General features: G+C 61.0%; 55 protein-coding genes, 1 tRNA gene and 1 other RNA gene (2 of these 57 only partly in view). 33 read left to right on the top strand and 24 right to left on the bottom strand.

Features of this window, described 5'->3' with window-relative positions:
- Both WFM45_RS16200 and mug read right to left on the bottom strand, forming a co-directional pair.
- On the bottom strand, window positions 1-67 hold the 5' portion of the coding sequence (locus WFM45_RS16200; protein ID WP_015379099.1) for a nuclear transport factor 2 family protein. 386 nt of this gene lie to the left of the window's left edge; the window shows 67 of its 453 coding nt (coding positions 1-67); it begins with the start codon at window positions 65-67; the stop codon falls past the left edge of the window.
- A 17-nt stretch (window positions 68-84) separates the two neighbouring features.
- A complete protein-coding gene (gene mug / locus WFM45_RS16195; RefSeq protein WP_048325522.1) occupies window positions 85-573 on the bottom strand; it encodes a G/U mismatch-specific DNA glycosylase in 489 nt (162 codons plus the stop codon).
- Between the two features lie 146 nt (window positions 574-719).
- Between mug and WFM45_RS16190 the strand changes: the two genes are divergently transcribed.
- Window positions 720-795 (top strand) — tRNA-Ile (locus WFM45_RS16190).
- A gap of 107 nt (window positions 796-902) precedes the next feature.
- On the opposite strand, the gene WFM45_RS16185 is transcribed toward WFM45_RS16190, so the two are convergent.
- Entirely contained in the window at window positions 903-1,124 is a 222-nt protein-coding gene (locus WFM45_RS16185) for a hypothetical protein (RefSeq protein WP_033651283.1), read from the bottom strand.
- A gap of 265 nt (window positions 1,125-1,389) precedes the next feature.
- On the bottom strand, window positions 1,390-2,025 hold the full coding sequence (locus WFM45_RS16180; RefSeq protein WP_049278768.1) for a hypothetical protein: 636 nt from the start codon (window positions 2,023-2,025) through the stop codon (window positions 1,390-1,392).
- 175 nt (window positions 2,026-2,200) lie between these two features.
- On the opposite strand from WFM45_RS16180, the gene aac(6') reads away from it, so the two are divergent.
- The 3 genes from aac(6') to WFM45_RS16165 all read left to right on the top strand — a co-directional run bounded on the left by aac(6') (window position 2,201) and on the right by WFM45_RS16165 (window position 4,481).
- Complete coding sequence (gene aac(6'), locus WFM45_RS16175) at window positions 2,201-2,641, top strand: aminoglycoside 6'-N-acetyltransferase (protein WP_336956432.1); 441 nt, start codon at window positions 2,201-2,203, stop codon at window positions 2,639-2,641.
- 300 nt (window positions 2,642-2,941) lie between these two features.
- A complete protein-coding gene (locus WFM45_RS16170) occupies window positions 2,942-3,583 on the top strand; it encodes a YbhB/YbcL family Raf kinase inhibitor-like protein (RefSeq protein ID WP_033632033.1) in 642 nt (213 codons plus the stop codon).
- Window positions 3,584-3,731: 148 nt separating this feature from the next.
- Window positions 3,732-4,481 (top strand): AraC family transcriptional regulator, encoded by a 750-nt coding sequence (locus WFM45_RS16165; RefSeq protein WP_202963931.1) that lies wholly within the window; start codon window positions 3,732-3,734, stop codon window positions 4,479-4,481.
- A gap of 13 nt (window positions 4,482-4,494) precedes the next feature.
- Here the strand turns inward: WFM45_RS16165 and WFM45_RS16160 are convergent, their stop codons facing one another.
- On the bottom strand, window positions 4,495-5,211 hold the full coding sequence (locus WFM45_RS16160) for an HPP family protein (RefSeq protein ID WP_156866319.1): 717 nt from the start codon (window positions 5,209-5,211) through the stop codon (window positions 4,495-4,497).
- A 172-nt stretch (window positions 5,212-5,383) separates the two neighbouring features.
- On the opposite strand from WFM45_RS16160, the gene yfcF reads away from it, so the two are divergent.
- On the top strand, window positions 5,384-6,019 hold the full coding sequence (yfcF, locus tag WFM45_RS16155; RefSeq protein WP_085337173.1) for a glutathione transferase: 636 nt from the start codon (window positions 5,384-5,386) through the stop codon (window positions 6,017-6,019).
- 74 nt (window positions 6,020-6,093) lie between these two features.
- Here yfcF and WFM45_RS16150 read toward each other — a convergent pair whose 3' ends face one another.
- From WFM45_RS16150 to WFM45_RS16140, 3 genes are read right to left on the bottom strand one after another with little or no spacing between them, the layout of a single operon-like run.
- Window positions 6,094-7,335, bottom strand: coding sequence for an aromatic amino acid transport family protein (locus WFM45_RS16150; protein ID WP_025160112.1), 1,242 nt, complete (start codon window positions 7,333-7,335; stop codon window positions 6,094-6,096).
- Window positions 7,336-7,393: 58 nt separating this feature from the next.
- Window positions 7,394-8,848 (bottom strand): NAD-dependent succinate-semialdehyde dehydrogenase, encoded by a 1,455-nt coding sequence (locus WFM45_RS16145; RefSeq protein WP_021505087.1) that lies wholly within the window; start codon window positions 8,846-8,848, stop codon window positions 7,394-7,396.
- A gap of 12 nt (window positions 8,849-8,860) precedes the next feature.
- Window positions 8,861-10,126 carry a 4-aminobutyrate--2-oxoglutarate transaminase gene (locus tag WFM45_RS16140; protein ID WP_336956424.1) on the bottom strand — a complete coding sequence of 422 codons (1,266 nt, stop codon included), beginning with the start codon at window positions 10,124-10,126 and terminating at the stop codon, window positions 8,861-8,863.
- A gap of 121 nt (window positions 10,127-10,247) precedes the next feature.
- On the opposite strand from WFM45_RS16140, the gene pdxR reads away from it, so the two are divergent.
- Entirely contained in the window at window positions 10,248-11,720 is a 1,473-nt protein-coding gene (gene pdxR / locus WFM45_RS16135; RefSeq protein WP_336956422.1) for a MocR-like pyridoxine biosynthesis transcription factor PdxR, read from the top strand.
- A 22-nt stretch (window positions 11,721-11,742) separates the two neighbouring features.
- Here pdxR and WFM45_RS16130 read toward each other — a convergent pair whose 3' ends face one another.
- Window positions 11,743-13,362, bottom strand: coding sequence for an ABC-F family ATP-binding cassette domain-containing protein (locus WFM45_RS16130; protein ID WP_336956420.1), 1,620 nt, complete (start codon window positions 13,360-13,362; stop codon window positions 11,743-11,745).
- Window positions 13,363-13,669: 307 nt separating this feature from the next.
- On the opposite strand from WFM45_RS16130, the gene WFM45_RS16125 reads away from it, so the two are divergent.
- Window positions 13,670-15,691, top strand: a complete 2,022-nt coding sequence (locus WFM45_RS16125; protein WP_033632027.1) for an oxidoreductase — start codon at window positions 13,670-13,672, stop codon at window positions 15,689-15,691.
- Window positions 15,692-15,885: 194 nt separating this feature from the next.
- Here WFM45_RS16125 and rlmG read toward each other — a convergent pair whose 3' ends face one another.
- On the bottom strand, window positions 15,886-17,025 hold the full coding sequence (rlmG, locus tag WFM45_RS16120; RefSeq protein ID WP_336956418.1) for a 23S rRNA (guanine(1835)-N(2))-methyltransferase RlmG: 1,140 nt from the start codon (window positions 17,023-17,025) through the stop codon (window positions 15,886-15,888).
- A 230-nt stretch (window positions 17,026-17,255) separates the two neighbouring features.
- Here rlmG and WFM45_RS16115 point away from each other — a divergent pair, with 230 nt between their 5' ends.
- The 7 genes from WFM45_RS16115 (at window position 17,256) to sstT (ending at window position 22,872) form a co-directional block, all read left to right on the top strand.
- Window positions 17,256-17,546 carry a type II toxin-antitoxin system RelE/ParE family toxin gene (locus WFM45_RS16115; protein WP_336956416.1) on the top strand — a complete coding sequence of 97 codons (291 nt, stop codon included), beginning with the start codon at window positions 17,256-17,258 and terminating at the stop codon, window positions 17,544-17,546.
- Between the two features lie 14 nt (window positions 17,547-17,560).
- Complete coding sequence (locus WFM45_RS16110) at window positions 17,561-17,884, top strand: HigA family addiction module antitoxin (RefSeq protein WP_015379150.1); 324 nt, start codon at window positions 17,561-17,563, stop codon at window positions 17,882-17,884.
- Complete coding sequence (locus tag WFM45_RS16105) at window positions 17,877-18,389, top strand: M48 metallopeptidase family protein (protein WP_042785417.1); 513 nt, start codon at window positions 17,877-17,879, stop codon at window positions 18,387-18,389. Before WFM45_RS16110 ends, WFM45_RS16105 begins: the two co-directional genes overlap by 8 nt.
- A gap of 50 nt (window positions 18,390-18,439) precedes the next feature.
- Complete coding sequence (locus WFM45_RS16100; protein ID WP_336956413.1) at window positions 18,440-19,420, top strand: Gfo/Idh/MocA family protein; 981 nt, start codon at window positions 18,440-18,442, stop codon at window positions 19,418-19,420.
- 1 nt (window position 19,421) lies between these two features.
- Entirely contained in the window at window positions 19,422-20,153 is a 732-nt protein-coding gene (locus WFM45_RS16095; RefSeq protein ID WP_004937150.1) for a glutamine amidotransferase, read from the top strand.
- Window positions 20,154-20,405: 252 nt separating this feature from the next.
- Window positions 20,406-21,374: a TerC family protein gene (locus WFM45_RS16090; protein ID WP_015379153.1), complete on the top strand. Its 969-nt coding sequence runs from the start codon at window positions 20,406-20,408 to the stop codon at window positions 21,372-21,374.
- A 262-nt stretch (window positions 21,375-21,636) separates the two neighbouring features.
- Window positions 21,637-22,872 carry a serine/threonine transporter SstT gene (gene sstT, locus WFM45_RS16085; protein WP_004937146.1) on the top strand — a complete coding sequence of 412 codons (1,236 nt, stop codon included), beginning with the start codon at window positions 21,637-21,639 and terminating at the stop codon, window positions 22,870-22,872.
- Between the two features lie 53 nt (window positions 22,873-22,925).
- Here sstT and WFM45_RS16080 read toward each other — a convergent pair whose 3' ends face one another.
- Both WFM45_RS16080 and uxaC read right to left on the bottom strand, forming a co-directional pair.
- A complete protein-coding gene (locus tag WFM45_RS16080; RefSeq protein ID WP_336956409.1) occupies window positions 22,926-24,413 on the bottom strand; it encodes a UxaA family hydrolase in 1,488 nt (495 codons plus the stop codon).
- 20 nt (window positions 24,414-24,433) lie between these two features.
- Complete coding sequence (gene uxaC, locus WFM45_RS16075; RefSeq protein ID WP_076741011.1) at window positions 24,434-25,846, bottom strand: glucuronate isomerase; 1,413 nt, start codon at window positions 25,844-25,846, stop codon at window positions 24,434-24,436.
- 294 nt (window positions 25,847-26,140) lie between these two features.
- On the opposite strand from uxaC, the gene WFM45_RS16070 reads away from it, so the two are divergent.
- From WFM45_RS16070 to WFM45_RS16020, 11 genes are all read left to right on the top strand, one after another.
- Window positions 26,141-27,439 (top strand): MFS transporter, encoded by a 1,299-nt coding sequence (locus WFM45_RS16070; RefSeq protein ID WP_336956406.1) that lies wholly within the window; start codon window positions 26,141-26,143, stop codon window positions 27,437-27,439.
- A 119-nt stretch (window positions 27,440-27,558) separates the two neighbouring features.
- On the top strand, window positions 27,559-28,335 hold the full coding sequence (exuR, locus tag WFM45_RS16065; RefSeq protein WP_004937137.1) for a transcriptional regulator ExuR: 777 nt from the start codon (window positions 27,559-27,561) through the stop codon (window positions 28,333-28,335).
- A gap of 186 nt (window positions 28,336-28,521) precedes the next feature.
- The gene (locus WFM45_RS16060) at window positions 28,522-28,968 is read left to right on the top strand and encodes a hypothetical protein (protein ID WP_021505097.1); all 447 of its coding nucleotides are present in this window, start codon (window positions 28,522-28,524) and stop codon (window positions 28,966-28,968) included.
- Window positions 28,969-29,104: 136 nt separating this feature from the next.
- Window positions 29,105-29,785, top strand: a complete 681-nt coding sequence (locus tag WFM45_RS16055; RefSeq protein ID WP_004937132.1) for a DedA family protein — start codon at window positions 29,105-29,107, stop codon at window positions 29,783-29,785.
- On the top strand, window positions 29,782-30,156 hold the full coding sequence (mzrA, locus tag WFM45_RS16050) for an EnvZ/OmpR regulon moderator MzrA (protein ID WP_004937130.1): 375 nt from the start codon (window positions 29,782-29,784) through the stop codon (window positions 30,154-30,156). The genes WFM45_RS16055 and mzrA overlap by 4 nt, the downstream gene beginning before the upstream one ends.
- A gap of 243 nt (window positions 30,157-30,399) precedes the next feature.
- Window positions 30,400-30,771 (top strand): DUF1090 domain-containing protein, encoded by a 372-nt coding sequence (locus tag WFM45_RS16045; protein WP_048325561.1) that lies wholly within the window; start codon window positions 30,400-30,402, stop codon window positions 30,769-30,771.
- A 164-nt stretch (window positions 30,772-30,935) separates the two neighbouring features.
- Window positions 30,936-31,241, top strand: a complete 306-nt coding sequence (locus tag WFM45_RS16040) for a DUF883 family protein (RefSeq protein ID WP_004937125.1) — start codon at window positions 30,936-30,938, stop codon at window positions 31,239-31,241.
- Between the two features lie 2 nt (window positions 31,242-31,243).
- Complete coding sequence (locus WFM45_RS16035; protein ID WP_015379160.1) at window positions 31,244-31,645, top strand: phage holin family protein; 402 nt, start codon at window positions 31,244-31,246, stop codon at window positions 31,643-31,645.
- Window positions 31,642-31,929 (top strand): YqjK-like family protein, encoded by a 288-nt coding sequence (locus WFM45_RS16030; protein WP_004937121.1) that lies wholly within the window; start codon window positions 31,642-31,644, stop codon window positions 31,927-31,929. Before WFM45_RS16035 ends, WFM45_RS16030 begins: the two co-directional genes overlap by 4 nt.
- Window positions 31,930-32,224: 295 nt before the next feature.
- Entirely contained in the window at window positions 32,225-32,620 is a 396-nt protein-coding gene (locus WFM45_RS16025) for a DoxX family protein (protein WP_004937119.1), read from the top strand.
- Window positions 32,621-32,690: 70 nt separating this feature from the next.
- Window positions 32,691-33,677: a glutathione S-transferase family protein gene (locus WFM45_RS16020; RefSeq protein ID WP_004937116.1), complete on the top strand. Its 987-nt coding sequence runs from the start codon at window positions 32,691-32,693 to the stop codon at window positions 33,675-33,677.
- 50 nt (window positions 33,678-33,727) lie between these two features.
- On the opposite strand, the gene WFM45_RS16015 is transcribed toward WFM45_RS16020, so the two are convergent.
- On the bottom strand, window positions 33,728-34,624 hold the full coding sequence (locus WFM45_RS16015; protein ID WP_004937113.1) for a LysR family transcriptional regulator: 897 nt from the start codon (window positions 34,622-34,624) through the stop codon (window positions 33,728-33,730).
- A 107-nt stretch (window positions 34,625-34,731) separates the two neighbouring features.
- Here WFM45_RS16015 and WFM45_RS16010 point away from each other — a divergent pair, with 107 nt between their 5' ends.
- The gene (locus tag WFM45_RS16010; protein WP_099982538.1) at window positions 34,732-35,433 is read left to right on the top strand and encodes a pirin family protein; all 702 of its coding nucleotides are present in this window, start codon (window positions 34,732-34,734) and stop codon (window positions 35,431-35,433) included.
- Window positions 35,434-35,490: 57 nt separating this feature from the next.
- On the opposite strand, the gene rnpB is transcribed toward WFM45_RS16010, so the two are convergent.
- Window positions 35,491-35,868, bottom strand: an RNA gene (gene rnpB, locus WFM45_RS16005) — RNase P RNA component class A.
- A 41-nt stretch (window positions 35,869-35,909) separates the two neighbouring features.
- Window positions 35,910-36,773: a 16S rRNA (cytidine(1402)-2'-O)-methyltransferase gene (rsmI, locus tag WFM45_RS16000; protein ID WP_015379162.1), complete on the bottom strand. Its 864-nt coding sequence runs from the start codon at window positions 36,771-36,773 to the stop codon at window positions 35,910-35,912.
- A gap of 62 nt (window positions 36,774-36,835) precedes the next feature.
- Here rsmI and WFM45_RS15995 point away from each other — a divergent pair, with 62 nt between their 5' ends.
- Genes WFM45_RS15995 through dolP form a run of 4 tightly spaced genes read left to right on the top strand, consistent with a single transcriptional unit; the run spans window position 36,836 to window position 40,452 of the window.
- On the top strand, window positions 36,836-38,875 hold the full coding sequence (locus WFM45_RS15995) for a penicillin-binding protein activator (RefSeq protein WP_076741013.1): 2,040 nt from the start codon (window positions 36,836-36,838) through the stop codon (window positions 38,873-38,875).
- Window positions 38,872-39,225, top strand: coding sequence for a YraN family protein (locus WFM45_RS15990; protein ID WP_015379164.1), 354 nt, complete (start codon window positions 38,872-38,874; stop codon window positions 39,223-39,225). Before WFM45_RS15995 ends, WFM45_RS15990 begins: the two co-directional genes overlap by 4 nt.
- A gap of 51 nt (window positions 39,226-39,276) precedes the next feature.
- Window positions 39,277-39,867, top strand: coding sequence for a DnaA initiator-associating protein DiaA (gene diaA / locus WFM45_RS15985; RefSeq protein WP_004937103.1), 591 nt, complete (start codon window positions 39,277-39,279; stop codon window positions 39,865-39,867).
- A 9-nt stretch (window positions 39,868-39,876) separates the two neighbouring features.
- Window positions 39,877-40,452, top strand: a complete 576-nt coding sequence (gene dolP / locus WFM45_RS15980; RefSeq protein WP_004937101.1) for a division/outer membrane stress-associated lipid-binding lipoprotein — start codon at window positions 39,877-39,879, stop codon at window positions 40,450-40,452.
- Between the two features lie 39 nt (window positions 40,453-40,491).
- On the opposite strand, the gene mtgA is transcribed toward dolP, so the two are convergent.
- From mtgA to WFM45_RS15960, 4 genes are all read right to left on the bottom strand, one after another.
- Complete coding sequence (mtgA, locus tag WFM45_RS15975) at window positions 40,492-41,223, bottom strand: monofunctional biosynthetic peptidoglycan transglycosylase (protein WP_015379165.1); 732 nt, start codon at window positions 41,221-41,223, stop codon at window positions 40,492-40,494.
- A complete protein-coding gene (gene elbB / locus WFM45_RS15970; RefSeq protein ID WP_336956396.1) occupies window positions 41,220-41,873 on the bottom strand; it encodes an isoprenoid biosynthesis glyoxalase ElbB in 654 nt (217 codons plus the stop codon). Before elbB ends, mtgA begins: the two co-directional genes overlap by 4 nt.
- 237 nt (window positions 41,874-42,110) lie before the next feature.
- Window positions 42,111-44,450 carry an aerobic respiration two-component sensor histidine kinase ArcB gene (gene arcB / locus WFM45_RS15965; RefSeq protein WP_171454808.1) on the bottom strand — a complete coding sequence of 780 codons (2,340 nt, stop codon included), beginning with the start codon at window positions 44,448-44,450 and terminating at the stop codon, window positions 42,111-42,113.
- Window positions 44,451-44,542: 92 nt separating this feature from the next.
- Window positions 44,543-45,481 carry a TIGR01212 family radical SAM protein gene (locus tag WFM45_RS15960; protein WP_085337182.1) on the bottom strand — a complete coding sequence of 313 codons (939 nt, stop codon included), beginning with the start codon at window positions 45,479-45,481 and terminating at the stop codon, window positions 44,543-44,545.
- A 691-nt stretch (window positions 45,482-46,172) separates the two neighbouring features.
- Between WFM45_RS15960 and gltB the strand changes: the two genes are divergently transcribed.
- From gltB to WFM45_RS15945, 3 genes are all read left to right on the top strand, one after another.
- A complete protein-coding gene (gene gltB, locus WFM45_RS15955; RefSeq protein ID WP_336956391.1) occupies window positions 46,173-50,633 on the top strand; it encodes a glutamate synthase large subunit in 4,461 nt (1,486 codons plus the stop codon).
- Between the two features lie 14 nt (window positions 50,634-50,647).
- Complete coding sequence (locus WFM45_RS15950; RefSeq protein WP_015379170.1) at window positions 50,648-52,066, top strand: glutamate synthase small subunit; 1,419 nt, start codon at window positions 50,648-50,650, stop codon at window positions 52,064-52,066.
- A 165-nt stretch (window positions 52,067-52,231) separates the two neighbouring features.
- On the top strand, window positions 52,232-52,711 hold the full coding sequence (locus WFM45_RS15945; RefSeq protein WP_336956388.1) for a hypothetical protein: 480 nt from the start codon (window positions 52,232-52,234) through the stop codon (window positions 52,709-52,711).
- A 64-nt stretch (window positions 52,712-52,775) separates the two neighbouring features.
- Here the strand turns inward: WFM45_RS15945 and sspB are convergent, their stop codons facing one another.
- The 5 genes from sspB to zapE all read right to left on the bottom strand — a co-directional run.
- The gene (sspB, locus tag WFM45_RS15940) at window positions 52,776-53,276 is read right to left on the bottom strand and encodes a ClpXP protease specificity-enhancing factor (RefSeq protein ID WP_004937084.1); all 501 of its coding nucleotides are present in this window, start codon (window positions 53,274-53,276) and stop codon (window positions 52,776-52,778) included.
- Between the two features lie 5 nt (window positions 53,277-53,281).
- Complete coding sequence (gene sspA, locus WFM45_RS15935) at window positions 53,282-53,923, bottom strand: stringent starvation protein SspA (RefSeq protein WP_004937082.1); 642 nt, start codon at window positions 53,921-53,923, stop codon at window positions 53,282-53,284.
- Window positions 53,924-54,248: 325 nt separating this feature from the next.
- Window positions 54,249-54,641, bottom strand: coding sequence for a 30S ribosomal protein S9 (rpsI, locus tag WFM45_RS15930; protein ID WP_004937080.1), 393 nt, complete (start codon window positions 54,639-54,641; stop codon window positions 54,249-54,251).
- Between the two features lie 15 nt (window positions 54,642-54,656).
- Window positions 54,657-55,085: a 50S ribosomal protein L13 gene (gene rplM, locus WFM45_RS15925; RefSeq protein ID WP_004937079.1), complete on the bottom strand. Its 429-nt coding sequence runs from the start codon at window positions 55,083-55,085 to the stop codon at window positions 54,657-54,659.
- A 264-nt stretch (window positions 55,086-55,349) separates the two neighbouring features.
- A protein-coding gene (gene zapE, locus WFM45_RS15920) for a cell division protein ZapE (protein ID WP_336956385.1) crosses the window boundary here: on the bottom strand, window positions 55,350-55,854 show its 3' end. Its footprint extends 623 nt past the window's final position; 505 of the gene's 1,128 nt are visible here — the last part of the coding sequence; its start codon lies beyond the right edge, outside the window — the gene reads right to left on this strand; it ends in the stop codon at window positions 55,350-55,352.

Here is a 55,854-nt window from a genome sequence, read left to right as displayed (position 1 = left end):
GCCCCGCCTGTGCAGCGCCGGTCACCAACAGCAGCGCCATCAAACAGCCTTTCATCATCGATGTCATCGCACACTCCCCTTATCTCATTGCAGCGCCAGGAACAGCTCGCGATAGCTGGCGGTCAGCTGCTCCAGCGTGGCGCGATTCAATCCGCTGGGATTGGGCAATACCCACACCTCGGTTTCTCCCAGCATCATCGTCTGCTTGCCCCAGGGCGCGTTTTTCACCCCGAAGGCGGTGGTGAACGCCTGCTTGCCCAAGATCGCCAGCGCGCGCGGCTGATAGCGCAGGATCTTCTCTTGCAGCGCCTCACCGCCGCTGCGCAACTCGTCGCGCGACAGCTCGCTGGCCGCCACCGTCGGGCGCGCCACCAGCGCGGTAATGCCGCAGCCGTTGTCCTTCAGCTGCTGCCACTGCTCCGGCGCCAGCTGGCTCGCGGTAAAGCCGGCCTGATGGATCACCTTCCAGAAGCGGTTGCTGCCGTTGGCAAAAGGATAGCCCTGATGGGCGGAAGAAAGGCCGGGGTTGATGCCGCAAAACACCACCCGCAGGTTGGGCGCCAGAAGTTCCATGAGTGTCGTGAGTCCATTGCAGGGATTTACTGCGGTTATCGCAAAATCCGCCAGCAATTACAACAGGCTAGAACTGCGCAGAAAAGCAACATACGGGCGGGTAACAGTAGACCGCCGCTTAAGGATTCCCTATAATCTCGCGGCTTGGCCCCTTAGCTCAGTGGTTAGAGCAGGCGACTCATAATCGCTTGGTCGTTGGTTCAAACCCAACAGGGGCCACCAAATTTTAGCTTTAAAATCATATAAAAAAGCCACTTTCCTCGAAGTGGCTTTTTTATTCCGTGCTCACAGTGGCGGCAAAATGGCGGCGGTAATGCCTGCATTCTCAGCTATCTTTCCCCTCTTAACCAGCCTATAGCCAGGCTAACCAGAAAGCCGGCAAAGAAGATCGCGACAGCCGCAGCGATAGATTTCCACCACTCATCAAACCAGAACAAGGCAACAAATGCCGCTATAGAGAACAGGCCAATGACTATGGACTCAGCCAAGTCAGCAGTTTGTCGGCCAACAAATTTAACGAACTTCACAAGAAAGGATTTTAGCCAGTTCATTGATTTTATTACTTAACGATAGGAAGTCATCATCACTTAACCATTAGTTAAAATCCAACCGCTGGCTTTTGATTGATCTATCCGCTATCGGTCGCCTCTCACAAGGCTACACAAAGCAATAGTGACAAACACCAGTAACAGGAATATTGCCGCGCTCAGAATTCGTTGCCACCATTCGTCGAACCAGAACAGTGAGCCAAACGCAGCGACAGAAAATATCCCGCCCAAAATCGCTTCCACAAGGTGCGACAATCCTTTACCGAGCTTACTGCCCCAAGACTTTAGATAGCTCATGATTCACACCTTCACAGAACATTTTCGATTTGCTGGTATAGGCAACAAAGGGTTCAAGATACTCCTCCGCCAGAAAGTAGATCATGTCCAAATTTCGTGGCGTGAGCTTATGGTACGTTGAGGGATATTGTTCCCGCAAACGACGCGAAGAAACGGCGGCCTGTTCAATAATTCCTTGTAAAAGAATGATGTTTAGCCCAGCAATGGTGACACCTTTGAATACCCATTTGAAAAGTGTGCTGCCGATAACCTTTTTCAAAATATGGTGTGTGATTTGCTGAACCAGAATGAACTGCGTCCCCATACGTCCTGTAAGATAACCCTCTACATGGTTTAATTTTTGGCTTAGCACGGTTTGTGTTTGCAGATCCATCCGCTGATAGCAGTCACGGATAATCACCGCTATCAGCTCACGTAGCGGGGCTTCGATACCATAGCCGGCACGAACGACCTTGATGAACCGTTCCGTTTCGATTTCATTGCGGCGCTTAAGCCCTCGACCGCCGAGCCCTGCTCCCTGCCATGTCCTACGAGCACTATAGGCAATGCCCCTTGGTAAAGACTCTATTCCCTCAAGAATTCCTTGAGCTACGGCTTTCGCATCCATAACAATCCCTTATCAGCGCCCTGGCCGTACCCTATACTAACTTCGCTTAAAATATCAACACCCCTTTCATCCTAATGAAGGGCGCCCCTCGGCATAATGGCTTTTTTGTTTCCCGCCGCCGTGCCACACTTCTCTTTCGGCATGCCTGATTTATTCCGACTCAAAAGGATCCCGCATGATCGTCATCTGCGACCACGACAACCTCGACGCCTGGCTGGCGCTGCGCGCGGCGCTGTGGTCCACTTGTCCGTTGGAAGAGCACCGCGCGGAGATGCGCGAAATATTGGCTTCGCCGCACCACACCGCGTTTATGGCGCGGGGGCTGGACGGCGCTTTCGTTGGCTTTGCCGAGGTCGCGCTGCGCCACGATTACGTCAACGGCTGCGAATCGTCGCCGGTGGCGTTTTTGGAAGGGATTTACACCGTCGAACGCGCCCGCCGCCAGGGCTGGGCCGCGCGATTGATCGCACAGGTGCAGGAATGGGCCAAGCAGCAAGGCTGCAGCGAGCTGGCGTCGGATACCGATATCGCCAATCTGGACTCCCAGCGCCTGCATGCGGCGCTGGGCTTTGCCGAAACGGAACGGGTGGTGTTTTACCGCAAAACGCTGGGCTGATCAGGCGGCCTTGCTTTGCCGCTGATGCGCCAGCTGCTCGGCGCGCAGCAGCCTCTTCTCCAGTTCGCCCTCGCCAATATTGACCTTCCCCCCCTCATCCAGAGTGTTCGCCATCGCGCTAGCACCGAAACAGCAGCCGAATACGGCCGTTCATCGACACAACTCAATCAAATACAATCATAATGAGCATAATTGGTTCTATTTTGATTGGATTTGTCGCCTTGATTTATTTTGAAAAACTTATAATGGGGACATCACATACCCGCAGATACCGCTCAATAGAACAGGAGATAAGCTTTTATGAAACTGACCAGCCAAAGCTTTAAAGAAGGAGAGTTCATTCCCGGTGAGTTCGCCTTCGCTATTCCCGATGCCGCCAACCATGTTGCTTTATCGAGAAATCGCAACCCCCATCTGGCCTGGAGTGAAGTGCCTGCAGGCACGCAGTCTTTCGTGATCGTCTGCCATGATCCCGACGTGCCAAGCCGTGGTGATGATGTGAATCAAGAGCGTCGGGTTGTGCCCGCGTCGTTGCCGCGCGTTGATTTCTTTCACTGGCTGCTGCTGGATATTCCGGCCAGTACCGTGGAAATTGCGGCGGGCTCTCAATCGGACGGCGTAACGCCGCGTGGCAAAGCCGGGCCAAACGCCCCTTCGGCCTATCGCCACGGCACCAATGACTATACCGGTTGGTTTGCCGCCGACGAGCAGATGAAGGGGGAATACTACGGTTACGATGGCCCATGCCCACCGTGGAACGATACGTTAGTTCATCATTATATTTTCACGGTTTATGCGCTTGCTACCCCCGGTTTGGATGTACAAGGGCCTTTGACAGGGGCTAATGTGAATGCCGCCCTGGCGGAAGCGCCAGTGTTAGCCCAAGCGAGACTGACAGGCCTTTACAGCCTGAACCCTAACGTAGCATCAACGGCGAAATAATCGCATGAAGGAGTCGAATATGAGCCGGACCGGTTCCTTCGGATCAGTGCGAACCAGACGCAAGCCGGATGCGAAGCTTTTGCATTGGCACTCTCCGTCGGGGGCGCCGGTAGCGAGGCACCGCTTGTGCGGAGTGTGCCAGCCGACATTGAAACGCCAGCTGCACACGCCGCAGTTCGTCTTCCATGAAGCGACGGTCTTGCTGCTCGCGACGGGCCAACTTGGTATCACATCGGCTTCACAACATTTGTCTCTGGAGACCCCCGGCGAACTGCTCCTGGTCCCCCCCAATACCCGCGCAGATTTAGTCAAAACGCCGGGCGACATCGATCGGCCTTTTCGCTCGATATTCCTGACGCTGTCGGCAGAACTGCTGGATGTCTTTCACCGAACCCGGCAGGCTTCCCCCCCTATCCCCCCTAAAAATGACGCGTGGAAAACGCTGCCTCTGGACGAAGACCTGTCGGCAACGTTTTATCACGTGATTGAAAGCGTGGAAAAACAGGAAATCAGCGATATTCGCCTGCAATACCGCCTTCTGGACTTTTTGACCGCGCTGGCCGAACGGGGGCATGTTTTTACGCATTTGCCGTTGGATAGCCCATCACAGCGCCTGCGCACCTTGATTCTTGAGGCTCCGGAACAAAACTGGACGGCAGAAACAGCAGGAAAAACGTTAGCGATGAGCCCGGCAACGTTGCGGCGGCGCCTTGCCGCCGAACAGACACGCTTCGAAGATTTGCTGATAGACGTCCGCATGCATCACGCCATGATGTTGCTTCAAACCACCCGATGGGATATGACCCGCATTGCAGAGGCCTGCGGTTACAAATCCAGATCGCGTTTTAGCGAACGCTTTCAAAAGCGTTTTGGTTACGCGCCTTCCGCCATCCGATAAAACGCCGGGCTGATCAGGTGGCCTTGCTTTGCCGCTGATGCGCCAGCTGCTCGGCGCGCAGCAGGATCTCCTGCAGGTCGTCCTCATCGATATCGAACAGATCCCCCTCCATCAGCGCCTCGTGCAGATCGGCGCGGGTGATGGAAACGGCATCGATCGGCAGATTGGCCGGCTTGGCCTCCGCCGGCGCCAGCGCGTGCGGGTAGCGCCGCCCGGCCAGGTTATTGAACAGAATGGCCAGCGCCGCCAGCAGCACCGAGTTCAGCAGCACCGGATACAACACGAAGTGGTAGCCCATCTGATGAATGCCGGGGCCGCCGAGGATGGCGGTCAGCGCCACCGCGCCGCCGGGTGGATGCAGGCAGCGCAGCTTGAACATCAGGCCGATGGCCGCCGCCGCCGCAACGCCGCAGGCCAGGCCCGGATCGGGGATCAGCAAACCGGCGCTAACGCCCACCGTCGCCGCCAGCGCATTGCCGCCAACGATCGACCAGGGCTGCGCCAGCGGGCTGTTGGGCACGCCGAACAGCAGCACCGCCGAAGCGCCCATCGGCGCGATAAACCACAGGTTCACCTCGCCCAAAATAAAGTGGCTGATCCAACCGGCGAGCATCAGCCCCAAACCGGCGCCAACGCTGGAAATCAGCATCTCTCGTTTGCCCACCGCCAGCGGGTGCGGCCACAGGCGCGCGCATCCCACTTTCACTCGTTCTATCCACTGCGTCTTCATGTTACCCAATACGGCTCAATTCACGTGTTGGCAACAAATATATCACATCATCCTGAAGGAGCTCACGGCGCCGTAAACCGCGCCACCCAAGAACTTTTAGGCTAACAGATTGATTTTTAGCCTCCCCTCGACAATGATGAATGTTCCCCCCTTAACCCCCGAGGAACCGCCGATGTCTCAACCGATCACCGAGCTTTATACCGACAGTGAATTTTTCAGCCCGTACGCCATGTCCGCCTTTGTCGTGCTGACGGAAAAAGGCATTCCGTTCACCCTGAAGCCGGTGGATCTGGCGAAAGAAGAGAACAAAGAGGCGGCCTACGCGGCGCTGTCGCTCACCCGCCGGGTGCCGACGCTGGCGATCGGCGAGTTCCAGCTCTCGGAGTCTTCGGCGATCGCCGAATACCTGGAAGACATCCACCCGGCCCACGCCGTGTACCCGCGCGACGTGAAGCTGCGCGCCAAGGCGCGCGAGATCCAGGCCTGGTTGCGCAGCGATCTGCTGCCGATCCGCGCCGAGCGCTCGACCGAAGTGGTGTTCAACAGCGGCAAGTTCCCGCCGCTGTCCGAAGCCGCGCAAGAGGCCGCGCGCAAGCTGATCGCCGCCGTGGAAAAGCTGTTGAGCCACGGGCAGGACAATCTGTTCAGGGAGTGGTGCATCGCCGACACCGATCTGGCGCTGATGCTCAACCGGCTGGTAATGCACGGCGATCCGGTGCCGGAGCGCGTGCGCCACTATGCGCACAAGCAGTGGCAGCGCCCGTCGGTGCAGGCCTGGCTGGCGTTGTCGGAAAAACAACGCGCCTGAGGAAAAAAATCGGCGGCCACGACGCCGCCGTTCTCAATGCCGAGAAACAACATCACTGCTTGAGGGAAGGCAAATCACCATCCAGAGGGCAGATAGCCTAACAATGAAGCGATGGCGTATACCGCGCTGGCCAGGTACAGCAACACAATGCTGATCTGCAGCAGCGGGTGCGTGATCCAGTTGCACTGCCAGCGCGGGGTCTGGTCGCCGTGTTTGCGCGCGCCGCGCAGGATCAGCATCGGCATGATCGACAGGATCACCCCGCTGAACACCCCGGCGAAGTAGAGCGCGTTGACGAACGACACCAGCCCGCTGTAGGCCAGCGCGAACGGCGGCACCACCACCAGCAGCAGCACGCCGAAGCGGCGCAGCGGCAACTCGTCGTTGCCCAGCCGGAACTTGTCGAAGATATTGGTCAGGAAGCTGCCGCCCAATCCCCAGTACGAGGTCAGCATCGCGCACAGCGCGAAGATGTTGGCGGAGAAGAACGCCCACTGCCCCAGCGCTTGGCCCCAGGAAATGGTGGCCACGTCGGAGATGTCATCCAGCCCGCTGAGCGCAATCACCGACATCGGCACCGCCGCCAGCAGAATGAAGGTCACCGCCATGCCGACGATGATCGCCTTCGGCAGCTGCTCCGGCTTATCGGCAAAGCCGCGCGCCATCTCCGGCACGATGTACTGCGCCGAGAAGCAGAACACCACCACGTTGAACACCGGCACCATATAGCGCCAGTCGCCGTCCAGCAGGTTGCGCATCTGAGTGGTGTCTTTCAGCAGCGTCGCCGCCACCAGCGCGGTCAACATCACCACCATGCCGATGCTGATGAACTTCTCGCCGCGGCCGATCGCTTTCAAACCGAGATAGAGCACGCCGGCGGCGGGTACGAAGAACAGCAGGCTGCCCAGCGCCGGCGAGATGCCGAACAGCGATTGCAGCAGCTTGCCGCTGCCGGTCATGTAGGCGGTAAGCGCCCCGACGCTGTTGACGCACACCGAAGCGAACATCAACCAGGCGCCCAGGCCGCCGACGTAGCGCTTCGCCAGCCCGCTCAGCTGCAGATGCGCGCGGGTGCGCAGCGTGGATTCGGCAACGTACAGCATGGTGATGGTGGTCAGGCTCCCCACCAGCACCAGCCAGAACAGCAGCGGCAGGAAACCCGCCTTGCTGGAGGCATAGGCGATGGAGAGCACGCCGGCGCCGATGTTGGTGCCGACGATCATCGCCACCCCTTCGAGGAAACTTAACGATTTGGCGGGTGCAGGTGCTCGCACCCCGGCGGCAAGCGCCGGAGAAACAGAGATATTATCAGACATGCATCATCCTTTATCGCCCGGCGACGCTGGCCGCCGGGATGGGTTAACGTCCTGACGCTCAACGGCTCACATCGATACACAGGTATTTCAGCTCCAGATATTCTTCTATCCCGTAGCGCGATCCTTCACGCCCGAGCCCTGACTGTTTCACACCGCCGAACGGCGCCACTTCGTTGGAAATCAGCCCGGTGTTGATGCCGACCATGCCGTACTCCAGCGCTTCCGGCACCCGCCACTGGCGCGCGGCGTTCTGCGTGAACAGGTAGGCGGCCAGGCCGAATTCGGTGTCGTTGGCCATGGCGATGGCTTCCGCCTCGTCATGGAAGCGGAACAGCGGCGCCACCGGCCCGAAGGTCTCTTCTTTGGCGAAGCGCATCTTCTGCGTCACGCCGGTCACCACCGTCGGCTGGAAGAAGGTGCCGCCCAGCGCGTGCGGCTGGCCGCCGGTGGCGATCTGCGCCCCTTTGATCAGCGCGTCATCGATATGGCTCTGCACCTTCGCCACCGCATCGCTGTCGATCAGCGGCCCCTGAGTGGTGCCTTCCTGGCTGCCGTCGCCGACTTTCAACTGCTCGACCGCCGCCACCAGCTTCTCCGCCAGCCGCTCGTAGATGCCGTCCTGCACATAGATGCGGTTGGCGCACACGCAGGTCTGGCCGCTGTTGCGGAACTTGGAGGCCATGATGCCCGCCACCGCCGCGTCCAGATTGGCGTCATCGAACACGATAACCGGCGCGTTGCCGCCCAACTCCAGCGACAGTTTCTTGATGCTTGGCGCGCACTGCGCCATCAGAATGCGGCCGACCTCGGTCGAACCGGTAAAGCTCAGCTTGCGCACCACCGGGCTGTCGCACAGCACCTTGCCCACCTGCGCCGCTTCGCCGGTCACCACCTGCAACACGCCGGCGGGAATGCCGGCGTCCTGCGCCAGCTTGGCCAACGCCAACGCGGTCAACGGCGTTTGCTCAGCCGGTTTGACGATGATGGCGCAGCCCGCCGCCAGCGCCGGCGCCACCTTGCGGGTGATCATCGCCGCCGGGAAGTTCCACGGGGTGATGGCCGCGCACACGCCGATCGGCTGCTTCACCACCACCAGGCGCTGCGAAGCCTGAGGCGCCTGCAATACCGCGCCGTCCACCCGCTTGGCCTCTTCGGCGAACCAGGTGATGAACGACGCGGCGTAGGTCACTTCGCCGCGCGCTTCCGCCAGCGATTTGCCCTGCTCGGCGGTCATCAGCTGCGCCAGATCTTCCTGCGCGGCCAGCACCTTATCAGCCCAGGCCAACAGCAGCGCGGAACGCTGCTTGGCGGTCAGCTGTTTCCAGTCGTTTTGCGCCCGCTGCGCCGCCGCGATCGCCTGCTGGGTTTCCTCTTCGCTGACCAGCGGAATGCTGGCCAGCTCGGCGCCGGTGGCCGGGTTGATCACCGCTTCGCGCTTGCCGCTCAGGGCGTCGCACCATTCGCCGTTGATCAGACACTGGCTGCGCAACAGCTCGGGATTGTTCAATTTCATGCCGTTCGCTCCTTAGTGGGCCAGCGCGCGGGACAGGATGCCCATCGCCTTGGTGAACTGATCGTCCGGGATAGTCAGCGGATACAGGAAGCGGATCACATTGCCGTTCACGCCGCAGCTCAGCAGCAGCAGCCCTTCCTCCATCGCCTTCTGCTGCACCTGACGGGTGATATCGGCTGAAGGTTTACCGGTAGCCGGATCGTTGAACTCCACCGCCACCATCGATCCCTGCGCGCGCACATCGGCGATCGCCGGGCTGGTTTTGCGCGCCTGCTGGAGCACTTCCACCAGGTGCTGACCCAAGCGCTGAGCGCGCTGGCACAGTTGCTCCTCTTCAATCACGTCCAGCACCGCGTGCGCGGCGGCCACCGCCAGCGGGTTACCGGCGTAGGTGCCGCCCAGCCCACCCGGCGCCGGCGCGTCCATCACCTCGGCGCGGCCCGCCACCGCCGACAGCGGCATGCCGCCCGCCAGGCTTTTCGCCATGGTGATCAAATCGGGCTTAACGCTGTAGTGTTCCATGGCGAACAGCTTGCCAGTGCGGGCGAAGCCGGTCTGCACTTCGTCGGCGATCAGCAGAATGCCGTGCTGGTCGCACAGCGCGCGCAGCGCCTGCATGAAATCGGCCGGCGCCACGTTGAAGCCGCCCTCGCCCTGCACCGGCTCCAGCACGATCGCCGCCACCTGCTTGGGATCGATATCCGCTTTAAACAGGCGGTCCAGGCTGTTCATCGCGTCTTCGGTGGTCACGCCGTACAGCGCGTTCGGGTACTGGCCGTGGAACACCGAGCCGGGGAATGGGCCAAAGCCCAGTTTGTAAGGCGCCACTTTGCCGGTCAGCGCCATGGTCATGTAGGTGCGGCCGTGGAAACCGCCGCCGAAGGTGATCAACCCCGGGCGGCCGGTGTAAGCGCGGGCGATCTTCACCGCGTTTTCCACCGCTTCCGCGCCGGTGGTGAAGAAGGCGGTTTTACACGGATCGGCGATCGGCGCGCGCTGGTTGATGCGCTCCGCCAGCGAGACATAGCTTTCGTAAGGAACGATCTGATAGGCGGTGTGGGTGAAGGCCTGCAGCTGCTTTTCAATCGCGGCGATCACCTTCGGGTGACGGTGGCCGGTGTTCAGCACGGCAATCCCCGAGGCGAAGTCGATCACTTCTTTGCCTTCCACATCCCACAGCGTGGCGTTCTCTGCGCGCTCGGCGTAAAAACCACACATCACGCCCACTCCGCGCGGGGTGGCGTCCTGACGGCGTTGGTTCAATTCTGCGTTTTTCATGCTGTTCTCTCCGGTCGGTGCCAGTTACACGTTTCGTTCACATTCGTGAAACAATGCCGTTTATTTACACAGGATGTGGCCCTATAATCGAGTGCCAGTTACGAATAATTGAGGGATCCAATTGCGCTCATTGAGTGGTGATCTGTTGCTGCAACGCCTCGGCGAACAGCCTGATGACAAGCTGCACAAGCGGCTTTACAATGCGATCCGCACCAGCATTCTCGACGGCAGCCTGCCGCCCTCCAGCCGCCTGCCCGCCTCGCGCGATCTGGCGCAGGAGCTCAGCCTGTCACGCAACACCGTGTTAACCGTTTATGAACAACTGCTGGCGGAAGGTTACGTGTCGGCGCGCGCCGGCAGCGGCACCTTCGTCGCCGACACGGTGCCGGACAGCTGCCTGTCCACCGGCGGCGCCCCGGCGGACGGCAGCGGGCAACCGCGGCGCGTCGAGCTGTCGAAGCGCGGCGCCACGCTGCTGCACCACGCCAGCGCCAGCCCCAAACAGTGGGGGGCGTTCATTCCCGGCGTGCCCGACGTCAACGCCTTTCCCCATCAGCTGTTCAGCAAGATCCAGGCGCGCCTCAGCCGCCGCCCGACGCCGCAGCGGCTGACCTACAGCAATCAGGGCGGCAGCCCGGAGCTGCAGCATGCGTTGGTGGAGTATTTGCGGGTGGCGCGCTCGGTACGCTGCTCGCCGGAACAGATCCTGATCACTGAAGGCATCCATCAGGCGATCGATCTGGTGACGCGCATGTTGTGCAATCCGGGGGATGACGCCTGGATCGAAGAGCCGGGCTATTGGGGGATCCGCAATATCCTGCGCATCAATGCGCTGAACATCTGCCCGCTGGCGGTGGACGAAGCCGGGCTGGTGCCGCCGGAGCAGCCGGTCAACCCACCGCGGCTGATCTTTGTCACCCCGTCGCACCAGTATCCGCTCGGCTCGGTGATGAGCCTGGCGCGCCGCCAACGGCTACTGGCGCTGGCGCGCAACGCCGGCGGTTGGATCGTCGAGGACGACTACGACAGCGAATTCCGCTTTTCCGGCCAGCCGATCCCGGCGTTGCAAGGGCTGGAAGCCGATGCGCCGGTGATCTATATCGGCACCTTCAGCAAAACGCTCTACCCGGCGCTGCGCCTCGGCTATGTGGTGTTGCCGCCACCGCTGGTGCAGGCGCTGAAAACCGCCCATGCCGAGCTGTACCGCGGCGGGCACCTGCTGATCCAGAGCGCGCTGGCGGAGTTTATTCAGGCGGGGCACTACACGGCGCATATCCGCCGCATGCGGTTGCTGTATGCCCGGCGGCGCGCCTTCCTGACCGGATTGATCGAACAGCACCTCGGCAAGCAGGCGCTCAGCGAGTTCAACAGCAACGCCGGCTTGCACCTGATCCTCAACCTGCCGGACGAGGCCGACGACGTGGCGATCGCCGCCGCCGCCGGCGCGCGCGGGGTGCTGGTGCGGCCGCTGTCGCGCTACTACATGCTGCCCAACCGCCGGCGCGGCCTGCTGATGGGCTTTGCCTGCGTGCCGGAAGAGCAAATGGCCGCCGCCTTCACCCAGCTGCTGGCGTGCATCAACGCCCCGCACTAGGTCAGAGCGCCACCCGCCTGCCTCACCAAACCTGAAGCCGCCAGCCGTCCGCTTGCCTGTTCAGGCGGTGCGTCGGCCTCAGCGCCTGCAGGAAGTCTTCGTCGTGCGACACCACCAGCATCGCGCCGGGGAAATCCGCCAGCGCGGTTTCTATCGCCAGCGACGACGCCAGATCCAGGTGGTTGGTCGGCTCGTCGAGCAACAGCAGCTGCGCCGGTTGTCGCCGCCACAGCGCGCAGGCCAGCGCCGCCTTCAAGCGTTCACCGCCGCTCAGCGAGCCCAGCGGCAACGCGATGCGATCCGCGCCAAGCTGCAGCTGCGCCAGCCGGGTGCGCAACGCCCCTTCCGCCAGCGGCGAATCCTGTAGCCCCAGATGTTCCATCACCGACAGGCCCGGATCGAGCTGCGACAGGGTTTGATCGAGGTAGGCCGTCGACAGCGGGCAATGACAATGGCCGGAAAGCGCCGTCAGCTGCCCGAGAAGGGTCTTCAGCAAGGTGGATTTTCCGCAGCCGTTGGGGCCGGTCAACGCCACGCGCATCGGGCCGTCGATCCGCAAATCCAGCGGCGGCGCGCTGACGAACGGCAGCTGCAGCCGCTCGAGCACCAGCACCTGCTTGTTCGCGTTCACTTCACTGCCCGGCAGCGCCAGCAACACCGGCGGTTCCTCCTCCACCCGCTGATAGGCTTCACGCACCGCCGCATCGAGGCTGTCGCGCCGATCCTGATGCTGTTTGCGCAGCGTGCCGAGGCTCTCCTTCGCCGCCGACTTGTAGGCCACCCGTTCGAAAGAGGCGATATTCAGCGTATCGACGACGCGCAGCGTTTGCGCCGAGCGCCGCTGGCTCATGTCGTGCTCTTTCTGTTGGCGAGCGCGGGTGCGGCGGCGCTCCTCGCGCGCATGCTCCAGATCGGCGCGCGCCGCCTGCTGCTCCGTATCGCGCTGGCGCCGGTAGTCCTCATAGTTGCCGCCGTAGCTGCGCAGCGCGCCGGGCGTCAGTTCGACGATGCGCTGCATGCGCCCCAGCAGCTGCCGGTCATGGCTGGCGATCAGCAGCCCGCCCCGCCACTGATCCAGCTGCTGATACAGCCAGGCGCGGCCGGCGCTGTCGAGGTGGTTGGTCGGTTCGTCCAGCAGCAGAAAATCCGCCTCGCCGAGCAAGGCGCCGCACAGCGACGCGCGCATCCGCTCGCCGCCGCTCAGCGAACTGGCGGATCGCAACGGATCGAAAGCCGGCAACCCGGCGGCGGCAAAGGCGTTTTGCAGACGATCGTGAAGATCCCAGCGCCCTTCCAGACGATCGATGTCGTCCGCCAACGGCCGCCCCTGCTCGAGACGCACCAGCGCGGCGAACGCCTCGCCATAGCCCAACAGCTGGGCCAGCGTGGTGTCCGCGGCGATCTCCGGCTGCTGCGCAACGTAAGCCAATGCGGCATGAGATTCGACGTGCCCGTTGCCCGGTTGATCCAGCCCGGCGATCAGGCGCAGCAGCTGGGTTTTGCCGACGCCGTTGCGCCCCACCAGGCCGCAGCGCTGCCGGTCGAAAGCAAGATCCAGCGGGCCGAACAGCGTTTCGCCGTCAGCAAATTGGCAGGTCAGTTGATGTAAAACGAAATAAGGGGACTGCGCTGAATGAGCCATAAGCACTCCTGAATGAGATCAAAACATCCCCACAGGGCGCGAGAGCGCACGGCGTGGGACCAGATATCAACAGGCGTGGTTGTTCATTTTCGGTTATGGCTCCGCAGAGAGAAGGAATTTGCAACGCGTAAAGGCTAACCGATCTTTTGTTCGTTATGCAAACAGAGTCTGAGATTCATGACATCTATCACATTCGGCGCAACGCAGATTCCCAAGCGGCGCGACAACGGCTAGATTTATCTCATCCGACCACTTGTGTTCACATAATTATAACAACGGGCCCCGATTTCACCCGATGGAGAGTGCAATGAGCAATTACCCTCACCTGCTGGCGCCGCTGGATCTCGGCTTCACCACCCTGAAAAACCGGGTGCTGATGGGATCGATGCATACCGGCCTGGAAGAGCTGCCCGACGGCCCGCAGCGCCTGGCCGCGTTCTATGCCGAGCGCGCCGCCGCCGGCGTGGCGCTGATCGTCACCGGCGGCATTGCCCCGAACGAACAGGGCGTGGTGTTTCGCGGCGGTTCGCTCCTCAACAGCGAGGCGCAATTGCCTCACCACCGCCCGGTGACCGAGGCCGTCCATCAGGCGGGCGGCAAAATTGCGCTGCAGATCCTGCACACCGGCCGCTACAGCTATCAACCCAAACTGGTGGCCCCTTCCGCGCTGCAGGCGCCGATCAACCCGTTTACGCCGAGCGCGCTCAGCGAAGCGGAGATTGAGCAAACCATCGCCGATTTCGCCCGCTGTGCGGCGCTGGCGCAGCAGGCCGGTTACGACGGCGTTGAGGTGATGGGCTCCGAAGGCTATCTGATCAACCAATTCTTGACGACGCGCACCAACCAGCGCGACGACCAATGGGGCGGCAGCTTCACCAATCGCATGCGCTTCGCCGTCGAAACCGTCAGGGCGGTGCGCCAGGCGGTGGGCCCGGAATTTATTCTGATCTACCGGCTGTCGATGCTCGATCTGGTGGAAGACGGCTCCAGCTGGGAGGAGATCGAGCAGCTGGCGCTGGCGATCGAACAGGCGGGCGCCACCATTATCAATACCGGCATCGGCTGGCACGAAGCGCGCATCCCGACCATCGCCACCATGGTGCCGCGCGCCGGATTCAGCTGGGTGACCCGCAAGCTGATGGGCAAGGTCAGCATCCCGCTGATCACCACCAACCGCATCAACGATCCGGCGGTGGCCGAGCAGGTGCTGGCGGACGGCTGCGCCGATATGGTGTCGATGGCGCGCCCGTTCCTCGCCGACGCCGCCTTTGTGCAGAAAGCCGCCGAAGGGCGCGCCGACGAGATCAATACCTGCATCGGTTGCAACCAGGCCTGTCTCGACCAGATTTTTGAAGGCAAGCTGACTTCCTGTCTGGTCAACCCGCGCGCCTGCCGCGAAACCGAAATGCCGCTGACGATGGCGGAAAAACCGAAAAAACTGGCGGTGGTCGGCGCCGGCCCCGCCGGGCTGGCCTTCGCCACCACCGCCGCCAGCCGCGGCCATCGGGTGACGCTGTTCGACGCCGCCGAGCAGATCGGCGGCCAGTTCAACATCGCCAAGCAGATCCCCGGCAAGGAAGAATTCCATGAAACGCTGCGTTACTTCCGCCGCCAGCTGGCGCTGCGTGAAGTGACGGTCAGGCTGGGCGTCAAGGTCGAAGCGGCGGATTTAAGCGAATTCGATGAGGTGATCCTCGCCTGCGGCATCGTGCCGCGCACCCCGGACATCCCCGGCATCGGGCACGCCAAGGTGCTGAGCTATCTGGACGTGCTGCGCGATAAAAAACCGGTCGGCCAGCGGGTGGCGATCGTCGGCGCCGGCGGCATCGGCTTCGATACCGCCGAGTACCTCAGCCAGCACGGCGTGTCCAGCAGCCTGGATCAGGCGGAATTCAACCGCGAATGGGGCATCGACGGGCGCCTTGAACAGCGCGGCGGGCTGGCGGAGCAAGGGCCGCAGGCGCCGCGCGCCGCCCGGCAAATCTACCTGTTGCAACGCAAAACCAGCAAAGTGGGCGAAGGCCTGGGCAAAACCACCGGTTGGATCCACCGCGCCAGCCTGGCGATGCGCGGCGTGAAGATGCTCAACAGCGTCAGCTATCGGCTGATCGACGACGAAGGGCTGCACATCACCCGCGCCGAGCAAGACAGCTGCCTGCCGGTGGACACGGTGGTCATTTGCGCCGGACAGGAACCGCGCCGCGAACTGCAGCAACCACTGCTGGCGATGGGGAAAACCGTGCACCTGATCGGCGGCGCCGACGTGGCCGCCGAGCTGGACGCCCGCCGCGCGATCGATCAGGGTACGCGATTGGCGATGACGCTGTAAAAAAGGGGCGCCCGGCGCCCCTGATATTGATGACAAACCTCATCCCCATGCCGGCTTGGCAGAGAGCAGCGAATAGAGAACAAGGAAAATCAATTTATTGATTTTCGGCTGATATCCACAAAGGGGGAAAAACCACGCTTTTTCCCCCTTTGTCTACAGCCTGTGGGGCGCCCGGCGCCCCTTGTTATTCACGCTCAGCGACGCGCGCCGGATTTCACCGCTCGAAGGATCACGAACTTCTTGTTCGAGGCCACCAGCGTACAGTTGCCGAACAGGCGCTTGAGCTTCTGGTGATAGTCGAGGTGACGGTTGCCGACAATGCGCAGTTCACCGCCCACCTGCAGGCAGCGCTTAGCGTCGCAGAACATCTGCCAGGCGGTGTGATCGGTGATGGTGTGTTGCTGGTGGAACGGCGGGTTGCACAGCACCGCCTGCACGCTTTCACGCTCGATGCCCGCCAGCGCGTTGTTCACCTCAAACTGGCAGCGGTCCAGCTCTTGCGGCAGGTTGTGCTCCACGTTCAGCTCGCTGGAGGCCACCGCCATGTAAGATTCATCGACGAAGGTCACCTGCGCTTCCGGGTTTTGCGCCAGCGCCGTCAGGCCAATCACGCCGTTGCCGCAGCCCAGATCGACGATATGGCCGTTCAGGCCGCGCGGCAGATGTTCCATAAACAGGCGCGCGCCGATATCCAGGCTGCCGCGCGAGAAGACGTTGGCGTGGTTATGGATAAGCCAATCGGTGCCGTCCAGCGTCCAGTCGGTGGTTTCCGCCGCTGCCGGCGGGACGATATCCGCCGCCTGGCAGAAGATCAGACGCGCTTTCTTCCACGCCAGGCTGGTGCGCGTCGGGCCCAGCACTTTTTCAAACAGCTGCATCGTCGAAGTGTGCACGTCGCGCGCTTTGGCGCCGGCGACGATCAGCGTGTCTTCGGTCACGACGTGGCGCAGCGCGCGCAGCTGCTGTTCCAGCAGCGCCAGCGCTTTCGGCACGCGAATCAGCACCACCGCCGGCGCCGCCGGCAGCTCGGCCAGGCTGTCCAGCAGCGTGACCTGCTCAGGATCCAGACCGTTGAGTTTGAGGTTATGGCGCGTCGCCAGCTGGCTCATGTACGAGTCGCTGACGCTGCAAGGGCGATGCGCGTGCAACGCACAGGCCAGGGTGCCGAAGTTATCGTTGAAAATCAGCACCGGGCGGCCGCCGATATCTACGTTTTCAAGCTGTTGCAGCAGATATTCGTCCGCCGCTTCCCACGCCTGCAGTTGGGTGGATTCTTCCTGTTGGGGATAACGCTCCAGCTCAAGTTGCTGTGTTCCCAGATCGAGTTGGCTCATTGCCCCTCCTGACTGATAAAATTTGGGCTGTTTATCCCCTAAAAACGCCCGTCAGTAAAATGTTTTTTCGGATAAATTGCGTATTGCGCCGCGTATCTGAAAACCCGCGTCCCTTTTCTCCTTTAACAACATTAACCTCTCCCTCCCAAGCACCCATGTCGACGTTTTTTTAACCTGACGAGGTGTAACTTTAAATGTTACACTGCCAGTCCCTATGGAAGGGGGAAAGCATGATTAAATCTTTCCGCGATCGCTATCTGGAGCCGTTCTATCTGGAAGGCAAACGCAGCCGTCTGATCCCCGGCGTGCTCGAGCGGCAGTTGGCCAGAAAGCTCGATATATTGGCCGCCGCGCAGCAAGAGCGTGATTTGCATCACCCCACGGGTAACTATTACAAGCGGCTATCCGGGCCATTTCAGGGATGGTCAAGTCTGCACGTCAATATGCACTGGCGGCTGATGTTCCAGTGGCGGCATGATGCCGCTGAAAAAATTTACCTCGATCCTCACCAAGATACCTGAACGAGGGGGAACCTATGTTGGAAACCACGACTCGCGAACCCACCACGGTGGGGGAAGTGCTGCAGGAAGAGTATTTAACGCCGTTGGGCATCGGCCAGGAAGAACTGGCGAAGGTACTGGGCGTCACCCGTGCCACTGTTAACCGCCTGTGCAACGGGCATCGACGCATGAGCGTTGCCGAGGCCAACCTGTTTGCCGACCTGTTCGAAACGACCGCCGACTTTTGGCTAAACCTGCAGGCGGCACACGATCGCTGGGAAGCCAGACAGGCCGATGCGCAACGTGTGCGGCTGCGGCCAATCAAAGAAATACTGGGACGCAATATCACTCATGCATGACATCGAACTCGCCTACCTGCAAGGCTACCCGGCGCATCTGCAAAGCCAGGTGCAGCAACTGATCCACCAGAACCGGCTGGGTGATGTGCTGCTGCAGCGCTATCCGCAGGTGCATGACTGCACCACCGACAAGTCGCTGTATCAGTTTACCGTCGATCTGAAAAACCAGTATCTGCGCAACGCCCAGCCGCTGAGCAAGGTGGCCTATGACAGCAAGATCCACGTCATGAAGCACGCGCTGGGCCTGCACACCGCCATCTCGCGCGTGCAGGGCGGCAAGCTGAAGGCCAAGGCGGAAATTCGCGTGGCGACGGTGTTCAAGGTCGCGCCCGAACCGTTCCTGCGCATGATCGTGGTGCATGAGCTGGCGCACCTGAAAGAGAAAGATCACAACAAGGCGTTCTACAGCCTGTGTTGCCATATGGAGCCGGATTACCACCAGTTGGAGTTCGATACCCGGCTGTATCTGACGCACCTTTCGCTGTTCGGCGAGCTGTATGCATAGCGAATGAGGGCGTGATAATCTGCGGTTTTAAGCCTGGACCGGAGCTCGCTATGATTCGCTTTGCCGTCGTCGGCACCAACTGGATTACGGAACGTTTTATCGATGCCGCCCATGAAAGCGGCAAACTCAAGTTGAGCGCCGTGTATTCACGCTCGCTGGAACAGGCGCAGGCATTTGGCGCCAACTATCAGGTCACGCAGTTTTTCGACTCGCTCGAGGCGATGGCCCAGTCCGACGCCATAGACGCGGTGTATATCGCCAGCCCCAATTCCCTGCATTGCCCGCAATCGCTGCTGTTCCTGCGCCATAAAAAGCACGTGATCTGCGAAAAACCGCTGGCCTCCAACCAGCGCGAAGCGGAACAGCTGGCGGCCTGTGCGCGGGAAAATCAGGTGGTGCTGTTCGAGGCGTTCAAAAGCGCCTATCTGCCGAATTTTCTGGCGCTGCAGCAGGCATTGCCGAAAGTCGGCCGGCTGCGCAAAGCCTTTATCAACTACTGCCAATACTCTTCGCGCTACCCGCGCTACCTGGCCGGCGAGAACCCCAACACCTTTAACCCGCAGTTCTCCAACGGCTCGATCATGGATATCGGCTACTACTGCCTGGCCAGCGCGGTGGCGCTGTTCGGCGCGCCGCAGTCGGTGCTCGCCAGCGCCACGCTGCTGGAAACCGGTGTGGACGCCCACGGCACCGTCTGCCTGAACTACGGCGATTTCGACGTCACGCTTTCCCATTCCAAGGTCAGCGACTCGGCGATCCCCAGCGAGATCCAGGGAGAGGAAGGCACGCTGATTATCGACAAGATTTCCGAGTGCCAGGGCGTGGCGCTGACGCCGCGCGGCGGCAACCGTCAAGATCTGAGCCAGCCGCAGCACATCAACACCATGCTGTATGAGGCGTTGGCCTTTGCCGAGCTGGTTGAGCAGCATCAGGTGGAACATCCGGGACTGGAGAATTCGCTGATCGTCGCCCGCCTGCTGACCGATATCCGCCGCCAGACCGGCGTCGTCTTCCCCGCCGACGGAGAATGAGATGAAACCGCTGCTCGTGATGCAAACCGGCGACGCGCCGCAGGCCATTCGTCAGGAATTGGCCAACTTTGAAGGCATGTTCCTGCAACAGGGCAATATCGACGCCGAACGTGCGCACATCGTGCACCTTCCCGCCGGCGAACGGCCGTTGCCGCCTGCCGCCTATTGCGGCGTAGTCATCACCGGCTCGCCGGCGATGGTGACCGAACGGCTGCCGTGGAGCGAGGAAGCCGCCGAGTGGCTGCGCCAGGCGATGGCGATCAAACTGCCGCTGTTCGGCGTCTGCTACGGCCACCAGCTGTTGGCCTACGCGCTCGGCGGCGAAGTGGGCTACCACCCGCAGGGCATGGAGGTGGGTACGCTGGAGATCGAACTGCTGCCCGCCGCGGCCGACGATCGGCGGCTCACCCTGCTGCCGCCGCGCTTCAAGGCCAACCTGATCCACTCGCAGAGCGTGCTGACGCCGCCCGCCGGCGCGCAGACGCTGGCGCGTTCGCAGCAGGACGCGCACCAAATCCTGCGCTATGGCGATCACGCCCTGACCACCCAGTTCCACCCGGAATTCAACGGCGCGGTGATGAGCCAGTATCTGCAGTGGCTCGGCGAGCTGCATCCCGAGCAGCAGGCCCGCTACCAACAGCAACAACAACAGGTTAGCGACACGCCATTCAGCCGCCTGCTGCTGCAGGGATTCGTCGTCAGCCTCGGCGCGCAAAAAGCGATGGCCGGTTAACGCGATTCACGTTGACCGCCGACACATTTTGCATTACTTTCTGCTCTGCAAAGGGGAGTAACTTCATTGCCGGTCAATCGTCATTACGATGCGCAAGCATCCGGTTACCGGGCAACCTGATGTCAAAGGTGTAACCACCTTCATCAACGTTGTAAGTGAGACCTTGCCGGAAGGCGAGGTTTGCTTGCAGCGTTCACAGAGCGGCTGGCGTCTTCCGACGTTGGCCGTTTTTGTTTTTGAAGGATACCTCTGATGATGAATTCCGTTGGCACACCGTGGTTATGGGGCAGCTTCGCCGCCGTTATAGTCGTGATGCTCGCAATCGACCTCCTGTTGCAGGGCCGTAAAGGCGCGCACACCATGACTATGAAGCAGGCCGCCAGCTGGTCGCTGGTGTGGGTCAGCCTCTCTCTGCTGTTCAATTTCGGTTTCTGGTACTACCTGAATGAAACCGCCGGGCGCGCCGTCGCCGATACCCAGGCGCTGGCCTTCCTGACCGGCTACCTGATCGAAAAAGCGCTGGCGGTGGATAACGTGTTCGTCTGGCTGATGCTGTTCAGCTACTTCGCCGTGCCGGCCAACCTGCAACGGCGGGTGCTGATCTACGGCGTGCTGGGGGCGATCGTGCTGCGTACCATCATGATCTTCGCCGGCAGCTGGCTGGTCAGCCAGTTCCAGTGGCTGCTGTATCTGTTCGGCGCTTTCCTGCTGTTCACCGGTATTAAAATGGCGCTGGCGAAGGAAGATGACTCGGCGATCGGCGACAAACCGCTGGTGAAATGGCTGCGCAGCCGCTTGCGCATGACCGACAGCCTGGAAGGCGAGCGTTTCTTCGTGCGCCGCAACGGCATTCTGTTCGCCACCCCGCTGGTGCTGGTGCTGATCCTGGTGGAACTGAGCGACGTGATTTTCGCGGTGGACAGCATTCCGGCGATCTTCGCCGTGACCACCGATCCGTTCATCGTCCTGACCTCCAACCTGTTCGCCATCATGGGCCTGCGTGCCATGTACTTCCTGCTGGCCAACGTGGCGGAACGGTTCTCGATGCTGAAATACGGCCTGTCGGTGATCCTGGTATTTATCGGCATCAAGATGCTGATTATCGACTTCTTCCACATCCCGATCGGCGTGTCGCTCGGCGTGGTGGCGGGCATCCTGACGTTCACCTTGCTGATCAACGCCTGGGTCAATCACCGCAACGATCGCCTGGCGAAGAAATAACCATAATCTGTTATCCGGGGCGCTAGTCGCCCCGTGATTGTTTGGCAATTCCCCCAAAACGCCAAACGTTATTGCGATCACACAAATGTAACCAGTATGTTATCAAGTGTTGATCCGCGCTCAGAATTTCACCCTCGCCTCTTTCCAACATCATTCGATTGCTGAATACTGATTCGGCAAACACACTTAGTTACAGAATCATATAAAGCTGCCCGGCGTCGTTCCCGCCGCGGCGGCCAGATAACATCAGGAAGAAAGCACTATGCAAAAACTACTACAAAAGATCACGCAGGGCAGCCTGGTCAAACAAATCATGGTCGGCCTGGTGGCCGGCATTCTGGTGGCGCTGGTTTCACCGGCGGCGGCAGCGGCGGTCGGCCTGCTCGGCACCCTGTTCGTCGGCGCGCTGAAAGCGGTGGCGCCGGTGCTGGTGCTGATTCTGGTCATGGCCTCGATCGCCAACCATAAACAGGGGCAGAAGACCAACATTCGCCCGATCCTGTTCCTCTACCTGCTGGGCACCTTTGCCGCCGCGCTGGTGGCGGTGGTCGTCAGCTTTATCTTCCCTTCCACGCTGGCGCTGACCACCGGCGCGACGGACATTACCCCGCCGGGCGGCATTGTGGAGGTGATGAAGGGCCTGTTGATGAGCGTGGTGGCCAACCCGTTCCATGCGCTGATTAACGCCAACTACATCGGCATTCTGGCCTGGGCCGTCGGTCTGGGGCTGGCGCTGCGCCACGCTTCCGAGACCACCAAGGGGCTGATCAACGACATGTCCCATGCGGTCACGCTGGTGGTGCGCGCGGTGATCCGCTGTGCGCCGCTCGGCATCTTCGGCCTGGTGGCCTCCACGCTGGCGGAAACCGGCTTCGGCGCTCTGTGGGGCTACGCCCAGCTGCTGATGGTGCTGCTTGGCTGCATGCTGCTGGTGGCGCTGGTGCTCAACCCGTTGATCGTTTACTGGAAGATCCGCCGCAACCCGTATCCGCTGGTGTTCGCCTGCCTGCGCGAGAGCGGCGTGACCGCCTTCTTCACCCGCAGCTCCGCCGCCAACATCCCGGTGAACATGGAACTGTGCAAGAAGCTGAACCTGAATGAGGACACCTACTCGGTTTCCATCCCGCTGGGCGCCACCATCAACATGGCCGGCGCGGCGATCACCATCACCGTGTTGACGCTGGCGGCGGTAAACACGCTGGGCATCGCGGTGGACGTCCCGACCGCCCTGCTGTTGAGCGTGGTGGCGGCCCTCTGCGCCTGCGGCGCCTCCGGCGTGGCCGGCGGTTCGCTGCTGCTGATCCCGCTGGCGTGCAACATGTTCGGCATTCCGAACGACGTGGCGATGCAGGTGGTGGCGGTCGGCTTTATCATCGGCGTCCTGCAGGATTCGGCGGAAACCGCCCTCAACTCCTCCACCGACGTGCTGTTCACCGCCGCGGCCTGCCAGGCGGAAGACCAGCGGCTGGCGAACGAAGATCCGCTGAAGGTGCGTTAATCGCGCGTTGCTTCATCAAAAAGGCGCTCCTTCGAGCGCCTTTTTTGTCAGCCTTACAGCGTCACCCCGCTTTTAAAGATCGCCAGCTCGCGGAAGTCGTTGGTTTCATTACGCGCCGGACGCCCGTTGGCGATCTCGACAATCAGATCGATGAAGCGGCTGAGCAACGTCTCCATCGCCACGCCGTGGCTCAGACTGCCGGCGTCAAAATCGATCCAATGCGGTTTCTTCGCCGCCAGCTCGCTGTTGGTCGCCAGCTTCACCGTCGGCACAAAGCCGCCGTACGGCGTGCCGCGCCCGGTGCTGAACAGCACCATATGGCAGCCGGCGCCGGCCAGCGCGCTGGTCGCCACGGCGTCGTTGCCCGGCGCGCTGAGCAGATTCAACCCCGGCACACGCAGCCGCTCGCCGTATTTCAGCACGTCAACCACCTGGCTTAGCCCCGCCTTTTGGGTGCAGCCGAGCGATTTCTCCTCCAGCGTGGTGATGCCGCCGGCCTTGTTGCCCGGCGACGGGTTCTCATAAATCGGCTGTTGATGGGCGATGAAATAGCGTTTGAAATCGTTGATCATGTCGACGGTTTTGTCGAAGGTCTCCCCATCGCGGCAGCGGCTCATCAGAATGCGCTCGGCGCCGAACATCTCCGGCACTTCGGTCAGCACCGTGGTGCCGCCGTTGGCGATCACATAATCGGAGAACCGCCCCAGCAGCGGGTTGGCGGTGATACCCGACAGCCCGTCCGAACCGCCGCACTCCAGGCCGAACTTCAACTCGCTCAGGCGGCCCGGCTCACGGCGATCGTGGCGCATCTCCCGGTACAGCTCGTGCAACAGCGCCAGCCCGGCTTCCACTTCGTCGTCCTGCTGTTGGCACACCATAAAGCGCAGCCGTCGCTCGTCCTCTATCCCCAACGTGGCGCGAAAGGCACCCACCTGATTGTTCTCGCAACCCAGCCCGATCACCAGCACCGCGCCGGCGTTGGGATGGCGCGCCAGGTTCTGCAGCATGATGCGGGTGTTGGCATGATCCTGCCCCAGCTGCGAGCAGCCGAACGGGTGACTGAACAGATGCACGCCGTCGATCCCCTCTGCCTGCGTTTGCTGCAAAAAGCGTTGCTGGATCTGGCGAGCGATACCGTTGACGCAGCCGACGGTCGGCACGATCCACAGCTCATTGCGGATCCCCACTTCGCCGCCGGCCCGTCGGTACAACTGCACCTCGCGATCCGCGGCCTGCGGCGGCAACGTCGGGAACTGCGGCTGGTAACGGTAGCTGTCCAGATCGCTCAGGTTGGTTTTGGCGTTTTGCGAATGAATATGCTCCCCCGGCCCGATGGCCGCGAGCGCATGGCCGATCGGCTGGCCATATTTGATGATGTCCTCGTCCTCGGCGATCGGGCCGAGCGCAAATTTGTGCCCGCGCGCCACCGGCTGCGCCAGTTGGATGACCGCGCCTTCCAGCTCAACGCACTCTCCGGCAGCCAGATCGCGCAGCGCCACCGCCACGTTATCCTGCTCGTGAATCTTTATCGTACTTTGCATAAACCGGTCCCGGATAACGGCTACGCCAGTTCAATGGCGAAATAGTCTTTGGCGTTGTCGAAGCAGATGTTTTTCACCATTTCGCCCAGCAGCGCGATATCCGCCGGCGCTTCGCCGTCCGCCACCCAGCGGCCGATCATCTGGCAAAGAATGCGGCGGAAGTATTCATGGCGCGTGTACGACAGGAAGCTACGACTGTCGGTCAGCATGCCGACGAAGCGGCTCAGCAGCCCGAGCTGCGCCAGCTGCGTCATTTGGCGCCGCATGCCGTCCTTCTGATCGTTGAACCACCAGCCGGAACCGAACTGCATCTTGCCCGGCGTGCCTTCCCCCTGGAAATTGCCGATCATGGTGCCGATCACTTCGTTATCGCGCGGGTTGAGGCAGTAGAGAATGGTTTTCGGCAGGCCGCCCTGCCGCGCCTGGGCATCCAGCAGCCGCGACAGCGGCTCCGCCAGCGGCCGATCGTTGATCGAATCGAAACCGATATCCGGCCCGACGGCGGCCAGCATGCGGCTGTTGTTATTACGCAACGCGCCGATGTGATACTGCTGCACCCAGCCGCGGCGCCGGTATTCGCCGGCCAGGAACAGCAGCACCGCGCTTTTGAACTGGGCGCTCTGTTCCGGCGTCGGCAGCTCGCCGTTCAGGCGGCGCAGCAGGATCGCATCCAGCGCCGCTTCATCGGCCTCGCCGAACACCACCACGTCCAGCGCATGGTCGGCCACCTTGCAGCCGTGGGCGGCGAAGTGATCCATGCGCTTGTACAGGGCGTCGCACAGCGCGCTGAAGCGGCCGATGGCGGTGTCCGCCGCCGCCTCCAGCTGCCGCAGATAGTCATTGAAGCCCGGTGCATCGACAGTGAAAGCCTTGTCCGGCCGCCAGCTCGGCAATACCTTGATATCGAAGCCACGATCGTCGGCGATCGCCCGATGATGGCGCAGATCGTCGATCGGATCGTCGGTGGTGCCCACCATTTTCACATTCATCTGCCGCATGATGCCGCGCGCGCGAAACTCATCCTGTGCCAGCAGCGCATTGCCGCGCTGCCAGATCTCATCCGCCGTGGCCGGCGACAGCAGCGTATCCGTGATGCCGAACGGCCGACGCAGCTCCAGATGCGTCCAGTGATAGAGCGGGTTGCCGATGGTATGCGGCACCGTGGCGGCCCAGGCGTCGAATTTCTCACGATCGCCCGCATCGCCGGTACACAGTCGCTCCGCCACGCCGTTGGTGCGCATCGCCCGCCATTTATAGTGATCGCCCCGCAGCCAGATATCGTACAGGTTGCTGAAACGGGTGTTCTCCGCGATCTGCTGCGGCGGCAAATGGCAGTGATAATCGAAAATCGGCTGTGGCGCCGCATAGTCGTGATACAAGCGCCGGGCAAATTCGTTGTCCAGCAGGAAATCTTCGCTCAAAAACGTCGCCATCTCGGGCTCCTTACTTGCCGTGCGGCACGGGGTCGAATCACAAAAGTTATCACACCAATTTTCACAAGCGTCCAGCAAATTTTTCCCATGAGCTACTGATTTAAGGTCCTTCAATCCCTTTTTCGCTCAATTTTACGGCAAATTTGCGGCGTAAACGCACTATTTCACCGGCGACAGTATCGCTCAGGCGAATAATTCCTTTTGTGATATCACTCAACTTTTAAACCTGTATGACAGGTTATTGTCTCGCCAGCCGCATCGACGGCCACACCTTAAAACGGGGAGACATTTCGGATGCGTAAAATTAAAGGGTTACGCTGGTACATGATTGGACTAGTGACCATCGGCACCGTGCTGGGCTACCTGACCCGCAACGCCATCGCCGTCGCGGCGCCGACGCTGGAAGATACGCTGCACATCACCACCCAACAGTATTCCTATATCGTCGCCGCCTATTCCGCCTGCTACACCGTGATGCAACCGGTGGCGGGCTACGTGCTGGACGTGCTGGGCACCAAGGTCGGCTACGCCATGTTCGCCATTCTGTGGGCGCTGTTCTGTATGGGCACCGCGCTGGCCAACAGCTGGGGCGGCCTGGCGCTGGCGCGCGGCGCGGTCGGCATGGCCGAGGCGGCCATGATCCCCGCCGGGCTGAAGGCCAGCAGCGAGTGGTTTCCGGCCAAAGAGCGTTCGATCGCCGTCGGTTATTTCAACGTGGGTTCATCGATCGGCGGCATGATCGCCCCACCGTTGGTGGTATGGGCCATCGTGGCGCACAGCTGGGAAATGGCGTTCATCATCACCGGCGTGCTGAGCCTGATCTGGGCCATTTGTTGGCTGCTGTTCTACAAACACCCGAAAGATCAGAAGAAATTGAGCCAGGAAGAGCGCCGTTACATCCTCGAAGGCCAGGAAGCCCAGCACCAGACCTCTAACGCCAAAAAGATGTCCGCCTGGCAGATCGTACGCAACCGCCAGTTCTGGGGCATCGCGCTGCCGCGCTTTCTGGCGGAGCCGGCGTGGGGCACCTTCAACGCCTGGATCCCGCTGTTCATGTTCAAGGCCTACGGTTTTAACCTGAAAGAGATCGCCATGTTCGCCTGGATGCCGATGCTGTTCGCCGATCTCGGCTGCATCGTCGGCGGTTATCTGCCGCCGCTGTTCCAGAAGTATTTCAAGGTCAACCTGATCGTCTCACGCAAGCTGGTGGTGACGATGGGAGCGGTGTTGATGATCGGCCCCGGCATGATCGGCCTGTTCACCAGCCCTTACGCGGCTATCGCGCTGCTGTGCGTCGGCGGCTTCGCCCATCAGGCGCTGTCCGGCGCGCTGATCACCCTCTCTTCCGACGTGTTCGGCCGCAATGAGGTGGCGACTGCCAACGGCCTCACCGGCATGGCGGCCTGGACCGCCAGCACGCTGTTCGCCCTGGTGGTCGGCGCCCTGGCGGACACCATCGGCTTCAGCCCGCTGTTCGCCGCGCTGTCGGTCTTCGACATTCTCGGCGCCATCGTCATCTGGACGGTGTTGCAAAACCGTCCGGCCGCCGAAACCCAGCCGGCCACGCTGCAACCGGCCCCGGCGCGCAGCTGATCCCGCCGCCCGGCCGCCGCGCCGGGCCTCTTGCTCCTCTGGCAGCGGTGCCGAATAAGTGGTATAACAAATCCGATGGCCATGCGCCCCTTCCCACCGCACCGTATAGAGCATTCACTATGGAATTCACCGAAACCAGACGCCTGTATCAGCAACTGGCCGCCGAGCTTAAGCAACGCATCGAAAGCGGCCGCTACCCGGTAGGCGACAAGCTGCCGGCCGAGCGATACATCGCCGAAGAGATGAATGTCAGCCGTACCGTGGTGCGCGAAGCGATCATCATGCTGGAAGTGGAAGGCTATGTGGACGTGCGCAAGGGATCCGGGATCCATGTGGTGTCCAACCAGCAAAAGCACCTGGTGGTGCCGGGCGACAGCATCGAGTTCGCCACCGCCGGCCCGTTTGAGCTGCTGCAGGCGCGCCAGCTGATTGAAAGCAACATCGCCGAGTTCGCCGCCACCCAGGTGACCAAACAAGATATCGTGCAGTTGATGGAGATCCAGGAGCACGCCCGTAAAGAGGATCGCTTCCGCGACTCGCAGTGGGATCTGAAGTTCCACGTGCAGGTGGCGCTGGCCACCCAGAACACCGCCATGGCCACCATCGTGGAAAAAATGTGGGTGCAGCGGGTCAACAACCCTTACTGGAAAAAGCTGCACGAGCATATCGACGAACGCTCGATCGCCAGCTGGTGTGACGATCACGATCAGATCCTCAAGGCGCTGATGCGCAAAGACCCTTACGCCGCCAAACTGGCGATGTGGCAGCACCTGGAAAACACCAAACAGATGCTGTTCAACGCCACCAGCGATGACTTCGAATACAACGCCGATCGCTACCTGTTTGCCGAGAATCCGGTGGTGCATCTGGATGGCGTGAACCACGAGCCGAAATAGCCACGGCGGTCAAAAACCGTCGGCTTATGTCAGGTAATGTAAAATCCGCTGAATCGATGCCGGAACCGCCGTTTGCCGTGTACTATTTCACCGTCGGCAACGTAGATTTCCCTGTTGCCAATCGTGCTATTTTGGTAGAGTTAGCCCACTTTTTTACCCATTGCTGCGGGGGCGGGACGCGAATAAATGCGCTGGTTGTTTGCCATGCTGATTGCTGTTTTCTGCTGGACCGGTTCGGTCTCCGGCCAACAGCTATGCGTGGCGTCACCCAAGCCAACCCCCAGCGAGCTGAGCAGCCTGCCGCTGCTGGCGGAGCCGGCGCTTTCCCCCTATGATCATGTGTATCGGGCGCCGGCTGAAGCGCGCCGCAAAGCCCCCGGCAAGTTGCCGCTGCTGCTGCCCAGAGCGCACTCTTTCTCCGGTTCGCTGCTCGCATCCTCCCTGCCGGCGCCGGTCTATACCCTGGCCGCAGAGCCGGGTTACCGAATTCGCTTCCCCCGCCAGGACACCCCGGCTCCCAACCGGCTTGCCCAGGTCGACTGGATGCTGGACGCTTCCAGGCAACAGAGTCGCCAGGCCGGTTGGAAAGAAAGCAACATGCAGTACCGTGGCACGCTGACTTACCACCTATGACCGGTGTCGCACCGCTTAGAAACCTTAAAGCAACGCCGTTTCATCGTTATCAGCACTCAGGATCGCCGCGCGCTTTCAGCTCACGCCCGCTCCGCCGCTGAGATAAAAATAAACAATGACGTTTTAGGAACACCGGATGGACATCATTAAAGAACTGATACATGCCTTATGGCAGCAGGATTTTGAGACGCTGGCGAACCCCTCGTTGGTGTGGACCCTCTACATCCTGCTGTTCATGATCCTGTTTTTGGAGAACGGCCTGCTGCCGGCCGCTTTCCTGCCGGGTGACAGCCTGCTGATCCTGGTCGGTGTGCTGATCGCCAAAGGCACCATGGGCTTCCCATTGACCATCGTTATCCTGACCGTCGCCGCCAGCCTGGGGTGCTGGGTCAGTTATATACAAGGCCGGTGGCTCGGCAATACGCGAACGGTGCAAGGCTGGCTTTCGCATCTGCCGGCCCACTACCATCAGCGTGCACATAACCTGTTCCACCGTCACGGCCTTTCCGCCCTGCTGGTCGGCCGCTTCCTGGCCTTCGTGCGTACCCTGCTGCCGACCATCGCCGGCCTGTCCGGCCTGAGCAACGCACGCTTCCAGTTCTTCAACTGGATGAGCGGCCTGCTGTGGGTCTTGATCCTGACGACGCTGGGCTTCGCCCTCGGAAAAACCCCGGTGTTCCGCAAGTATGAAGATCAGCTGATGTTCTGCCTGATGATGTTGCCGCTGGTATTGCTGGTGGTCGGGCTGGTCGGCTCGCTGATCGTGTTGTGGCGCAAGAAGCGCGCCAACAGCCAGAACCCGGGGAAAGGGGCGTGACAGCAAAGCGCCCGCGCTGGCAATACGTCCTGATGATCGCGCTCGCCCTGCTGGCGTTGGCGACGCTGTTGGTGCCCTGCATGGTGCGCACCGAGAGCGAGCTGCGCATCCGCGCCAGCCAGCAAGGGCTGTCGCTGCCCGACGGTTTTTATGTCTACCAGCGCCTGGATGAACGCGGCATCCGCATCAAAAGCATTACGCCGGAAGGCGATGGCCTGGTCATCCGTCTGGATTCGCCGGAGCAGCAGTTGCTGGCGCGCGAAGCGTTGCAAACCATTCTGCCGCCCGGTTACCACATCGCATTGAGCGAGTCCCCCGTGCCGTCGCATTGGGTGCGCGAATTTGCGCGTTCCCCGCTCAATCTGGGATAATCCCCCTTCATATGAAGGGGTTTCCTTTCATTGCCATAATCTTCATTTTCATTCGCATCGATTAGCTCAACAATTAATCAGTCAGCACTGGGTCACGGCTGATTCTTTGGGGGCACGCCGGTTTCATGACTATGCTGAAGGGTAACTTCAGCCGGCGATGAACGCCCTCCTCTCGCGCTGCCGCCTTCGGCAGTCAGGAAAGCGGGTGCCTGTTCAGGCATCCCATGAAAAAGGAACTGAAAGATGAAATTACGCCACTCCCTGTTACTGCTGTTGCCACTCTGCACGCTGCCGGCCCTCGCTTCGGCCGCAGAGGGCGGCTGCGCCGCCAAAGCGCAAGACATCCAGCAGCAAATTGACTACGCCACCCAACACGGCAACACCCACCGCGTGGAAGGACTGAAAAAAGCGCTGAGCGAAGTGCAGACTCACTGCACCGAAGCCGGCCTGCAGGCCGAACGCCAGAAAAACATCGCAGAGAAACAGCGCAAGGTCGAAGAGCGCCGGCAGGAGCTGAAAGAAGCGCAGCAAACCGGCAAGCTGGAGAAGGTCGCCAAGAAGCAGCAAAAGCTGGCCGAAGCGCAGGCTGAATTGAAACGCGCCCAGGCGGAATAATTTTTTTACACCAGCGGATTTATCGATGAGAGCCCCATCACACGGGATTTCTTAAGCATATGGAATTGATGTCTGGTGTTATCTGCTGGTCATCACCCCTTTGCTCCGGCGAAAAAATCCGCTATGTTAAAAGTCTGTCGAAATAAACGTTAAGGAATAATCACATGGCACATGATTCAAATGCAGAAAACTTACGCGCTGAACTGAAGTCCTTAGCCGATACGCTGGAGGAAGTGCTGAACTCCTCCACCGACAAACCGAAAGCCGAGCTGGAGAAGCTGCGCTCGAAGGCGGAAGGCGCGCTGAAAGAGACCCGCGCTCGCCTGAGCGACGCCGGTGACAAGCTGGCTTCGCAAACCAAACAGATCGCCGGCCAGGCCGACGACTATGTGCGCGACAACCCGTGGACCGGCATCGGTATCGGCGCGGCGGTCGGCGTGGTGTTGGGCGTGCTGCTCGCGCGTCGCTAATCATGGCTGAACAACCGCAAGTGCGCGCGCAGGGCCCCGCCAAAGGGGTCCTGGATATCGGTCAGCGCATCATCACGATCCTGGTCGGCATGGTGGAAACCCGTGTCCGGCTGGCGGTCGTCGAGCTGGAAGAGGAGAAAGCCAACCTCATTCAGCTGCTGATCATGGCCGGTATGACGCTGCTGTTCACCGCCTTCGGTTTGATGAGCCTGCTGATCCTGATCTTCTGGGCCATCGATCCGGTCTACCGGCTGGTGGCGCTGGGCGCCACCACTGGCGTGCTGCTGTTTCTGGCCGTGGTCGGCACCATCTGGACGCTGGTCAAGGCCCGTCGCACCACGCTGCTGGGCGCCACGCGCAAGCAGTTGGAACTCGACCGCGCCGAACTGGAGCGCGAGCCATGAGCCGCCGCCGCTACCTGGAATGGAAGAAAGAGAGGCTGATTCGCCAGATCCAGCAACAGCGTCTGGATCTGGCCGAACACAAGTCTTTGTGGCTGGAAAAAACCGAACGCATTGACCGCGGCTGGCAGACCGTTTTTGGCCTGCGCCGCTATCTGGTACTCGGTTCCAGCGTCATGGCGCTGTACGGCATCCGCCACCCCAGCAAGATGATCCGCTGGTCGCGTCGCGCTTTCGGTGCCTGGAGCGCTATCCGACTGTTTAAAAAGACCTTCTCCGCCAAGTAAGCCGCTTGGTCTTTCCTTCAAACCTCCTGTTGCTCTGCCCTCGTTTTCCCCTTAAAACAGCGCTGTTTATCCCGTGGGCTGGGCAACCTGCTGACAAGCGTCAGTTTATTAGCACGCTAAAGATTCAGATTTTTTGAAAAATTACGACAGTTTTACTTGCTAACAACCTGAGCACTTCCCGCTTAACATTCACTCCATCAATACGATATGGGCCGAACAGGGTGAGAGACCCGATATACCGCCCGTTGATATGACTACCGCCGAACAGGCACACAAAAACACTTTGGAGTAGATGATGAAAAAATTAGAAGATACAGGTTTGCTGGTTGCTCGTATCCTGATGCCAATCCTGTTTATCGTGGCAGGCTACGGCAAAATGGGTGACGCTTATGCCGGAACCCAACAGTACATGCAATCGATGGGCGTGCCTGGCTTCTTGCTGCCGCTGACCATTCTGCTGGAGTTTGGCGGCGGTCTGGCGATCCTGTTCGGCTTCCTGACCCGTACCGTGGCGCTGTTCACTGCCGGTTTCACCATCCTGACCGCGCTGCTGTTCCACACTGACTTTGCGGAAGGCGTAAACCAGCTGATGTTCATGAAAAACCTGACCATCGCCGGCGGCTTCATCGTGTTGGCGGTCGCAGGCCCGGGCGGCTTCAGCATCGACCGTCTTCTGAACAAGAAATGGTAATCTAAACTGTCATTCAGGGCCCGGCATGCCGGGCCCTGTCGTTTTTCACTCGGACACCAAGGAGATTCCCATGGGACAACTCGTCGATGGCGTTTGGCAAGACATCTGGTATGACACGAAATCTACCGGCGGCCGTTTCAAACGTTCAACCGCTCAGTTTCGCAATTGGGTGACCGCCGACGGTCAGCCCGGCGAACACGGCGCGGGCGGCTTCCAGGCCGAAGCGGGCCGTTATCACCTGTATGTTTCTCTCGCCTGCCCCTGGGCGCACCGCACGCTGCTGATGCGCAAATTGAAAGGGCTGGAGCAGATTATTCCGGTCTCGGTGGTGCACCCGCTGATGCTGGAAAACGGCTGGACCTTCGGCCAGGATTTTCCTGAAACCACCGGCGATCCGCTGTATCACGCCGACTTCCTGTACCAGATCTACCTGCGGGCCGATCCGCACTACAGCGGGCGCGTGACCGTGCCGGTGCTGTGGGATAAACAGCGGCAAACCATCGTCAGCAACGAATCCGCCGACATCATCCGCATGTTCAACAGCGCGTTTGACGGCGTCGGCGCTCGGGCTGGGGACTACTACCCGACCGATCTGCGCGGTAAGATCGATGAGCTGAACGGCTGGATTTACGATCAAGTGAACAACGGCGTGTACAAGGCCGGTTTCGCCACCAGCCAGGAAGCCTATGACGAAGCGGTCAACGGGGTATTCAACGCGCTGGAGCGCCTTGAGCAGATCCTGGGGCAACATCGCTACCTGACCGGCGATCGGCTGACCGAGGCCGACCTGCGTCTGTGGACCACGCTGGTGCGTTTCGATCCGGTGTACGTCACCCACTTCAAGTGCGACAAACACCGCATCAGCGACTATCTGAACCTGTACGGTTTCCTGCGCGACATCTACCAGATGCCGGGCATCGCCGAAACGGTCAGCCTGCCGCACATTCGCAACCACTACTACCGCAGCCACGCCACCATCAACCCGCACGGCATCATTTCCATCGGGCCGGCGCAGGATCTGGACGAGCCGCACGGCCGCGACCAGCGCTTCGGCTAAGGCAAAAAAATCCCCTTGCCGCCCGGCAAGGGGATGTCATTCAACGAACGTTAACGCTGTGCGAACAGGCGAGGAATTTCGCGTAGGAACCAGGCTTTCGCCTCCCCCATGCTGTCGCGCCGCCAGGCCATGATGATATCGGCTTCGCGGCTGTATTCCGGCCCCACCACCCGCAGCCGCCCGGCTTCGATATCTTTCTCCACCATCGGGTACGGCATGGTCGCCACCCCCAACCCGGCCAGCAGCGCCAGACGCTTGTCTTCAATGGTGCTCACCGTCAGACGCTGTTGTTTATCCAGCAGCTGAACGGTCAACACCGGGCGCTCGCGGGCGGTATCCGCCACGGCGATGCCGCGGTACTTCACGCGGGTCACCTCGGACAACGGCTCCGGCTCCTGATGGATCGGGTGATCCGGCGCGGCGACATAAACGCTCATCACCTTGTACAGTTTGCGGGTGTTGATCTCCGAGGATGCGCGGAAATGCATATCCGGTGCGATCACGATGTCAGCGCGCCCCTGCTCCAACCGCTCCCAGGCGCCCGCCAACACTTCGGTGAAAATCGACACCTGGGTATTGGCCTTCAGCGCCAGCTTGTCGACCAGCGGGAACAGCAGGCTCGGCGGTGATAACGCTTCGCTGACGATGGTCAGGTGGGTTTCCCAACCGCGCGCCAGCGCTTCGGCGTCGGTGGTCAGCTTGTCTGCCGCTTCCAGCAGCACCCGCCCGCGCTCCAGCAACATCCGCCCCACGTTGGTGAACTTGGTGCGGTGGCCCGAACGGTCGAACAGCACCACGTCCAATTCTTCTTCCAATTTTTGCATGGTGTAGCTGAGCGCCGACGGCACCCGGCCCAATTCGTCGGCGGCCGCGGCGAAGCTGCCACGCCGGTCGATCGCGTCCATCACTCTCAGCGCCTCAAGCGTGAGCGCCCGATCTCTGGCCATCACATCCCTCTGTCAGGAAATTTGAATATGCCGACCAGATTAACTGGCTAACAATCCGACGTCCAGATGCTTACCATTTGGATAATGAATTTAGAGAGCCGATTGCCATGATTACATGCAGAACAGCACAACAATGCGGGCAAGCTGACTTTGGTTGGCTGCAGGCTCGCTACACCTTTTCCTTTGGTCACTACTTCGATCCCAAACTGATGGGCTACGCCTCGCTGCGGGTACTGAATCAGGAGGTGCTGGCACCGGGCGCGTCGTTCCAGCCGCGCACCTATCCCAGCGTGGACATCCTGAACCTGATCCTGCAGGGCGAGGCGGAGTACCGCGACAGCGACGGCAACACCACGCGCGCCAAAGCCGGCGAAGCGCTGCTGTTGGCCACCCAGCCGGGCCTGAGTTACAGCGAGCAGAACGTCAGCGGCGACACGCCGCTCACCCGCCTGCAGCTGTGGCTGGACGCCTGTCCGGAACGCAGCAACGAGCGAGTGCAACGCCTGACGCTGCCGCCGGCAGGCAACCTGCTGCTGGCCTCGCCGGACGGCGCGCAGGGCAGCCTGCAGCTGCGCCAGCAGGTTTGGATCCACCATCTCGATCTGCAGCCGGGCGAAGAACAAACGCTGACGATTAACGGGCCGCGCGCCTATTTGCAGTCGATTCACGGCACCATCGCCGCTACCGGCGAGCGCCACGAAGCGCAACGCCTGACCTGCGGCGACGGCGCCTTCGTGCGTGAGGAAAACCGCCTGACGATCCGCGCCGAAACGCCGCTGCGCGCGCTGCTGATTGACCTGCCGGTGTAAGCCGGCCGAAAAACGAAAAACCCCGCGCAACAGGCGTTGCGCGGGGTTTTCTTTTGTCGAGGGAGTTGACCGGTAAGCCGGGTTCTGTCGTGGACAGTCATTCCTCTAGGCCAGCAATCGCTCACTGGCTCAAGCAGCCTACCCGGGTTCAGTACGGGCCGTACCATGTGAACCCCTATTTGGCCTTGCTCCGGGTGGAGTTTACCGTGCCACGAACTGTTGCCAGCCGCGCGGTGCGCTCTTACCGCACCCTTTCACCCTTACCTGATCCCGCTTGCGCGGGCCATCGGCGGTTTGCTCTCTGTTGCACTAGTCGTAGGCTTGCGCCTCCCAGGCGTTACCTGGCACCCTGCCCTATGGAGCCCGGACTTTCCTCCCCTCCATCTGTCTCCCCGAAGAGGACGGCAATGAAGCGGCGACTGTCTGGTCAACTCCGGCGCGGATAGTAGCGTCGCGGCGGCGGCAGGTCAACCGCTTTACGGCTGTTGTTGCTCCAGCGCGTGCTTATACAGCGCATTTTTCTTCACGCCGTGGATTTCCGCCGCCAGCGCCGCCGCCTTTTTCAGCGGCAGCTCTTTTTGCAGCAGCGCCAGCGTGCGCAGCGCCTCGAGCGGCAGCGCATCCTCCTGCGCCTTGTGGCCTTCGACGATCAGCACCATCTCACCGCGGCGGCGCACTTCATCTTCCTGCACCCACGCCAGCAGCTCGCCCACCGGCGCGCCGTGGATGGATTCCCAGGTTTTGGTCAGCTCGCGCGCCAGCACCACATAGCGCTGCGGGCCCCAGACGGTGACCATGTCCTGCAGGCTTTCCAGCAGACGATGGGTGGATTCGTAGAAAATCAGCGTGCGCGGTTCCTCCGCCAGCGCCATCAGCGTATCCTTGCGCCCCTTGGTTTTCGCCGGCAGGAAACCTTCGTAGCAGAAACGGTCGGAAGCGACGCCCGCGGCGCACAGCGCGGTAGTGGCGGCGCAGGCGCCCGGCAGCGGCACCACGCGAATGCCGGCCTCGCGGCAGCGGCGCACCAGGTGATAACCGGGATCGTTGATCAGCGGCGTGCCGGCGTCGGAAACCAGCGCAATGCTTTGGCCTTCCTGCAGTTTCGCCAGCAGCTGCTCGGCCTTTTGCTGTTCGTTGTGATCGTGCAGCGCGAACAGACGCGCGTTGATCGCGAAGTGTTGCAACAGCAATCCGGTATGGCGCGTATCTTCCGCCGCGATCAGATCAACGCTTTTCAGTACCTCTAACGCACGGTGGGTAATATCGCCCAGATTGCCGATGGGGGTGGGCACCACATACAGCGTTGATGCAGAAATGACTGATTGTTGGTGTTGATTCATTGTTTCATCCGGGTTGCCGATTTAATATTGAGCATCTTGAAAAAAACATCACTGGATACAGTATGCTTTCCTCAACATTCGTTCGTACCAAAGCAGGGCGTTCCAAGCCTGTCCGACTGACCGCAGTCATCGCCGCCGCCCTTTTCCTGGCAGGCTGTCCAAGTCGGGCCCCGCAAACGCCGCCCGCCAATATACAGGACGAAGCGAGCGCCAGCTCCGATTACTACCTGCAGCAGTTGCAGCAAAGCAGCGATGATAACAAGGCTGACTGGCAATTACTTGCTATTCGCGCCTTGCTGCGTGAAGGAAAACTGCCGCAGGCCGGCGACCAGTTGAACCAACTGCCGAAAAACCTTAGCGGCGCGCAGCAGACCGAACGCCAATTGCTGACCGCCGAACTGCAGATCGCCAACAAGAGCTACGTCAGCGCCCGCAGCACGCTGGGCCACCTGGACAGCGGTGCGCTGTCGCCGAATCAGAAGGTGCGCTACTACCAGGCGCAGATCGCCGCCAATCAGGGCAAAGCGTCGCTGCCATTGATCCGCGCCTATATCGCCCAGGAGCCGCTGCTGACCGGCAAGGCGCACCAGGACAATCTGGATCAAACCTGGCAGGCCCTGCTGCAGCTGACGCCGCAGGAGATGAACAGCCTGGTGATCAACGCCGACGAGAACGTGCTGCAAGGCTGGCTGGACCTGCTGCGCGTCTATCAGGACAACAAGCAGGATCCCGATCTGCTGAAGGCCGGCATCAAAGACTGGCAGAACCGTTATCCGAAGAACCCGGCGGCCAAAACGCTGCCGGCTCGCCTGAATCAGGTGCTGAACTTCACCCAGGCCTCCACCTCGAAAATCGCCCTGCTGCTGCCGTTGAACGGCCAGGCGAAAGTGTTCGCCGACGCCATCCAGCAAGGCTTCGAAGCGGCGAAAAACGGCGGTTCCATGCCGGCGCCGCAACCTCAAGCCGCGCAACCGGCCAGCACGCCGGCTCAAACGGCGCCGGCCGATCAGGCCGCTACGGGTGACATCAACGCCAATGGCGCGGTCAGCCCTTCGGCGCAAGAGAGCCAGCCTGCCGTCACCGCCGCGCAACCCGCTGCGCCGTCCAGCGCGCCGATAACGCCGCTGCAGGCCGCCAACGCGCAGGTCAAAGTGTACGACACCACCAGCCAGCCGCTGGCCGCCTTGCTGAGCCAGGCGCAGCAGGATGGCGCCACCCTGGTGGTCGGCCCACTGCTGAAAGAGAACGTCGATCAGTTGTCCGCCAGCACCACCACGCTGAACGTGCTGGCGCTTAACCAGCCGGAAACGCCGAAGGACAACCTGAACATCTGTTACTTCGCCCTGTCGCCGGAAGATGAAGCCCGCGACGCCGCCCGCCACATCTGGGAACAGCAGAAGCGTCAACCGCTGCTGCTGGTGCCGCGCGGCGCCTTCGGCGATCGCGTCGCCAGGGCCTTTAACCAGGAATGGCAGAAGCAAGGCGGGCAAACCGTGCTGCGCCAGGACATCGGCTCCGCCGGCGAGCTGCGCCAGATGGTGAACAGCGGCGGCATCCGCATGACCGGTACGCCGATGTCGAGCGCCCCGGCGCCGCAGAGCGTCACCATCGCCGGGCTGACCATTCCTGCGCCGCCGAGCGACGTGCCCGCCGCCACCAGCGGCAGCGTCGACGCGGTGTACATCGTCGCCACGCAGTCTCAGCTGACGCTGATCAAACCGATGATCGACATGGCCACCAGCTCGCGCGGCAAGCCGGCGATGTACGCCAGCTCGCGCAGCTACCAGGCCGGCGCCGGCCCGGACTTCCGTCTGGAAATGGAAGGCCTGCAGTTCAGCGATATTCCGCTGCTGGCCGGCTCAAACCCTCAGCTGCTGCAGCAGGCCAGCGCGCGTTTCCGCAACGACTACTCGCTGGTGCGCCTGTATGCGATGGGGATGGATGCCTGGACATTGGCCAACCACTTTGCTGAAATGCGCCAGCTGCCGGGCTTCCAGGTTTCCGGCACCACCGGTACGCTGAGCGCGTCGCCGAACTGCGTGATCAACCGTAAGCTGCCTTGGCTGCAATACCGTCAGGGTACGGTCGTTCCAGTCTCTTGAACCCACGCGCCTCAGGGGCGGGCTATGAGTTACTGGCCCGCCGTCACCTGGAACACGCCGGGCTCACCTTCTGCGCCGCCAATGTCGCGGTGCGCGGCGGTGAGCTCGACCTCATCATGCGCGACGGCACCACCTGGGTGTTCGTCGAAGTGCGCTACCGCCGCAACGACGCCTTCGGCGGCGCGGCCGCCAGCGTCACCTTTCGCAAACAACAGCGGTTGCTGCACGCCGCCGCCGTCTGGCTGGCGGGGCGCGGAGCCAGTTTTGACACATCATCTTGCCGTTTTGATGTTTTGGCCATTACCGGTAGCCAGTTAGAATGGATACCCAACGCCTTCAATGCGGATTAATCGGGGTTTTGCGGCGCAGACCGGCCCTTTGACTTAGTGGATTAATACAACGTGCTGGATAGAATTAAAGTCTGTTTCACCGAAAGCATCCAAACCCAGATCGCGGCGGCGGAAGCACTGCCGGACGCCATTTCCCGCGCTGCGATGACGCTGGTTCAATCCTTACTCAACGGCAACAAAATCCTGTGCTGCGGCAACGGCACCTCGGCCGCCAACGCGCAGCACTTCGCCGCCAGCATGATCAACCGTTTTGAAACCGAGCGCCCCAGCCTGCCGGCCATCGCTCTCAACGCCGACAACGTGGTGCTGACGGCAATCAGCAACGATCGGCTGCACGACGAAGTGTACGCCAAGCAGGTGCGTGCGCTCGGGCACACCGGCGACGTGCTGCTGGCGATTTCCACCCGCGGCAACAGCCGTGATATTGTGAAGGCGGTCGAGGCGGCCGTGACGCGCGATATGACCATCGTCGCACTTACCGGCTACGACGGCGGCGAGCTGGCCGGGCTGCTCGGCCAGCAGGATGTCGAAATCCGCATCCCGTCGCACCGCAGCTCGCGCATTCAGGAAATGCATATGCTGACCGTAAACTGCCTGTGCGACCTGATAGACAATACGTTATTCCCCCACCAGGACGATTAAGGAACTGAGATGAAGCTAAAAGCCACATTTGCAGTGCTGTCCAGCGCCCTGCTGTTGCAAGGCTGTATCGCCGGCGTCGTCGTCGGCAGTGCGGCCGTCGCCACCAAAACCGCCACCGACCCGCGCAGCGTAGGGACCCAGGTGGATGACGGCACGCTGGAAGCCAGGGTCGAAAGCGCCCTGAGCAAAGACCAGCAGTTGAAGAAAGATGCCCGGGTGGTCGCCACCGCCTATCAGGGCAAGGTGCTGCTGACCGGCCAGTCGCCTAACGCCGATCTCACCGCGCGCGCCAAGCAGATCGCCATGGGCGTGGAAGGCACGACCGAAGTGTATAACGAAATCCGTCAGGGCACGCCGGTCAGCCTGAGCACCGCGTCCTCCGACACCTGGATCACCACCAAGGTGCGTTCGCAGCTGCTCACCAGCGATACGGTGAAATCGTCCAACGTGAAGGTCACCACCGAAAACGGCGAAGTGTTCTTGCTGGGCCTGGTCACGCAGCAGGAAGGGCAGTCGGCGGCGCAGATCGCCAGCCAGGTCAGCGGCGTGAAGCACGTCACTACCGCCTTTACCTACGTGAAATAATCCGCCTGGCGGGAGCGGCGCCGTGCCGTTCCCGCCCGTTTAATCCAGCTTGTTCTCGCGTAAAAACGCTTCCCCGCCCAGTTGCCGCATCTGCCGCATGATCCACTGTTGACGCTGCACCACATAGCCGGACGGCGCATCGGCCCTGAAGCGATGCGGATTCGGCAATACCGCCGCCAGCAGCGCCGCTTCGGCCGCGCTCAGGCGCTTGGCCGGCTTATGGAAAAAGCGCTGTGAAGCCTCTTCCACGCCGAATACCCCATCGCCGAACTCGACGATGTTCAGATACACCGTCAGAATGCGCCGCTTGGTCCACACCAATTCGATGCCGGACGTCAGCCCGGCCTCCAATCCTTTGCGCAGCCAGCTGCGGCCATCCCACAAAAACAGGTTCTTGGCGGTTTGCTGCGACAGCGTGGACGCGCCACGGATGCGCGTCGGGCGCTTCTCGTTGTGGCTGAGCGCCTTTTCAATGGCCGCCACGTCGAAGCCCCAATGGTCTGGAAACTTCTGATCTTCCGCCGCCATCACCGCCAGCGCCATTTGCGGCGAGATGTCGTCCATCGACACCCAGTCCGAATGGGCGACATAGCCGAAGTCGCCGCTCAGCCAGGCGCTGACCTGCCGTTCCACCATCACGGCGGAAAACGGCACCGGCAGGAAGGCGAAGAGCACAATGCCCAACGCCCACAGGCCGATAATCGCGATGACGCCGCGCTTCAGCCAATACCACGGGCGCAGCCGCCGCCATCCGACGAGCGATTTTCTCATTCAGCCAGTTCCAGCACCCGCGCCACCAGCTTATCGATGCCCAGGGCCGCCTGCGCGATAGACGGCGCCAGCATATAGGCCGGCGTGGTCACGATCTTATGTTCGCCGTCCACCACGATGTCGTCCACCGGGCAAATCACCGGTTCGCCGCCCATGGCGTCAATCACTTCCCCCAGATCCGGATCGTTGCCAATGGTCAGCCGCACTTGTTGATCCAGCAGTTTCGGCAACAGCGCCGGCGCGATGCACATCAGGCCAATTGGTTTGTTGGCCTTATGCATCTCGCGCGTCAGGCGCGCCAAATCTTCATCGACCCAACATTCCGCGCCGGCTTCGGCGAAATTGCTGAGGTTCTTGGCGGCGCCAAAGCCGCCGGGCACGATCAGCGCATCCAGCTGCGCGGCCTCCGCCAGCGCCAGCGGCTGCACCGCACCGCGGGCAATGCGCGCCGATTCAATCAGAACATTGCGCGACTCCGCCATCTCCTCACCAGATAAGTGATTAATAACATGGCGTTGTGGTTTATCAGGCGCCAAGCACACCGCCTGGGCGCCGGCACGATCCAACGCCAGCAGCGTCAGCACCGCTTCATGGATCTCCGTACCGTCATAAACGCCGCTGCCGCTGAGGACTACACCCACCTTTTTCATCACTCTTACTCCTGTCGCTGCTGTCAACTGGTTCGTGCTCGGAGTTGACAAACACTAATCTACATCACACATTTTAATGAATCTTCTAACAAGAGCGCTTACATTTGCTATGTTGTTGGCTGTATGATGTTTAGGAATTCGCAACAACCTGCTCGACCAGAACACTGAAACCAATACGCAGGTTCACAATTTCCCTGGTGTTGGCGCAATATTCGCGCACCCCGGCTTAGGTCGGGGTCATTTTTTTTCAGCGTTCTCAACCCAAGCCCGCAGTACCTGCACGTCGTTGCGCCACTCTTGTTTCAGCTCATCCACCCAATCCTGCACGTTATCCCACCAGGCCGGCAGCGTCGGCGTTTGAATCTGCTGCGCCAGCTGCTGCAGATGGCGCAGACCGACCGAACCGGCGGCGCCCTTGATCTTATGCCCTTCCTCAGTGATGCCTTTCTGATCGCGCGCCGTCATGTTGGAGTCCAGCACCGCCAGATAGCCCGGCATCATCTGTTCGAACATCTCCAGACTTTGGTGGATCAGCTGCGGGCCAACCAGATCCATGTACTGTTCCAGCATCGCGGTATCGAGTAACGACTCATTAATCTGCATCGCCTTGTGCTCCGTTTTCTTTGAAGTGTGAGAAGGTTGATGATCCCAATAGTGTTTGATGACCTTGGTCAGCGCCGGCACCGACAGCGGCTTGCTCAGCACATCGTCCATGCCCGCCTCGAGATACTCTTTTTTGTCTTTCAGCACGTTGGCGGTCAGGGCCACCAGCGGCGGCAGCGCCTGCCCGGCATAGCGCTCGCGCAGCGCCCGGGCGATGTCCAGCCCGGTCATGTCCGGCAGTTGGATGTCCAGCAGCACCAGATCGAACTCGTCCGGATCGAACATCGCCAGCGCGTCGTGGCCGTTCATCGCCACATCGACGCTGTTGCCCAGCTTCTCCAGCACCGAGCGCGCCACGATCACGTTCAGTTCGATATCCTCCACCAGCAGAATGTGCAGCGCCGGCAACGGCAGCGCCTCTTCCTCCGGCGCCGCGCTGACGGCTTCCTGCACCACCGGCGCCTTGATGGTTAAGGTAAAGCAAGAACCATGCCCTTGTTCGCTGCGCACGGTGATGTCGCCGCCCATGCTCTGCGCCAGCCGCTTGGAGACCGCCAGCCCGATGCCGGTGCCGGTGGCCGGGCGGCCGCCGCGCTGATCTTTCACCTGATAATACATGGCGAAGATCTTGTCCTGCTCGTCCTGCGGGATGCCCATGCCCGAGTCTTCCACTTCGAACACCAGCTTCTCCTGCGCCTCGCGCCGCACGCGCACCACAATTTGCCCCTGCTGGGTAAATTTCACCGCGTTGCCGATCAGATTCCACAGGATCTGCCGCAGGCGGGTGCCGTCGGTCACGATCTGCTGCGGCAGCGGCGTCTGCGGCTCCATGACGAACTGCAGCCCTTTCGGCTGCGCCAGCAGGCCCGAGAGGTTCTCCAAATCCGCCAGGAAACCGGTGAAGTCCACCGGCTGGTTGTCGAGCTGCACCTTGCGCCGCTCGAGCTTGTCCATTTCGATAATGTCGTTGAAGATATTGCCGAGGGTGATGGCGCTGACGTGGATGGTCTTCAGGTATTTCAGCTGCTCGTCGTTCAGCTCGGTATCGAGCAGAATGCGGCTCAGGCCGACGATGCCGTTAAGCGGCGTACGCAGCTCGTGGCTGATGGTGGAGATAAAGGTAGTCTTCTCCCTGCTGGCGTTCTCCAGCGCGTCCTGGTAGCGCTTACGCTCGGTAATATCGCGGCCGAAGCCCATCAGCCCGTGGCGTTTACCCACCCGGTCGTAAAACGGCACCTTGCGCAGCTCGAAACAGGCCTTGCGGCCGTCGGGATACACCAGCCACTGTTCGTAGGTCAGCGAGACGTTGTGGCGGAACACCTTCTCGTCGGTTTCGATCACCTTTTCGGCGATCTCCTGGCCGTAGACGTCGAACGGCGTCAGGCCGATCAATTGCTTCTCGCTCTTGCCGGTCAACAGCTCCATCGCGCGGTTGCAGCCGGAAAATTCTTTGTCTTCGTTGCGGTAGTAGACCAGATCCGGCGAGGCATCGAGGAAGGAACGCAACAGCGCCGATTGCTGGCCCAGCTCAATCTGCGCCTGCTCGCGCTGTTCCATCTCTTCCGTCAGCTTTTCCATCACCTGCAGGCGCTCTTCTTCCGCCTTGATACGGTCGGCGATCTCCTGATTCAGCTGGCTGATATTGTCTTTGAGCTGCTGATTGAGCTCCAGATCGCGGTGGCGCATCTCTTCCAGCTTGTCCACCAGCCGCGCCAGCCGCTGGCGCGACTCTTCCAACTGTTCCACCACCACCGAGAGAAAATAGACCGCCCACGGGGTGATCAACAGGCCGAAGAAGATCGAACGCACCACGTCGATGCTTTCCACTTCGCCGCGCAGCAGCATGGTCACCGCCATCTGCACCACCATCGCCAGCACCACCAGCGCCGAGGCCAGCAGCAGCGAGAAGCGCACCAACCCCAGTTTCACCATTAAATCAACGTAGTACTGGGCCAACACCCGGATTTGCTTCATAGCGGCTCCCATCAGACACAATCTTTTGAATCATACCGTAAAACAGCGGTGAGATAAGGCGGCAAACGCCGAAGTGTGGCAAAGATTGCACTTCAGAGCGGCATGCCAGGGCGGTAGCGCCGCTTTTCATCCAGCGCGCTGCCCTGCCCGCCGTGCCGTTGCAGATAAGCGCCGACCGCCTGCATGCCGCTCCAGCGGTTTTCGCACCACAGCGGCGCCAGCAGCGTCGGCCGCCGGGCGCTGGCGGAAAGACGGTGGTACACCACGTCCCCCGGCGTATGGCGGATCATCTCCCCGGCGCTGGCGGCGTAATCCTCCAGCGCCAGTTCGGGCAACCGCCCGGCCTGCCACGCCCGCGCCAGGGTGCTGCCGGTGACGACGTGCAGCGGGTGCAGCTTGATGCCGTCGACGCCGGTCTCCGTCACCCGCTGCAGCGTGAGCAGATGATCGCGCTGGGTTTCTCCCGGCAGCCCGACGATCAGATGGCAGCACACCTTCAGCCCGCGCTGCCGGGCCAGTCGCGCAGTCTGCTGATAACAGCGAAAATCATGGCCGCGGTTGATGCGCTTCAGCGTTTTATCGTGCGCCGTCTGCAGCCCCAGCTCCAGCCACACCTCATAGCCTTGCTCGCGGTATCCCGTCAGCAGATCCAGCGCGGCGGCCGGCACGCAGTCCGGCCGGGTGCCGACGCACAGGCCGACCATGGCGCTCTGCGCCAACGCCTGCCGATACATCGCCTCCAGCCGTTCAACCTCCGCATAGGTGCTGGTATAGGCCTGGAAATAGGCCAGATAGCGCCGCGCCCGATCGACCCGCGCGGCCTGCTGCGCCAGCTGTTCGGCGATACTCTGGCGCTGCATCGCCTCATCGGCGAACGAGGCGACGTTGCAGAACGTACAGCCGCCGCGCCCCAACGTGCCGTCGCGGTTAGGGCAGCCGAATCCGCCGTGCAGCGTGAGTTTATGGATCTTTTCGCCATAGCGGCGCTGGAGATCCGCGCCAAACATATTGACTAATTGCGGCAACTGCATAATCTTGGTGGTTCTCTGTGTTCAAAGCCGCGATGCTAATAAGAAACGGCTTTTCCCGCGATGACAGAGATCAACGCTTTCCCCGCAAGGCGCCACCGAGCATAACTATTCATCATAAATGCAAATCAATTCACTATAATTCTGATGAATTATTCTAATCGTCACGCAACCGTTAACGGCAATATGACAACACGGTGAAAAATAGTCATAAACATCAGCCAAGCAATATCTTATAGAATAAAATTCTGACATTACTCCCCGCACTAGCATGGTGCAGAGATTAAGGGGTTGCACTATAGTGAGACAGCTCACACTTCTGAGTGGATCGGCGTTGCCCCATGATAGTGCAAAAATGCATTAAAACACTTACTTTTCAAATAAATAAACATCATCAATTCGATAAGAATCTATCTTAAGCCCACATTTGACCTGCGAATTCTTTCTCGCTAAGTTGGAAGTCCGCTGGAAGCTTTCTGGACGGGCAAACGTCTCGTCATATTTATGCAGTAATTGAAGACTCCCTCTTAAAACAAGTCCTATACCACTTGTGAGACCGTCACGAGAGGCCATTGATGGAGGGCGGAAAAGCAGATTGGCGGGGTTAACTTGCTGATTGGACTTCTGCCTGAAATTGGGAAGCCCCCTCGCAGTAGGTTGTGAGAGTCACGCAGAGCCTGGGGAGGTTCACGATATGTTGTACGATAAATCCCAAGAGAGGGACAACTGTGGTTTCGGCCTGATCGCCCACATAGAAGGCGAACCTAGCCACAAGGTGGTGCGCACCGCCATTCACGCGCTGGCCCGCATGCAGCACCGCGGCGCGATCCTCGCCGACGGCAAGACCGGCGACGGCTGCGGCCTGTTGCTGCAAAAACCCGATCGCTTCTTCCGCATGGTGGCGGAAGAGCGCGGCTGGCGTTTGGCCAAAAACTACGCCGTCGGCATGATGTTCCTCAGCCAGAATGAAGAGGAAGCGCGCCTCAACCGCCGCATCGTGGAAGAAGAGCTGCAAAACGAAACGCTGTCGATCGTCGGCTGGCGTGAAGTGCCGACCAACCCGGACGTGCTGGGTGAAATCGCCCTCTCCTCCCTGCCGCGCATCGAGCAAATCTTCGTTAACGCCCCGGCCGGCTGGCGCCCGCGCGATATGGAGCGCCGCCTGTTCGTGGCGCGCCGCCGCATCGAGAAACGGGTGCAGGATGACAGTTTCTACGTCTGCAGCTTCTCCAACCTGGTGACGATCTATAAAGGCCTGTGCATGCCTGCGGATCTGCCGCGCTTCTATCTCGATCTGGCGGACCTGCGCCTGGAATCGGCCATTTGCCTGTTCCACCAGCGCTTTTCCACCAACACCGTGCCACGCTGGCCGCTGGCTCAGCCGTTCCGCTACCTGGCGCACAACGGCGAAATCAACACCATCACCGGCAACCGCCAGTGGGCGCTCGCCCGTACCTATAAATTCCAAACGCCGCTGATCCCGGATCTGCAGGCCGCCGCACCGTTCGTCAACGAAACCGGCTCCGACTCCAGCTCGCTGGACAACATGCTGGAGCTGCTGCTGGCGGGCGGGATGGATCTCATCCGCGCCATGCGCCTGCTGGTGCCGCCGGCCTGGCAGAACAACCCGGACATGGACGGCGATCTGCGCGCCTTCTTCGACTTCAACTCGATGCACATGGAGCCGTGGGACGGCCCGGCCGGCATCGTGATGTCCGACGGCCGCTACGCCGCCTGTAACCTCGATCGCAACGGCCTGCGGCCGGCGCGCTATGTGATCACCAAAGACAAGCTGATCACCTGCGCCTCCGAAGTCGGCATCTGGGATTACCAGCCGGATGAAGTGGTGGAAAAAGGCCGCGTCGGCCCCGGCGAGCTGATGGTGATCGACACCCGCAGCGGCCGCATCCTGCACTCGGCGGAAACCGACAACGATCTGAAAAGCCGCCATCCGTATAAAGAGTGGATGGAGAAAAACGTCAAACGTCTGGTGCCGTTCGAAGATCTGCCGGACGATCAGGTCGGCAGCCGCGAGCTCGACGACGCGCAGCTCGAAACCTACCAGAAACAGTTCGGCTACAGCAGTGAAGAGCTGGATCAGGTGATCCGCGTGCTGGGCGAAATTGGCCAGGAAGCCACCGGCTCGATGGGCGACGATACCCCGTTCGCCGTGCTTTCCAGCCGGCCGCGCATCGTTTACGACTATTTCCGCCAGCAGTTCGCGCAGGTCACCAACCCGCCGATCGATCCGCTGCGCGAAGCGCACGTCATGTCGCTGGCCACCAGCATCGGCCGTGAAATGAACGTGTTCTGCGAAGCCGAAGGCCAGGCGCACCGCCTGAGCTTCAAATCGCCGATCCTGCTGTACTCCGATTTCAAACAGCTCACCACGCTGGAAGGCGAATATTATCGCGCCGAGACGCTCGATCTGACCTTCGACCCGCAACAGCAGGATCTGGAGCAGACCATTCGCGCCCTGTGCGACGAAGCGGAACGCAAGGTGCGCGAAGGCGCGGTGCTGTTGGTGCTGTCCGACCGCGCCATCGCGCCCGGCCGCCTGCCGGTACCGGCCCCGATGGCCGTTGGCGCCGTGCAAACCCGGCTGGTGGAGAAAAGCCTGCGCTGCGACGCCAACCTGATCGTTGAAACCGCCAGCGCCCGCGATCCGCACCACTTCGCCGTGCTGCTCGGCTTCGGCGCGACCGCCATCTACCCGTATCTGGCCTATGAAACCCTGGCCAAGCTGGTGGACAGCCAGGCGATCGACAAGAAATACCGCGACGTGATGCTGAACTACCGCAACGGCATCAACAAAGGCCTGTACAAGATCATGTCCAAGATGGGCATTTCGACCATCGCCTCTTACCGCTGTTCCAAGCTGTTCGAAGCGGTCGGCCTGCACCGCGATCTGGCGGACCTGTGCTTCCAGGGCGTGGTCAGCCGCATCGGCGGCGCCAGCTTCAGCGACTTCCAGCAGGATCTGCAGAACCTCTCCAAGCGCGCCTGGCTGAAACGCAAACCGCTGGAGCAAGGCGGCCTGCTGAAGTTCGTGCACGGCGGCGAATACCACGCCTACAACCCGGACGTGGTGAACTCGCTGCAAAAAGCGGTGCACAGCGGCGAGTACAGCGACTACCAGGCCTACGCCAAGCTGGTGAACGAGCGGCCGGTCGCCATGCTGCGCGATCTGCTGGCCATTACGCCGAAAGGTGAACCGATCCCGGTCGATCAGGTCGAGCCGGCGGAGTCGCTGTTCAAACGCTTCGACACCGCGGCGATGTCGATCGGCGCGTTGAGCCCGGAAGCGCACGAGTCGCTGGCGATCGCCATGAACGGCCTCGGCGGCTTCTCCAACTCCGGCGAAGGCGGCGAAGATCCGGCGCGCTACCGCACCAACAAGGTGTCGCGCATCAAACAGGTGGCCTCCGGCCGCTTCGGCGTCACGCCGGCCTACCTGGTGAACGCCGACGTGATCCAGATTAAGGTGGCGCAAGGCGCCAAGCCGGGCGAAGGCGGCCAGTTGCCGGGCGACAAAGTCACCCCGTACATCGCCAGGCTGCGTTACTCGGTGCCGGGCGTGACGCTGATCTCCCCGCCGCCGCACCACGACATCTACTCGATCGAAGATCTGGCGCAGCTGATCTTCGATCTGAAGCAGGTCAACCCGAAGGCGGTGATCTCGGTGAAACTGGTGTCCGAGCCGGGCGTTGGCACCATCGCCACCGGCGTGGCGAAAGCCTATGCCGATCTGATCACCATCGCCGGTTACGACGGCGGCACCGGCGCCAGCCCGCTGTCCTCGGTGAAATATGCCGGCTGCCCATGGGAACTGGGCCTGGTGGAAACCCAGCAGGCGCTGGTGGCCAACGGCCTGCGCCACAAGATCCGCCTGCAGGTGGACGGCGGCCTGAAAACCGGCGTGGACATCGTCAAAGCGGCGATCCTGGGCGCGGAAAGCTTCGGCTTCGGCACCGGGCCGATGGTGGCGCTGGGCTGCAAATACCTGCGCATCTGCCACCTCAACAACTGCGCGACCGGCGTTGCGACTCAGGACGACAAGCTGCGCCGCGATCACTACCACGGCCTGCCGGAACGCGTGACGAATTACTTCCAGTTTATCGCGCGTGAGACCCGCGAGATCATGGCCCAGCTGGGCGTGAGCCAGCTGGTGGATCTGATCGGCCGCACCGAATTCCTGACCGAGCTGGACGGCATTTCCGCCAAGCAGAACAAGCTGGATCTGTCGCCGTTGCTGACAACCGCCACGCCGCATCCGGGCAAAGCGGTGTACTGTACCGAAAGCAGCAACCCGGCGTTCGACAAGGGTCTGCTGAACAAAGAGTTGCTGGTGCAGGCGCAGCCGTACATCGAAGCGAAGCAGGGTAAAACCTTCTACTTCGACATTCGCAACACCGACCGCTCCGTGGGCGCCATGCTGTCCGGCGCGATCGCCAACGTACACGGCGATCAGGGGATGGCAGGCGATCCGATCAAGGCGCACTTCTCCGGTACCGCCGGGCAGAGCTTCGGCGTCTGGAACGCCGGCGGCGTCGAGCTGACCCTGACCGGCGACGCCAACGACTATGTCGGCAAAGGCATGGCCGGCGGCAGCATCGCGGTGCGCCCGCCGATCGGTTCCGCCTTCCGCAGCCATGAAGCCAGCATCGTCGGCAACACCTGCCTGTACGGCGCCACCGGTGGCAAGCTGTTCGCCGCCGGCCGCGCGGGCGAACGTTTCGCGGTGCGCAACTCCGGCGCCATCACCGTGGTGGAAGGCATCGGCGACAACGGCTGCGAATACATGACCGGCGGCATCGTCTGCGTGCTGGGTAAAACCGGCATCAACTTCGGCGCCGGCATGACCGGCGGCTTCGCCTACGTGCTGGACGAAGACGGCGAGTTCCGCAAGCGCGTGAACCCGGAGCTGGTGGAAGTGCTGGATGTCGATCAGCTGGCGATCCATGAGGAGCACCTGCGCGGCCTGATCACCGAACACGTGCAGGCGACCGGCTCTTCCCGCGCGGAAGAGATCCTGGCCAACTGGCCGGAGTGGGCGCCGAAGTTCGCCCTGGTCAAACCGAAGTCCAGCGATGTCAAAGCGCTGTTGGGTCACCGTAGCCGTTCCGCAGCCGAGCTGCGGGTGCAGGCGCAGTAAGAGGTAGGTCATTAATGAGCCAGAACGTTTATCAATTTATCGACCTGCAGCGTGTTGATCCGCCAAAGAAACCGCTGAAGATCCGCAAAATCGAGTTCGTCGAGATCTACGAACCGTTTTCGGAAACCCAGGCCAAGGCCCAGGCGGACCGCTGTCTGTCCTGCGGCAACCCGTACTGCGAGTGGAAGTGCCCGGTGCACAACTACATCCCGAACTGGCTGAAACTGGCCAATGAAGGCCGCATCATGGAAGCGGCGGACCTGGCGCATCAGACCAACAGCCTGCCGGAAGTGTGCGGCCGCGTATGCCCGCAGGATCGCCTGTGCGAAGGCTCCTGCACCCTGAACGACGAGTTCGGTGCGGTCACCATCGGCAATATCGAGCGCTACATCAGCGATAAGGCCATCGAAATGGGCTGGAAGCCGGACATGTCGCACGTGCAGCCGACCGGCAAACGCGTGGCGATCGTCGGTGCCGGCCCCGCCGGGCTGGCCTGCGCCGACGTGCTGACCCGCAATGGCGTCAAGGCGGTCGTATACGATCGTCATCCGGAGATCGGCGGCCTGCTGACCTTCGGCATCCCGGCTTTCAAGCTGGAAAAGGAAGTGATGGTCAAACGCCGCGGCATCTTCAGCGAGATGGGCATCGAGTTCCAGTTGAACACCGAAGTGGGTAAAGACGTCAGCATGGAGACCTTGCTGAGCGAGTACGATGCGGTGTTCCTCGGCGTCGGCACCTATCAGTCGATGCGCGGCGGCCTGGAGAATGAGGAGGCGCAGGGCGTGTACGACGCGCTGCCGTTCCTGATCGCCAACACCAAGCAGCTGATGGGGTATGAAACCGAGCAGCACGAGCCTTACGTCAGCATGGAAGGCAAACGGGTGGTGGTGCTGGGCGGCGGCGATACCGCCATGGACTGCGTGCGTACCTCGGTGCGTCAGGGCGCAACGCAGGTCATCTGCGCCTACCGCCGCGACGAAGCCAACATGCCGGGCTCCAAGCGCGAAGTGAAGAACGCCCGGGAAGAAGGGGTGGACTTCCAGTTCAACCTGCAGCCGCTGAGCATCGAACTGAACAGCGCCGGCCGCGTGGCCGGAGTGAAAATGGTGCGCACTCAGCTGGGCGCGCCGGATGCCAACGGCCGTCAGACGGCGGAGCAGGTGCCTGGTTCCGAACACGTGATCGACGCGGACGCGGTGGTGATGGCGTTCGGCTTCCGCCCGCACCGCATGGACTGGCTGGCGGCGCACGACGTGCAGCTGGATAAACAGGGCCGCATCCTGGCGCCGGAAGGCAGCGACAACGCGTTCCAGACCAGCAACCCGAAAATCTTCGCCGGTGGTGACGCAGTGCGCGGATCTGACCTGGTAGTGACGGCGATCGCCGAAGGCCGCAAAGCGGCAGACGGCATCATGAACTATCTGGAAGTGTAAACCTTCCGTACCATCAGAGGCCCGGCATATTGCCGGGCCTCTGTTTTTAGCCTGCCACGCTTTGTAACAACCTCCCCGCTCCTCACCGCCTCAACGCGCTATAGTATTGAGTTAGCACCATTGCGGGGCGCGGCTGCGCCTGACACCGAGATAAGGATAGCGAACATGAAATGCTCCATTTCCCTGTTGGCCGGCGCGCTGCTGGCCGTCAATTTCAGCGCTTCAGCCATGGCGCTGGATTCGCAGGAGGTTGGTTACAATATCGAAGCGCGCGGCGCACGGCCGGTCGTGGCGCAGTTGGGCAAGGCCGGGCAGTTCGGCGCCGTGGAAAACAGCATCCGGCTGGGGGACGACAGCTGGATTGCCCTGGCGCCCAAGTTGGCCGGCGGCGGCAATGCCGGCTTTACCGCCGGCATCAAATCGGCCCTCTCCGCAGCCCTGATCTACAATCCGGCGGCGGTGTTGCAGGCACTCAACAAAGGCAACGATCTGCCGCTCAATGACATTTGTACCGCCCCGCCGGAAGTGCAAGGCGATACCGCCATCACCAATTTCCGTGAGCGCGCAACCCACGCCCTGTCTACCGTACGCGTAGGCGATCTCAGCGCGCCGCGCGACGCCTGCATTGCCGCGTTGAAAGGCTGACCCGCTTCTGCCGGGCAAAAAAAAAGCACCCCCATGGGGTGCTTTTTCTTTTGTTCTCACGGGGTTATTTCACCACGCGCAGCGCCGGGCGGCCACCGCGCGGCGGCTGCGGCGGTTCGTCATCCGGACCGTTGTCTTCCGCGGTATCCGGGCGATCGCCGTCGATCACTGACATCAGGGTTTCCGAAGGGATCGTCTCATTGTCCAGACCTTCGAACACGCCTTCGCTCTCGTCGTAGGCGGCTTCCGGTTCGAACATCGTGCCGGCGCCGTTTTCACGCGCATAGATCGCCAGCACGGCGGCCATCGGCACCGAAACCTGACGCGGCACGCCGCCGAAGCGCGCGTTGAACTGCACGTCTTCGTTACCCAACGCCAGGTTGCCTACCGCGCGCGGCGCGATATTCAGCACGATCTGGCCGTCACGCGCGAACTCCATCGGCACCTGCACGTCCGGGCGGGTCACGTCGACCACCAGGTGCGGCGTCAGTTGGTTATCCAGCAGCCAGTCGTAGAACGCCCGCAGCAGATACGGGCGACGCGGCGTCATCTGAGACATGTCCATCGCGCTTAGCCCCGGGTCTGCAGGCGCATTTCACGCTCGGCTTCGGTCAGGGAAGCCAGGAAGGCGTCGCGTTCGAAGACGCGGGTCATGTAGCCTTTCAGCTCTTTGGAACCGGCACCGCTCAATTCGATGCCCAGCTGCGGCAGACGCCACAACAGCGGCGCCAGGTAGCAATCCACCAGGCTGAACTCTTCGCTCATGAAATACGGCGCCTGACCGAAGATAGGCGCGATCGCCAGCAGCTCTTCGCGCAGTTGGCGGCGGGCGGATTCCGCTTCCTGGCCGCTGCTCTTCTCGATCTTGTCCATCAGCGAGTACCAGTTCTTCTCGATGCGCAGCATCATCAGACGGCTCTCACCACGGGCAACCGGGTAAACCGGCATCAGCGGCGGGTGCGGGAAACGCTCATCCAGATATTCCATGATGATGCGGGATTCATACAGGGTCAGTTCGCGATCGACCAGCGTAGGCACCGTCTGGTAAGGGTTGAGGTCAATCAGATCTTGCGGCAGGTTATCCATTTCGACCTGCTCGATCTCGACGCTGACACCTTTCTCCGCCAGTACGATACGTACTTGATGGCTAAAAATGTCGGTCGGGCCAGAGAACAGCGTCATTACCGAACGTTTGTTGGCAGCGACAGCCATGAAAACCTCCAAGTTATCTAGAAAATACTGCGAATAGCCAACTGACAGGCTGCTATCCTGAATAATCTTGCCGCAGGCCGGCAGCACGCAGCGCGACCCGAGCCCATAAAAAACCGGCCCAGGAGGTCAACTGCACGGCGAACAGGCGCAAAAGTGGATGATAGTTTACCAGATTCTGCTTGTTTTGTGGGGGCGGTGCGGCGAATTCATGTTGAATTGTCTGATATGCCACAGATTTTAGTCGGGGACGGCGGATTTCAGGCGTAAAAAAACCCGGTGAAGCACCGGGTTTTTTGCGTAAATCGCACTGCCGAAGCAGCGAAAATTAACGCTTGGAGAACTGCGGACGACGACGTGCTTTACGCAGACCGACTTTCTTACGTTCAACCTGACGAGCGTCACGGGTGACGAAGCCAGCTTTACGCAGTTCAGAACGCAGAGTCTCATCGTATTCCATCAGTGCACGGGTGATACCGTGACGGATAGCGCCAGCTTGACCGGAGATACCACCACCTTTAACGGTGATGTACAGGTCCAGTTTGCCAACCATGTCGACCAGTTCCAGCGGCTGACGAACTACCATGCGGGCAGTTTCGCGACCGAAGTACTGTTCCAGGCTGCGCTGGTTGATAACGATGTTACCGTTGCCCGGCTTGATGAAGACGCGAGCGGCGGAGCTTTTGCGGCGACCAGTGCCGTAGTATTGATTTTCAGCCATTGCCATTAATCCCGATTAAATGTCCAGAACTTGCGGTTGCTGTGCCGCGTGATTGTGCTCGGTGCCCGCGTAAACTTTCAGTTTACGGAACATAGCACGACCCAGCGGGCCCTTTGGCAGCATGCCTTTAACCGCGATTTCAATCACGCGCTCAGGACGGCGGGCAATCATCTCTTCAAAGGTCGCTTGCTTGATACCACCGATGTGGCCGGTGTGGTGGTAGTACACTTTGTCTGTACGCTTGTTGCCGGTTACAGCAACTTTGTCAGCGTTCAGAACGATGATGTAATCACCGGTATCCACGTGCGGGGTGTATTCCGCTTTATGCTTGCCGCGCAGGCGACGAGCCAGTTCAGTAGCGAGACGGCCTAAAGTTTTACCATCTGCATCAACAACGTACCAGTCGCGTTTTACGGTTTCTGGTTTAGCTGTAAAAGTTTTCATTAGAAAGCTTACCCAATAATTAGTTACACGTTGGTGAACACCCAAACGCTCGAAAACAGTTGAGGCTCACACGACCATACAAGTCCAGCAAACCTACCCCTTCGAATAGCCATTGCCGGCACTATAAAGTTTTTGGGAAAAAAAACTTTGTTGTAACGTGGGGTCGCAAGATTATAGAGAAGTCGCTCACAAAGATCGAACGGTTTTTGAATGGAAAATAAATTTATCGCCGGCGGCGGACAACCGGCGATAGGCCCGGCGGGCTCAGGGCAGATGCGGCAGCTTGAGGTACTCTTCGCTCTGCATTTCCTGCAGGCGCGACAGGCAGCGCTGGAATTCAAATTTCAGCTGCCCCCCCTGATAGATCTCGAACATCGACGCTTCGGCGCCGATCACCAGCTTAATGTGACGCTCGTAGAATTCATCCACCAACGCCAGGAAACGGCGCGCGGTATTCTCTTTCAGCGGCCCCATCACCCGCACATTATACAGGATCACGCTGTGATACAGCCGCGACAGCGCGATGTAGTCCAGCTGGCTGCGAGCCTCTTCGCACAGCGTGTGGAAATCCACCGCCAGCACGCCGTCCACCGAACGGATCGCCTGCAGCGGCCGATGGTTGATCTGCAGCACCGGCGCGTCCTCCCCCGCCTTGCCCGCCAGCTTGACGAACATCCGATCCAGCGCCTCGCGCGTCTGGTCGTTCAGCGGTGTCAGGTAGAGGTGCGCCTGGGTCAGGGTGCGCAGACGATAGTCGATGCCGGCGTCG

This window comes from Serratia sp. KG1D (genome assembly GCF_037150675.1).
Classification (GTDB): domain Bacteria; phylum Pseudomonadota; class Gammaproteobacteria; order Enterobacterales; family Enterobacteriaceae; genus Serratia; species Serratia nematodiphila.
Note: the sequence above shows the minus strand (reverse complement) of the source record. Positions and strands in the feature narration are given on the sequence as shown.

What these genes read in the sequence shown, in the direction of transcription:
- WFM45_RS16180 (WP_049278768.1), bottom strand. Translation starts at nt 2,025, where the DNA reads ATGGATGCGAAAGCCGTAGCTCAAGGAATTCTTGAGGGAATAGAGTCT.
- mtgA (WP_015379165.1), bottom strand. Translation starts at nt 41,223, where the DNA reads ATGAGAAAATCGCTCGTCGGATGGCGGCGGCTGCGCCCGTGGTATTGG.
- WFM45_RS16060 (WP_021505097.1), top strand. Translation starts at nt 28,522, where the DNA reads ATGCGCTGGTTGTTTGCCATGCTGATTGCTGTTTTCTGCTGGACCGGT.
- WFM45_RS16025 (WP_004937119.1), top strand. Translation starts at nt 32,225, where the DNA reads ATGAAAAAATTAGAAGATACAGGTTTGCTGGTTGCTCGTATCCTGATG.
- WFM45_RS16115 (WP_336956416.1), top strand. Translation starts at nt 17,256, where the DNA reads ATGATTAAATCTTTCCGCGATCGCTATCTGGAGCCGTTCTATCTGGAA.
- WFM45_RS16170 (WP_033632033.1), top strand. Translation starts at nt 2,942, where the DNA reads ATGAAACTGACCAGCCAAAGCTTTAAAGAAGGAGAGTTCATTCCCGGT.
- WFM45_RS15995 (WP_076741013.1), top strand. Translation starts at nt 36,836, where the DNA reads ATGCTTTCCTCAACATTCGTTCGTACCAAAGCAGGGCGTTCCAAGCCT.
- WFM45_RS16185 (WP_033651283.1), bottom strand. Translation starts at nt 1,124, where the DNA reads ATGAACTGGCTAAAATCCTTTCTTGTGAAGTTCGTTAAATTTGTTGGC.
- WFM45_RS16150 (WP_025160112.1), bottom strand. Translation starts at nt 7,335, where the DNA reads ATGTCTGATAATATCTCTGTTTCTCCGGCGCTTGCCGCCGGGGTGCGA.
- WFM45_RS16105 (WP_042785417.1), top strand. Translation starts at nt 17,877, where the DNA reads ATGCATGACATCGAACTCGCCTACCTGCAAGGCTACCCGGCGCATCTG.
- WFM45_RS16130 (WP_336956420.1), bottom strand. Translation starts at nt 13,362, where the DNA reads ATGGCTCATTCAGCGCAGTCCCCTTATTTCGTTTTACATCAACTGACC.
- dolP (WP_004937101.1), top strand. Translation starts at nt 39,877, where the DNA reads ATGAAGCTAAAAGCCACATTTGCAGTGCTGTCCAGCGCCCTGCTGTTG.
- WFM45_RS16040 (WP_004937125.1), top strand. Translation starts at nt 30,936, where the DNA reads ATGGCACATGATTCAAATGCAGAAAACTTACGCGCTGAACTGAAGTCC.
- WFM45_RS16010 (WP_099982538.1), top strand. Translation starts at nt 34,732, where the DNA reads ATGATTACATGCAGAACAGCACAACAATGCGGGCAAGCTGACTTTGGT.
- sstT (WP_004937146.1), top strand. Translation starts at nt 21,637, where the DNA reads ATGCAAAAACTACTACAAAAGATCACGCAGGGCAGCCTGGTCAAACAA.
- WFM45_RS16020 (WP_004937116.1), top strand. Translation starts at nt 32,691, where the DNA reads ATGGGACAACTCGTCGATGGCGTTTGGCAAGACATCTGGTATGACACG.
- WFM45_RS16140 (WP_336956424.1), bottom strand. Translation starts at nt 10,126, where the DNA reads ATGAAAAACGCAGAATTGAACCAACGCCGTCAGGACGCCACCCCGCGC.
- WFM45_RS16090 (WP_015379153.1), top strand. Translation starts at nt 20,406, where the DNA reads ATGATGAATTCCGTTGGCACACCGTGGTTATGGGGCAGCTTCGCCGCC.
- WFM45_RS16045 (WP_048325561.1), top strand. Translation starts at nt 30,400, where the DNA reads ATGAAATTACGCCACTCCCTGTTACTGCTGTTGCCACTCTGCACGCTG.
- rlmG (WP_336956418.1), bottom strand. Translation starts at nt 17,025, where the DNA reads ATGAGCCAACTCGATCTGGGAACACAGCAACTTGAGCTGGAGCGTTAT.
- exuR (WP_004937137.1), top strand. Translation starts at nt 27,559, where the DNA reads ATGGAATTCACCGAAACCAGACGCCTGTATCAGCAACTGGCCGCCGAG.
- WFM45_RS16030 (WP_004937121.1), top strand. Translation starts at nt 31,642, where the DNA reads ATGAGCCGCCGCCGCTACCTGGAATGGAAGAAAGAGAGGCTGATTCGC.
- WFM45_RS16145 (WP_021505087.1), bottom strand. Translation starts at nt 8,848, where the DNA reads ATGAAATTGAACAATCCCGAGCTGTTGCGCAGCCAGTGTCTGATCAAC.
- gltB (WP_336956391.1), top strand. Translation starts at nt 46,173, where the DNA reads ATGTTGTACGATAAATCCCAAGAGAGGGACAACTGTGGTTTCGGCCTG.
- rpsI (WP_004937080.1), bottom strand. Translation starts at nt 54,641, where the DNA reads ATGGCTGAAAATCAATACTACGGCACTGGTCGCCGCAAAAGCTCCGCC.
- arcB (WP_171454808.1), bottom strand. Translation starts at nt 44,450, where the DNA reads ATGAAGCAAATCCGGGTGTTGGCCCAGTACTACGTTGATTTAATGGTG.
- sspB (WP_004937084.1), bottom strand. Translation starts at nt 53,276, where the DNA reads ATGGACATGTCTCAGATGACGCCGCGTCGCCCGTATCTGCTGCGGGCG.
- WFM45_RS16055 (WP_004937132.1), top strand. Translation starts at nt 29,105, where the DNA reads ATGGACATCATTAAAGAACTGATACATGCCTTATGGCAGCAGGATTTT.
- rsmI (WP_015379162.1), bottom strand. Translation starts at nt 36,773, where the DNA reads ATGAATCAACACCAACAATCAGTCATTTCTGCATCAACGCTGTATGTG.
- WFM45_RS15945 (WP_336956388.1), top strand. Translation starts at nt 52,232, where the DNA reads ATGAAATGCTCCATTTCCCTGTTGGCCGGCGCGCTGCTGGCCGTCAAT.
- WFM45_RS16110 (WP_015379150.1), top strand. Translation starts at nt 17,561, where the DNA reads ATGTTGGAAACCACGACTCGCGAACCCACCACGGTGGGGGAAGTGCTG.
- rplM (WP_004937079.1), bottom strand. Translation starts at nt 55,085, where the DNA reads ATGAAAACTTTTACAGCTAAACCAGAAACCGTAAAACGCGACTGGTAC.
- mug (WP_048325522.1), bottom strand. Translation starts at nt 573, where the DNA reads ATGGAACTTCTGGCGCCCAACCTGCGGGTGGTGTTTTGCGGCATCAAC.
- elbB (WP_336956396.1), bottom strand. Translation starts at nt 41,873, where the DNA reads ATGAAAAAGGTGGGTGTAGTCCTCAGCGGCAGCGGCGTTTATGACGGT.
- WFM45_RS16125 (WP_033632027.1), top strand. Translation starts at nt 13,670, where the DNA reads ATGAGCAATTACCCTCACCTGCTGGCGCCGCTGGATCTCGGCTTCACC.
- WFM45_RS16080 (WP_336956409.1), bottom strand. Translation starts at nt 24,413, where the DNA reads ATGCAAAGTACGATAAAGATTCACGAGCAGGATAACGTGGCGGTGGCG.
- yfcF (WP_085337173.1), top strand. Translation starts at nt 5,384, where the DNA reads ATGTCTCAACCGATCACCGAGCTTTATACCGACAGTGAATTTTTCAGC.
- sspA (WP_004937082.1), bottom strand. Translation starts at nt 53,923, where the DNA reads ATGGCTGTCGCTGCCAACAAACGTTCGGTAATGACGCTGTTCTCTGGC.
- WFM45_RS16035 (WP_015379160.1), top strand. Translation starts at nt 31,244, where the DNA reads ATGGCTGAACAACCGCAAGTGCGCGCGCAGGGCCCCGCCAAAGGGGTC.
- WFM45_RS16095 (WP_004937150.1), top strand. Translation starts at nt 19,422, where the DNA reads ATGAAACCGCTGCTCGTGATGCAAACCGGCGACGCGCCGCAGGCCATT.
- WFM45_RS16100 (WP_336956413.1), top strand. Translation starts at nt 18,440, where the DNA reads ATGATTCGCTTTGCCGTCGTCGGCACCAACTGGATTACGGAACGTTTT.
- WFM45_RS16015 (WP_004937113.1), bottom strand. Translation starts at nt 34,624, where the DNA reads ATGGCCAGAGATCGGGCGCTCACGCTTGAGGCGCTGAGAGTGATGGAC.
- WFM45_RS15950 (WP_015379170.1), top strand. Translation starts at nt 50,648, where the DNA reads ATGAGCCAGAACGTTTATCAATTTATCGACCTGCAGCGTGTTGATCCG.
- WFM45_RS15960 (WP_085337182.1), bottom strand. Translation starts at nt 45,481, where the DNA reads ATGCAGTTGCCGCAATTAGTCAATATGTTTGGCGCGGATCTCCAGCGC.
- WFM45_RS16160 (WP_156866319.1), bottom strand. Translation starts at nt 5,211, where the DNA reads ATGAAGACGCAGTGGATAGAACGAGTGAAAGTGGGATGCGCGCGCCTG.
- uxaC (WP_076741011.1), bottom strand. Translation starts at nt 25,846, where the DNA reads ATGGCGACGTTTTTGAGCGAAGATTTCCTGCTGGACAACGAATTTGCC.
- WFM45_RS16070 (WP_336956406.1), top strand. Translation starts at nt 26,141, where the DNA reads ATGCGTAAAATTAAAGGGTTACGCTGGTACATGATTGGACTAGTGACC.